General features: G+C 67.7%; 51 protein-coding genes (2 of these 51 cut by a window edge). 31 read left to right on the top strand and 20 right to left on the bottom strand.

Annotated features, from left to right (window positions below; all coding sequences use genetic code 11):
• Both K0O64_RS01640 and K0O64_RS01635 read left to right on the top strand, forming a co-directional pair.
• Positions 1-973, top strand: the end of a protein-coding gene (locus K0O64_RS01640) for a type I polyketide synthase (RefSeq protein WP_220045959.1). Its footprint begins 10,076 nt before the window's first position; the window shows 973 of its 11,049 coding nt (coding positions 10,077-11,049); its start codon lies beyond the left edge, outside the window; the stop codon is at positions 971-973.
• Between the two features lie 306 nt (positions 974-1,279).
• The gene (locus tag K0O64_RS01635) at positions 1,280-3,115 is read left to right on the top strand and encodes an acyl-CoA dehydrogenase (protein ID WP_096309612.1); all 1,836 of its coding nucleotides are present in this window, start codon (positions 1,280-1,282) and stop codon (positions 3,113-3,115) included.
• Between the two features lie 80 nt (positions 3,116-3,195).
• On the opposite strand, the gene K0O64_RS01630 is transcribed toward K0O64_RS01635, so the two are convergent.
• Positions 3,196-3,624: a DUF2510 domain-containing protein gene (locus K0O64_RS01630; RefSeq protein WP_225933598.1), complete on the bottom strand. Its 429-nt coding sequence runs from the start codon at positions 3,622-3,624 to the stop codon at positions 3,196-3,198.
• A gap of 145 nt (positions 3,625-3,769) precedes the next feature.
• On the opposite strand from K0O64_RS01630, the gene K0O64_RS01625 reads away from it, so the two are divergent.
• Positions 3,770-4,996, top strand: a complete 1,227-nt coding sequence (locus K0O64_RS01625; protein ID WP_220046460.1) for an alpha/beta hydrolase family protein — start codon at positions 3,770-3,772, stop codon at positions 4,994-4,996.
• A gap of 220 nt (positions 4,997-5,216) precedes the next feature.
• On the opposite strand, the gene K0O64_RS01620 is transcribed toward K0O64_RS01625, so the two are convergent.
• On the bottom strand, positions 5,217-6,521 hold the full coding sequence (locus K0O64_RS01620) for an acetyl-CoA C-acetyltransferase (RefSeq protein WP_096309611.1): 1,305 nt from the start codon (positions 6,519-6,521) through the stop codon (positions 5,217-5,219).
• A 120-nt stretch (positions 6,522-6,641) separates the two neighbouring features.
• On the opposite strand from K0O64_RS01620, the gene K0O64_RS01615 reads away from it, so the two are divergent.
• Positions 6,642-7,994: a 3-oxoacyl-ACP reductase gene (locus K0O64_RS01615; protein WP_225933597.1), complete on the top strand. Its 1,353-nt coding sequence runs from the start codon at positions 6,642-6,644 to the stop codon at positions 7,992-7,994.
• Between the two features lie 10 nt (positions 7,995-8,004).
• The gene (locus tag K0O64_RS01610; RefSeq protein ID WP_275085013.1) at positions 8,005-8,850 is read left to right on the top strand and encodes a MaoC/PaaZ C-terminal domain-containing protein; all 846 of its coding nucleotides are present in this window, start codon (positions 8,005-8,007) and stop codon (positions 8,848-8,850) included.
• Positions 8,851-8,853: 3 nt separating this feature from the next.
• On the opposite strand, the gene K0O64_RS01605 is transcribed toward K0O64_RS01610, so the two are convergent.
• Positions 8,854-9,444, bottom strand: coding sequence for a class I SAM-dependent methyltransferase (locus K0O64_RS01605; RefSeq protein ID WP_220045956.1), 591 nt, complete (start codon positions 9,442-9,444; stop codon positions 8,854-8,856).
• A gap of 88 nt (positions 9,445-9,532) precedes the next feature.
• On the opposite strand from K0O64_RS01605, the gene K0O64_RS01600 reads away from it, so the two are divergent.
• A complete protein-coding gene (locus K0O64_RS01600) occupies positions 9,533-9,991 on the top strand; it encodes a MarR family winged helix-turn-helix transcriptional regulator (protein ID WP_220045955.1) in 459 nt (152 codons plus the stop codon).
• On the opposite strand, the gene K0O64_RS01595 is transcribed toward K0O64_RS01600, so the two are convergent.
• Positions 9,978-10,601 carry a TetR/AcrR family transcriptional regulator gene (locus K0O64_RS01595; protein ID WP_071948069.1) on the bottom strand — a complete coding sequence of 208 codons (624 nt, stop codon included), beginning with the start codon at positions 10,599-10,601 and terminating at the stop codon, positions 9,978-9,980. The genes K0O64_RS01600 and K0O64_RS01595 overlap by 14 nt on opposite strands.
• A 32-nt stretch (positions 10,602-10,633) precedes the next feature.
• Positions 10,634-11,845, bottom strand: coding sequence for a glycoside hydrolase family 3 N-terminal domain-containing protein (locus tag K0O64_RS01590; RefSeq protein WP_220045954.1), 1,212 nt, complete (start codon positions 11,843-11,845; stop codon positions 10,634-10,636).
• Between the two features lie 142 nt (positions 11,846-11,987).
• Here K0O64_RS01590 and K0O64_RS01585 point away from each other — a divergent pair, with 142 nt between their 5' ends.
• From K0O64_RS01585 to K0O64_RS01570, 4 genes are read left to right on the top strand one after another with little or no spacing between them, the layout of a single operon-like run.
• Positions 11,988-12,161: a DUF2613 domain-containing protein gene (locus K0O64_RS01585; RefSeq protein ID WP_071948071.1), complete on the top strand. Its 174-nt coding sequence runs from the start codon at positions 11,988-11,990 to the stop codon at positions 12,159-12,161.
• Between the two features lie 46 nt (positions 12,162-12,207).
• Entirely contained in the window at positions 12,208-16,434 is a 4,227-nt protein-coding gene (locus K0O64_RS01580; protein WP_220046458.1) for an alpha-(1->3)-arabinofuranosyltransferase, read from the top strand.
• 10 nt (positions 16,435-16,444) lie between these two features.
• Positions 16,445-17,434 (top strand): phosphotriesterase family protein, encoded by a 990-nt coding sequence (locus K0O64_RS01575; protein ID WP_071948073.1) that lies wholly within the window; start codon positions 16,445-16,447, stop codon positions 17,432-17,434.
• Positions 17,427-18,890: an AMP-binding protein gene (locus K0O64_RS01570; protein ID WP_220045953.1), complete on the top strand. Its 1,464-nt coding sequence runs from the start codon at positions 17,427-17,429 to the stop codon at positions 18,888-18,890. The genes K0O64_RS01575 and K0O64_RS01570 overlap by 8 nt, the downstream gene beginning before the upstream one ends.
• Here K0O64_RS01570 and K0O64_RS01565 read toward each other — a convergent pair.
• Genes K0O64_RS01565 through K0O64_RS01555 form a run of 3 tightly spaced genes read right to left on the bottom strand, consistent with a single transcriptional unit; the run spans position 18,887 to position 22,389 of the window.
• Positions 18,887-19,861, bottom strand: coding sequence for an SIS domain-containing protein (locus tag K0O64_RS01565; RefSeq protein ID WP_220045952.1), 975 nt, complete (start codon positions 19,859-19,861; stop codon positions 18,887-18,889). The genes K0O64_RS01570 and K0O64_RS01565 overlap by 4 nt on opposite strands.
• A complete protein-coding gene (locus tag K0O64_RS01560; protein ID WP_071948076.1) occupies positions 19,858-21,069 on the bottom strand; it encodes a glucosamine kinase in 1,212 nt (403 codons plus the stop codon). The genes K0O64_RS01565 and K0O64_RS01560 overlap by 4 nt, the downstream gene beginning before the upstream one ends.
• Positions 21,070-21,075: 6 nt before the next feature.
• A complete protein-coding gene (locus tag K0O64_RS01555) occupies positions 21,076-22,389 on the bottom strand; it encodes a glycosyltransferase (RefSeq protein WP_220045951.1) in 1,314 nt (437 codons plus the stop codon).
• A gap of 244 nt (positions 22,390-22,633) precedes the next feature.
• Here K0O64_RS01555 and K0O64_RS01550 point away from each other — a divergent pair, with 244 nt between their 5' ends.
• From K0O64_RS01550 to K0O64_RS01540, 3 genes are read left to right on the top strand one after another with little or no spacing between them, the layout of a single operon-like run.
• Positions 22,634-24,292, top strand: a complete 1,659-nt coding sequence (locus K0O64_RS01550) for a GAF domain-containing SpoIIE family protein phosphatase (protein WP_220045950.1) — start codon at positions 22,634-22,636, stop codon at positions 24,290-24,292.
• On the top strand, positions 24,289-25,359 hold the full coding sequence (locus tag K0O64_RS01545; RefSeq protein WP_220045949.1) for a cobalamin B12-binding domain-containing protein: 1,071 nt from the start codon (positions 24,289-24,291) through the stop codon (positions 25,357-25,359). Before K0O64_RS01550 ends, K0O64_RS01545 begins: the two co-directional genes overlap by 4 nt.
• Positions 25,356-25,724, top strand: a complete 369-nt coding sequence (locus K0O64_RS01540; RefSeq protein ID WP_071948080.1) for an STAS domain-containing protein — start codon at positions 25,356-25,358, stop codon at positions 25,722-25,724. Before K0O64_RS01545 ends, K0O64_RS01540 begins: the two co-directional genes overlap by 4 nt.
• A gap of 11 nt (positions 25,725-25,735) precedes the next feature.
• Here the strand turns inward: K0O64_RS01540 and K0O64_RS01535 are convergent, their stop codons facing one another.
• On the bottom strand, positions 25,736-26,914 hold the full coding sequence (locus tag K0O64_RS01535; RefSeq protein ID WP_071948081.1) for an acyltransferase family protein: 1,179 nt from the start codon (positions 26,912-26,914) through the stop codon (positions 25,736-25,738).
• A gap of 172 nt (positions 26,915-27,086) precedes the next feature.
• Here K0O64_RS01535 and pgfA point away from each other — a divergent pair, with 172 nt between their 5' ends.
• From pgfA to K0O64_RS01515, 4 genes are read left to right on the top strand one after another with little or no spacing between them, the layout of a single operon-like run.
• Positions 27,087-28,286 carry a cell envelope lipid trafficking protein PgfA gene (pgfA, locus tag K0O64_RS01530; RefSeq protein WP_071948082.1) on the top strand — a complete coding sequence of 400 codons (1,200 nt, stop codon included), beginning with the start codon at positions 27,087-27,089 and terminating at the stop codon, positions 28,284-28,286.
• Positions 28,287-28,293: 7 nt separating this feature from the next.
• Entirely contained in the window at positions 28,294-30,006 is a 1,713-nt protein-coding gene (locus tag K0O64_RS01525) for an MmpA family trehalose lipid delivery protein (protein WP_220045948.1), read from the top strand.
• Positions 30,003-30,446, top strand: a complete 444-nt coding sequence (locus tag K0O64_RS01520) for an SRPBCC family protein (RefSeq protein WP_096309600.1) — start codon at positions 30,003-30,005, stop codon at positions 30,444-30,446. The genes K0O64_RS01525 and K0O64_RS01520 overlap by 4 nt, the downstream gene beginning before the upstream one ends.
• On the top strand, positions 30,430-30,984 hold the full coding sequence (locus K0O64_RS01515; protein WP_220045947.1) for a TetR/AcrR family transcriptional regulator: 555 nt from the start codon (positions 30,430-30,432) through the stop codon (positions 30,982-30,984). The genes K0O64_RS01520 and K0O64_RS01515 overlap by 17 nt, the downstream gene beginning before the upstream one ends.
• On the opposite strand, the gene K0O64_RS01510 is transcribed toward K0O64_RS01515, so the two are convergent.
• Positions 30,981-31,445, bottom strand: a complete 465-nt coding sequence (locus tag K0O64_RS01510) for a DUF1003 domain-containing protein (RefSeq protein ID WP_220045946.1) — start codon at positions 31,443-31,445, stop codon at positions 30,981-30,983. The two genes, K0O64_RS01515 and K0O64_RS01510, sit on opposite strands and share 4 nt — an antisense overlap.
• Positions 31,446-31,498: 53 nt before the next feature.
• Complete coding sequence (locus K0O64_RS01505) at positions 31,499-32,656, bottom strand: glycosyltransferase family 4 protein (protein WP_220045945.1); 1,158 nt, start codon at positions 32,654-32,656, stop codon at positions 31,499-31,501.
• 101 nt (positions 32,657-32,757) lie between these two features.
• On the opposite strand from K0O64_RS01505, the gene K0O64_RS01500 reads away from it, so the two are divergent.
• Positions 32,758-33,537, top strand: a complete 780-nt coding sequence (locus tag K0O64_RS01500) for a class I SAM-dependent methyltransferase (RefSeq protein WP_220045944.1) — start codon at positions 32,758-32,760, stop codon at positions 33,535-33,537.
• Between the two features lie 41 nt (positions 33,538-33,578).
• Positions 33,579-35,051, top strand: coding sequence for an aldehyde dehydrogenase (locus K0O64_RS01495; RefSeq protein WP_220045943.1), 1,473 nt, complete (start codon positions 33,579-33,581; stop codon positions 35,049-35,051).
• Between the two features lie 55 nt (positions 35,052-35,106).
• Here K0O64_RS01495 and K0O64_RS01490 read toward each other — a convergent pair whose 3' ends face one another.
• Positions 35,107-35,565 (bottom strand): MaoC family dehydratase, encoded by a 459-nt coding sequence (locus K0O64_RS01490; RefSeq protein ID WP_071948088.1) that lies wholly within the window; start codon positions 35,563-35,565, stop codon positions 35,107-35,109.
• Positions 35,566-35,584: 19 nt separating this feature from the next.
• Positions 35,585-37,414 (bottom strand): acyl-CoA dehydrogenase, encoded by a 1,830-nt coding sequence (locus K0O64_RS01485; protein ID WP_071948089.1) that lies wholly within the window; start codon positions 37,412-37,414, stop codon positions 35,585-35,587.
• A gap of 263 nt (positions 37,415-37,677) precedes the next feature.
• Between K0O64_RS01485 and K0O64_RS01480 the strand changes: the two genes are divergently transcribed.
• From K0O64_RS01480 to K0O64_RS01460, 5 genes are all read left to right on the top strand, one after another.
• Complete coding sequence (locus K0O64_RS01480) at positions 37,678-37,815, top strand: hypothetical protein (RefSeq protein ID WP_164519994.1); 138 nt, start codon at positions 37,678-37,680, stop codon at positions 37,813-37,815.
• Positions 37,816-38,445, top strand: coding sequence for a TetR/AcrR family transcriptional regulator (locus K0O64_RS01475; protein WP_174714097.1), 630 nt, complete (start codon positions 37,816-37,818; stop codon positions 38,443-38,445).
• Positions 38,446-38,651: 206 nt separating this feature from the next.
• Positions 38,652-39,494 (top strand): PaaI family thioesterase, encoded by an 843-nt coding sequence (locus K0O64_RS01470; RefSeq protein WP_071948091.1) that lies wholly within the window; start codon positions 38,652-38,654, stop codon positions 39,492-39,494.
• 5 nt (positions 39,495-39,499) lie between these two features.
• A complete protein-coding gene (locus K0O64_RS01465) occupies positions 39,500-40,660 on the top strand; it encodes an acyl-CoA dehydrogenase family protein (RefSeq protein ID WP_071950158.1) in 1,161 nt (386 codons plus the stop codon).
• Positions 40,657-41,709, top strand: a complete 1,053-nt coding sequence (locus tag K0O64_RS01460; RefSeq protein ID WP_071948092.1) for an acyl-CoA dehydrogenase family protein — start codon at positions 40,657-40,659, stop codon at positions 41,707-41,709. The genes K0O64_RS01465 and K0O64_RS01460 overlap by 4 nt, the downstream gene beginning before the upstream one ends.
• Before the next feature lie 218 nt (positions 41,710-41,927).
• Here the strand turns inward: K0O64_RS01460 and K0O64_RS01455 are convergent, their stop codons facing one another.
• Positions 41,928-42,710, bottom strand: a complete 783-nt coding sequence (locus K0O64_RS01455) for a crotonase/enoyl-CoA hydratase family protein (RefSeq protein WP_071948093.1) — start codon at positions 42,708-42,710, stop codon at positions 41,928-41,930.
• A gap of 154 nt (positions 42,711-42,864) precedes the next feature.
• Here K0O64_RS01455 and K0O64_RS01450 point away from each other — a divergent pair, with 154 nt between their 5' ends.
• From K0O64_RS01450 to K0O64_RS01435, 4 genes are read left to right on the top strand one after another with little or no spacing between them, the layout of a single operon-like run.
• Positions 42,865-43,605 carry a 1-acyl-sn-glycerol-3-phosphate acyltransferase gene (locus K0O64_RS01450; RefSeq protein WP_083542970.1) on the top strand — a complete coding sequence of 247 codons (741 nt, stop codon included), beginning with the start codon at positions 42,865-42,867 and terminating at the stop codon, positions 43,603-43,605.
• Positions 43,605-45,230, top strand: a complete 1,626-nt coding sequence (gene fadD12 / locus K0O64_RS01445) for an acyl-CoA ligase FadD12 (RefSeq protein WP_096309598.1) — start codon at positions 43,605-43,607, stop codon at positions 45,228-45,230. Before K0O64_RS01450 ends, fadD12 begins: the two co-directional genes overlap by 1 nt.
• Complete coding sequence (locus tag K0O64_RS01440; RefSeq protein WP_096309597.1) at positions 45,199-46,485, top strand: alpha/beta hydrolase; 1,287 nt, start codon at positions 45,199-45,201, stop codon at positions 46,483-46,485. The genes fadD12 and K0O64_RS01440 overlap by 32 nt, the downstream gene beginning before the upstream one ends.
• On the top strand, positions 46,478-47,410 hold the full coding sequence (locus K0O64_RS01435; protein ID WP_225933596.1) for a DUF4436 family protein: 933 nt from the start codon (positions 46,478-46,480) through the stop codon (positions 47,408-47,410). Before K0O64_RS01440 ends, K0O64_RS01435 begins: the two co-directional genes overlap by 8 nt.
• Here the strand turns inward: K0O64_RS01435 and K0O64_RS01430 are convergent.
• The 5 genes from K0O64_RS01430 to K0O64_RS01410 all read right to left on the bottom strand — a co-directional run bounded on the left by K0O64_RS01430 (position 47,407) and on the right by K0O64_RS01410 (position 54,210).
• A complete protein-coding gene (locus K0O64_RS01430; protein WP_071948097.1) occupies positions 47,407-48,825 on the bottom strand; it encodes a WS/DGAT/MGAT family O-acyltransferase in 1,419 nt (472 codons plus the stop codon). The two genes, K0O64_RS01435 and K0O64_RS01430, sit on opposite strands and share 4 nt — an antisense overlap.
• Before the next feature lie 55 nt (positions 48,826-48,880).
• Positions 48,881-50,071, bottom strand: a complete 1,191-nt coding sequence (locus K0O64_RS01425) for an alpha/beta hydrolase (protein WP_096309596.1) — start codon at positions 50,069-50,071, stop codon at positions 48,881-48,883.
• Positions 50,072-50,199: 128 nt separating this feature from the next.
• Complete coding sequence (locus K0O64_RS01420; protein WP_220046457.1) at positions 50,200-51,186, bottom strand: glycoside hydrolase family 6 protein; 987 nt, start codon at positions 51,184-51,186, stop codon at positions 50,200-50,202.
• Positions 51,187-51,233: 47 nt separating this feature from the next.
• Positions 51,234-52,259 carry an alcohol dehydrogenase catalytic domain-containing protein gene (locus K0O64_RS01415; protein ID WP_220045941.1) on the bottom strand — a complete coding sequence of 342 codons (1,026 nt, stop codon included), beginning with the start codon at positions 52,257-52,259 and terminating at the stop codon, positions 51,234-51,236.
• Positions 52,260-52,266: 7 nt separating this feature from the next.
• Positions 52,267-54,210, bottom strand: a complete 1,944-nt coding sequence (locus tag K0O64_RS01410) for a flavin-containing monooxygenase (protein WP_220045940.1) — start codon at positions 54,208-54,210, stop codon at positions 52,267-52,269.
• Between the two features lie 128 nt (positions 54,211-54,338).
• Here K0O64_RS01410 and K0O64_RS01405 point away from each other — a divergent pair, with 128 nt between their 5' ends.
• From K0O64_RS01405 to K0O64_RS01395, 3 genes are read left to right on the top strand one after another with little or no spacing between them, the layout of a single operon-like run.
• Positions 54,339-55,226, top strand: coding sequence for an alpha/beta hydrolase (locus K0O64_RS01405; RefSeq protein ID WP_220045939.1), 888 nt, complete (start codon positions 54,339-54,341; stop codon positions 55,224-55,226).
• A gap of 4 nt (positions 55,227-55,230) precedes the next feature.
• Positions 55,231-56,334 carry an acyl-CoA dehydrogenase family protein gene (locus K0O64_RS01400; protein ID WP_220045938.1) on the top strand — a complete coding sequence of 368 codons (1,104 nt, stop codon included), beginning with the start codon at positions 55,231-55,233 and terminating at the stop codon, positions 56,332-56,334.
• Positions 56,331-57,494: an acyl-CoA dehydrogenase family protein gene (locus tag K0O64_RS01395; RefSeq protein WP_220045937.1), complete on the top strand. Its 1,164-nt coding sequence runs from the start codon at positions 56,331-56,333 to the stop codon at positions 57,492-57,494. The genes K0O64_RS01400 and K0O64_RS01395 overlap by 4 nt, the downstream gene beginning before the upstream one ends.
• A gap of 50 nt (positions 57,495-57,544) precedes the next feature.
• Here the strand turns inward: K0O64_RS01395 and K0O64_RS01390 are convergent, their stop codons facing one another.
• Positions 57,545-57,671, bottom strand: partial view of an amidohydrolase family protein gene (locus K0O64_RS01390; protein ID WP_220045936.1) — the 3' end only. 1,187 nt of this gene lie beyond the right edge of the window; the window shows 127 of its 1,314 coding nt (coding positions 1,188-1,314); its start codon lies off the right edge, out of view; it ends in the stop codon at positions 57,545-57,547.

Below are 57,671 nucleotides of genomic sequence, written 5' to 3'. Positions count from 1 at the left end.
CGTCGGTGTTGAGTCCGAGGTCGTCGAGCTGCTGGACAAGGTCCGGACCGAGTTGCCGCCGCTGGGGGGCGTGGCACACCTGGCCGGTGTGCTCGACGATGCCCTGCTGCCGCAGCAGGATCTCGATCGGTTCCGAACCACGTTGGCGCCCAAGGCCTATGGTGCGCACCATCTGCACCGGCTGACCAAGGATGACGACCTCGAGTTCTTCATCCTGTACTCGTCGGCGTCAGCGGTTCTTGGCTCGCCCGCACAGGGCAACTACGCGACTGCCAACGCGTTGCTCGACGGGCTCGTCGCGCATCGCCGGGCGCAGGGGCTGCCGGCGACCGCTGTCAACTTCGGTCCGTGGGGTCAGGGCGGTATGGCCAGCTCGCAGGCCGCCGTCGCCAACCTCAGCGCCCAGGGCATGATGCCGCTGGAGCCGTCCGCGGCGCTGGCCGCGCTCGGCGAGGCCATCCGGCACGGTGCGGCGCAAGCGACCGTGCTCAAGGCCAACTGGCAGCGGACGGCCAAGGTGCTCGGCGGTATCCGTCCGCCACTGCTGGATCAGGTGCTGCCCAGCGGTGACGGCACGGTGGTCGGTGACAGCGAGCTGCTCCGGCAGCTGCAGGAACTCCCGGTGGCGGCGCGAGCCGGCTTCATCACCGAGTTCCTGCAGAAAGAGGTGCAGGGCTTCCTGCGCCTCGCGCAGCCGCCCGCGGCGTCCAGCCGGTTCCTGGATCTCGGTACCGACTCGCTGATGGCGGTCGAACTGCGCAACCGCTTGTTCGGCCAGTTCGGCGGGAAGTTCGACATCTCCCCGACCGCGGTGTTCGACCATCCGACGATCGGTGAGCTCGCCGAGCATCTGGTCTCCCAGCTGCCGGACGCGGAGTCGGCCTCGGGCGAGGCCGAAGGGCAAGCCGAGCCGGATGCGGCCGCATCTCCGGCCGAAGCGGCAGCCGAGGCCGCACCCCCGTCGGAGGACTGAAAGCGAGCTAGCGCCGTAGCGGTGTGACGAAGATCGCACCGCTACCGGCGTTGCTCGCGTGCTTCGAGTGCTGCTCCATTTGCCCTGTTCAAGGGGCTCTGAGCAGGCCGAAGTTTGAAATTGACGGGAGCGGTAATCCCCCAAACCCACCAGTGGGTTGGTTAGGTGACTGAACTTGCTCACACCGGGTTGATTTCCGGTTACCCGTGGGTATAGTAAGCCGTGTTACTGGTGGGTAACTTAGACCGAAGTACTCAACCACAAAGCCCAAAATTCAGATGACATTCTCGCTGAGGAGGAGCTGTCATGAGCCACTACAAGAGCAACGTCCGCGATCAGGTATTCAACCTGTTCGAGGTCTTTGGTTTCGACAAAGCCCTCGGCGCAGGCGATTACAGCGATCTCGACGCCGACACCGTGCAGGAGATGCTCGGTGAGATGGCCCGGCTGGCCGAGGGCCCGCTGGCGGCGTCCTTCACCGACGGTGACCGCAACCCGCCGGTGTTCGACCCCGAGACGCACACGGTCACCCTTCCCGAGTCGTTCAAGAAGTCGGTGAAGGCTTTCATCGACGGCGGCTGGGACAAGGTCGGCCTCGTCGAGGAGCTCGGCGGCATGCCGATGCCCAAGACTCTGGTGTGGGCCCTGCACGAGCATGTGCTGGGCGCCAACCCCGCGGTCTGGATGTACGCCGGCGGTGCCGGTTTCGCCCAGATCGTCCACAACCTCGGTACCGAGGAGCAGAAGAAGTGGGCCGTCAAGGCTGCCGAGCGCGGCTGGGGCTCCACCATGGTCCTCACCGAGCCGGACGCCGGCTCTGACGTCGGCGCCGGCCGCACCAAGGCCGTCAAGCAGGACGACGGCTCCTGGCACATCGACGGCGTGAAGCGCTTCATCACCTCCGCCGACTCCGACGACCTCTTCGAGAACATCCTGCACCTGGTGCTGGCCCGCCCCGAGGGCGCAGGCCCGGGCACCAAGGGTCTGTCGCTGTTCATCGTGCCGAAGTACCATTTCGACTTCGAGACCGGTGAGCCCGGTGAGCGCAACGGCGTCTTCGTCACCAACGTCGAGCACAAGATGGGCCTGAAGGTCTCGGCCACCTGTGAGCTGACCTTCGGCCAGCACGGCATCCCGGCCAAGGGCTGGCTCGTCGGCGAGGTGCACGAGGGCATCGCGCAGATGTTCGACGTCATCGAGCAGGCCCGAATGATGGTGGGCACCAAGGCTATTGCCACGCTGTCGACCGGCTACCTGAACGCCCTGGAGTACGCCAAGGAGCGCGTGCAGGGTGCCGACCTGACCCAGATGACCGACAAGACCGCGCCGCGCGTGACGATCACCCATCACCCGGATGTTCGTCGCAGCCTGATGACCCAGAAGGCGTACGCCGAGGGCCTGCGGGCGCTGTACCTCTACACCTCCACCTACCAGGACGCCGCGGTCGCCAAGGCCGTGCAGGGTGTCGAGGCCGACCTCGCGGTCAAGGTCAACGACCTGCTGCTCCCGATCGTCAAGGGTGTGGGCTCCGAGCGCGCCTACGAGAAGCTGACCGAGAGCCTGCAGACCTTCGGTGGTTCCGGCTTCCTGCAGGACTACCCGGTCGAGCAGTACATCCGCGACGCCAAGATCGACTCGCTCTACGAGGGCACCACCGCCATCCAGGCGCAGGACTTCTTCTTCCGGAAGATCGTGCGCGACAAGGGTGTTGCGCTGGCGCACGTGGCGGGCCAGATCGACTCCTTCATCACCAACGAGTCGGGCAACGGCCGGCTGAAGTCGGAGCGCGCGCTGCTGGCCAAGGCGCTCGAGGACGTCCAGGCCATGGCTGCCTCGATGACCGCCAACCTGATGGCCGCGCAGGAGGATGCCGCCAGCATCTACAAGGTGGGGCTGGCCTCGGTCCGCTTCCTGATGAGCGTCGGCGACCTCATGATCGGCTGGCTGCTGCAGCGTCAGGCCGCGGTGGCCATCGCGGCGCTCGATGCCGGTGCGACCGGTGCCGACCGCTCGTTCTACGAGGGCAAGATCGCGGTGGCGTCCTTCTTCGCGAAGAACATGCTCCCGCTGCTGACCAGCACTCGTCAGGTGATCGAGACGCTGGACAACGAGATCATGGAGCTCGACGAAGCTGCCTTCTGATCGCCAATTCCCTTTCACGCGAGAGGCCCCCGCAATCCTGCGGGGGCCTACTTGCATTCGGCCTCACGTGTGCCCGGGCGTCACAGCGGGTCGACGCCAATCCGGCCGGCGTCGCTGACATGTTCGGTCCACCGCCCGCCATCCCACCATCGAGACTCGTGGCGGCCCGCCGGATCCGGATGCCACGCACCGGCGGGATGGGTTGCCGCCCTGGCGATGTGGTCGAACAGGGTGTTGATGTTCTTGCCGTTACGACCCCAGTCGACGAGGCCGAATTGCAGCGACGAAATAATGGTCACCTGGACGTCGGTCGGTCCCGGACTCAGGTGAACCGAGACCTTCTCACCCCACGAGTGCAGCGACACATCGGTGGTCATCTCCACGACGCCGGTGGCGGGATCGGCCATTCTGATCATCATCGACGCCGCCATGGCGGCGTCGCACACCGCGCGGAAGACGGCGTCGTAGGCGCCGGGGATGATGCGGGTCTCCAGTTTCGACAGGGCCACGGCCAGGAGTATGCGCCCGGTATCCCCCAAGGGGCTGGCCCTGGCCTTTGGTCACGTTTGGCAGGCGATCTCGCCACAACAGGTAAAGGTCGGGACTTTGGGCCCTGGAAGTCAGCTGGCGATCCGCTACATTACTGGTATGGCGATGCTTGACAGCAACGAGGCAATTCCCGGGCATCCCGCGCCTACCGGCCGAAAGCCGAGCACCGCGGCCCCGCTAGCGAATATTGTCGCGCCTTTCACCAAAACCGCTGGTTACTACGCTCGCTCCTGGGGCGCGTACCTCGACGGTGACAAGGGCGAGTTGCCTGTTGCCCGGCCAACGCTCTCGTTGGCCACCCACGCGCTGCGCGACGAGATCGTGCTGGTCGGACTGCGGTTGCGCCGTCCGCTGAGCGACACGACCGTCTACGACCGGATCAACTCCGAGGTCGTCAAGGCGATCGACTTCTACGGCAAGCGAGGTTGGCTGGCCAGGCCCGAAGGGTTCTTCGCCCAGCCCCCCGCGCCGACCGACGTGAAGATCCGCAGCTTCGGCCGGGGCAACCGCAGGCACGAGCGGCTGTCGTTCGACAGTGGTTACGCGCCGTACGCGAAGGAACCGGGACGTCAGCGCTGGCTGAGCTACACCGGTAACCGGCGCGAGTACGCGTTGATGTTGCGTCACAGCGAGCCGCGTCCCTGGCTGGTGTGCGTGCACGGCACCGAGATGGGCCGTGTGAATCTGGATCTCACGCTGTTCCGGGCGTGGCACCTGCACGAGGCCTTCGGTCTCAACGTCGTGCTACCGGTTCTGCCCATGCACGGCCCGCGTGCCAAAGGACTGCCCAAGGGCGCCGTGTTCCCCGGCGAGGACGTGATGGACGACGTTCACGCCACCGCGCAGGCGGTGTGGGACATCCGCCGCGTGCTGGCCTGGATCCGCCTCCAGCAGCCCGGCGCCAAGATCGGGGTGAACGGCATCTCGCTGGGCGGCTACATCTCGGCGCTCGTCGCCAGCCTCGACGAGGACCTGACGTGTGCCATTCTCGGCGTGCCGCCGGCCAACCTGGTCTCGATCCTGGGTCGGCACGCCGGCCTCAGCATCGACGATCCCCGGCATCGGACACTCGAGTTGGCCGAACCGATCGGGGAGATGATCTCGCCGCTGTCGCTACAACCGAAGGTGGCCCCGCAGGGCCGGTTCATCTACGCCGGCGTCGCCGACCGGATCGTGCACCCGCGTGAGCAGGTGTTGGGATTGTGGGAGCACTGGGGCCGGCCCGACATCGGCTGGTACCGCGGTGGGCACACCGGCTTTTTCCAAGCCCGCCCGGTCCAGCAGTTCGTGGACGCCGCACTCGTGCAATCGGGCCTGGTAGATCAGGGATAGCGGAGAGATTCTCCAGCGGCAATGGGGTCCTCATAGTGACCGCCGCTGGAATCCCCTCTTCTCCAGCGGCGGTCCTTCGTTCACGTCGGCAGGACGTAAACAAAGAGGATGCCCCGTGTTGCCGTCGGGTCGGGGGGTCAGACGGCAACACGGAGCTATCCAGTACATCTGTAGCCCGTACGGGTTCGTTACAAACCCACGGAACTTTTTTTATTTTTTTCTACGCCTCGAGGATCGCGGTCACGCCCTGACCGCCCGCGGCGCAGATGGAGATGAGCCCGCGCACCGGTTGGCCGGTCTCTTTACGCTTCCCTGCCAGCTGTTTTGCCAACTGGGCCACGATCCGCCCGCCGGTCGCGGCGAAGGGGTGGCCGGCGGCCAGCGAGGATCCGTTGACGTTGAGCTTGGAGCGGTCGATCGCACCCAGTGCCGCATCCAGACCGAGGCGCTCCTTGCAGTACTCCTCGGATTCCCAGGCCTGTAGATGAGCCAGCACCACCGACGCGAAGGCCTCGTGAATCTCGTAGAAATCGAAGTCCTGCAAGGTCAGCCCGTTGCGGGCGAGCAGTCGGGGCACCGCGTAGGTGGGCGCCATCAACAGGCCGTCGGGGCCGTTGACGTAGTCGACCGCAGCGGTCTCCGAATCGACGAAGTAGGCCAACGGGGTCAGCGAGTGTGATGTTGCCCACTCTTCGCTGGCGAGCAGTACCACTGAGGCACCGTCGGTGAGCGGGGTGGAGTTGCCGGCCGTCATCGTGGCGTCGCCATTGCGCACGCCGAACACCGGCTTGAGCTTGGCCAGCTTCTCGGCGCTCGAATCGGCGCGCAGATTGTTGTCCCGGTAGAGCCCGAGGAAGGGGCTGACAAGGTCGTCGAAGAAGCCGGCGTCGTAGGCGGCGGCCATATTGCGGTGGCTGGCGGCGGCCAGCTCGTCCTGATCGACACGCTTGATGCCCATCTTCTTGGCGGTGATGGCGGCGTGCTCGCCCATCGACAGCCCGGTGCGCGGCTCGCCGTTGGTCGGGATCTCGATGCCCAGGGAGGCGGGCAGTTTGCCCACCAGCTTGAGCCGGTCGACGTTGGACTTGGACCGCCGCAGCCCCAGCAGCGTGCGACGCAGCTCCTCGCCGAGCCCGATCGGCGCATCGGAGGTGGTGTCGACCCCACCCGCGGCGGCGGCCTCGTAGCGTCCGGCGGCGATCCCGTCGGCGGCGGCAATGGCCGCCTGCAGGCCCGTTCCGCAGGCCTGCTGCAGATCGATCGCCGGGGTGTACGGCGAGAGCTGGCTGCCGAGCACGCTTTCGCGCATCAGGTTGAAGTCGCGGCTGTGCTTGAGCACCGCGCCGCCGATCACCGCACCCAGCCGCTCACCGGCCAGGTCGAACCGATCCACCAGGCCGCCCAGCGCGGCGGTGAACATGTCCTGATTGGACGCCTCCGCGTACGCGCCGTCTGAGCGGGCGAACGGAATGCGGTTGCCGCCGATCACGGCGACCCGGCGACTGTTTCCGGTGTTAGAGGCCACGTCAATCTCCCCTTTGGGTTGGTTTTGGAGGGGGTATACCCAGCCCATACTAAACACGGTCCTTACTCTGGAGTAAGTTCGTTCCCGGTCCACCCGCATCGCAACTCGAAAGGCATGTCCGTGGCTTCCGACCTCTTCTCGCAGATCGTCAACTCAGCGCCCGGCTCTCTGCTGGCCAAGCAGCTCGGCATTCCGCAGCCGGAGACCCTGCGCCGGTACAAGGCCGGTGAGCCGCCACTGGCCGGCTCGCTGCTGATCGGGGGTGAGGGGCGGGTGGTCGAGCCACTGCGCGCCGCACTGGCCGACGACTACGACGTCGTGGCCGACAACCTGGGCGGCCGCTGGGCCGATTCGTTCGGCGGCCTGGTGTTCGACGCCACCGGCATCACCGAACCGGCCGGGCTGCGTGGCCTCTACGAGTTCTTCACCCCGCTGCTGCGCAACCTCGGACCGTCGGGACGCATCGTCGTGGTGGGCACCACGCCGGACCAGGCCGGCAGCCCACACGAGCGCATCGCACAGCGCGCCCTCGAAGGATTCACCCGCTCACTGGGCAAGGAGGTGCGCCACGGCGCCACCGTCTCGCTCGTCTATCTGTCGCCGGCCGCCAAGCCCGCCGCGACAGGCCTGGAGTCGACGCTGCGCTTCCTGCTGTCGGGCAAGTCCGCCTACGTCGACGGGCAGGTCTTCTACGTGGGCGCTGACGACTCCACCCCGCCCGCCGACTGGGACAAGCCGCTCGACGGCAAGGTCGCGATCGTCACGGGCGCGGCCCGTGGCATCGGTGCCACGATCGCCGAGGTGTTCGCCCGCGACGGCGCCAAGGTCGTTGCGATCGATGTCGAATCCGCGCGTGACGCGCTCGGTGAGACGGCGGCGAAAGTGGGTGGCACTGCCCTGCCGCTGGATGTCACCGCCGAGGACGCCGTGCAGAAGATCACCGACCACCTGCGCGAGCACTATGACGGCCACGCCGACATCCTGGTCAACAACGCAGGCATCACCCGCGACAAGCTGCTGGCCAACATGGACGACGCCCGCTGGGATGCGGTGGTCGCGGTGAATCTGCTTGCTCCGCAGCGTCTTACCGAAGGCTTGATCGAGAACGGCAGCATCGGTCAGGGTGGCCGGGTGATCGGCCTTTCGTCGATGGCCGGCATCGCGGGCAACCGCGGCCAGACCAACTACGCGGCCACCAAGGCAGGCATGATCGGTCTCACCGAGGCGCTCGCGCCCTCGCTGGCCGAGAAGGGCATCACGATCAACGCCGTCGCACCCGGATTCATCGAGACCGCGATGACCGCCGCGATCCCGCTGGCCACCCGCGAGGTCGGCCGCCGGCTGAACTCGCTGTATCAGGGCGGCAAGCCGGTCGACGTCGCCGAGACCATCGCCTATTTCGCCAGCCCGGCGTCGAATGCCGTGACCGGCAACACGATCCGAGTCTGCGGCCAGGCCATGCTGGGAGCCTAAGGTGAGCACTGTGACCGAACAGCCGAGCGGACTGCGCAACATGCTGCGCGCCGCGGCGGGCTCGCTGCCGTTCATCCCGCGCGGCGACCATCTGCCCAACCGCACCCTGACCGTCGAGGACTTGTCCATCGACCCGTCGAACGTCGCCGCCTACGCGTCGGTCACGGGCCTGCGCTTCGGCGACACCGTGCCGCTGACCTACCCGTTCGTGCTGACGTTTCCGACCGTGATGGCGCTGATCACCGGGTTCGACTTCCCGTTCGCGGCCATGGGTGCGGTGCACGTGGAGAACGAGATCACCCGGTACCGTCCGATCGCGGTCACCGACACCGTCAACCTGAAGGTGCACGCCGAGAATCTTCGCGAGCACCGCAAGGGTCTGCTGGTCGATGTCGTCGCCGACATCCACGTCGGCAACGAACGCGCCTGGCATCAGGTCACCACGTTCCTGCACCAGCAGCGCACCAGCCTGTCCGGCGGGCCCAAAGCCGAGCCGCCCAAGCGGCCGAAACTACCGCCACCCAATACGATTCTGCGGATCAGCCCCGGCCAGATCCGGCGGTACGCGTCGATCGGCGGCGACCACAATCCGATCCACACCACCCCGATCGGGGCCAAGCTGTTCGGTTTCCCCACCGTGATCGCCCACGGCATGTTCAGTGCGGCAGCGGTTTTGGCCAATATCGAGGCACAGATCCCCGATGCCGTGCGCTACTCGGTGAAGTTCGGCAAGCCCGTCATCCTGCCCGCGACCGCCGGGCTCTACATCGACCGGGTCTCCGACGGCTGGGACATTGCGATGCGCAACCTGTCGAAGGGCTACCCGCACCTCACCGGAACGGTTCGCGGACTCTAGCGTTCAGGCCGTCAACACCTGGCGCGTGCAGCGTCGCGGGCAGAGCACACCGGTGCGAATCCGCGAGGTGCGCACTGGGCTCGAGCCGAAAACTCCTCGGCTGCGGGCCGTTTCGGTGATCACGTCGAAGGGCGCGAAGCCGAAGTCGTAGACGTACAGTCGCCCGCCCGGCCGCAGCACCCGGGCGAGTTCCGGAACCGCCGCCGCGGGGTCGTCCCAATGGTGCGAACTGAAGGACGAGACCACCAGATCGAAAGCGCCTGCGGCGAAAGGTAAGTCGACGACATCGCCCTGCTGAGCCGTCGCGCGGCCGCCGAACTCGCTCAGATTTCGTTGGGCGGCACTGACCATGTCCGCCGACAGATCGACCCCCACGAGGTGCAGATCTGGCCTCCGCCGAGCCAGTTCGGTGAGCAGGACTCCCGGGCCGGTTCCCACGTCCAGAACGTCCGCGCCGTCGGGCAGCACATCGACCAGATCGTCGGCGATCCGGGCGTACAAGCCCCGCAAGAGGGTGCGTGCCGTTCTGTCGTAGATTCGGCTGCCTCGGCCTGCGAAGACACCCGGGAGGTTTCGGTGATGGTGGACTCGCATCGCGTCTCCTAATGGTTGTACGAAGCAACTATTGGCGACGCTACGCCCTATAGTTGTCTGGCACAACCGTTCAACGTGAGGAACCGACATGATGCGCGGCGACGCCGATCATCTCCATGCGCTGTTCATGGATCTGGTGCGGGTGGCTGGGCTGTTGCATCCCGACCAGGACATTCCCGGATATCCGATCTCGATGTCGCAAGCGTTCGCCATCCACGAACTCGATGTCGACGTGCCGCTGTCCCAGCGGGAACTGGCCAACCGGCTGATGCTGGAGAAGAGCACGGTCAGCCGGATGATCGCCGACCTCGAGCGTCAGGGGCTGGTCATGCGCGAACGCGACCCGGCGAACCGGCGCACCAACCGACTGCGGCTCACCGATGCAGGCCGCGGGCTACACGGGCAGGTCGCCGCCAACTTCGGTGCGCAGTTCCACCAGTGGACGGCCGCGCTGAGCGAGGCCGAATCCCAGGCCCTCATGGTGGGATTGCCCGCGCTGATCCGCGTCGTCCGCGACAACAGCGCGGAATGGGTCAACCGGCGGTGACCGAGGTGGTCTCTTTGTCGGACGGCGCACCTTTGAGGCCGCGCCAGAACAGGTTGATCAACATGTCGGCGGCCTCGTCGACGTCGGCGTCGCCGGCGCTGACCCGTGTCGCGACGGCCTCGCCGGCACCCACCAAGGCAACCGCCATCATGTGAAAGTCGGTGCCGGGCTCGGGATTTCGGGTGCCGGCCTCCAAGAGTCGGGCGACCATGTCGATGATCTTCTCGCGGCCCTCGCGGACGGTGTGCGCGAATGCCTGCGAGCTGGTGGCCTGGGTGTAGAGCACGATCCACGAGGCCCGATTGGCGTCGATGTACTGCAGCACCGACAGAATGACGCTGCGCAACAGGTCATGTGGGCTCTGCTTGAGGTCGATGTCCTCACGCACCGCTTCGATGAAGCGGCTCAGTTCACGGGCCAGGCAGGCCCCGAACAGTTCTTCCTTGGACCCGTAGTACAGATACAGCATCGGCTTGGAGATCTGCGCCTCGCCGGCGATGACGTCCATCGACGTCTCGTGATAGCCGTTGACCGAGAACATCTGCACAGCGGCGTCGAGCATCTGCTGCTCCCGCACGGCACGGGGCAACCGCTTGGTGCCACCCGCCATATCACCGCCCTTCGCCAGTTCGTCTATCCAGGCTAACCGCCGCAGCGGGGACTTTGGCCTTTCAAACGCGCCATTCGCAGTACCGAAGTTTCTATCGCCGGCAACGACAACTCACCGGCGTTGACCGCTTTCTCCAGCCGGTCGAGCACCGCGGGCACCTCATCGGTGGTCACCCACAGCGCCACATCGGTACCGGCCTGCAGGCTGCGCAGAACCGCCTCCGCAACGCCGTACCGGTCGGCGATGGCCGCCATGCTGGACAGGTCGTCGCTGAAAACCGGTCCGTCGAAGCCAGGTCCGCCGTAACCGCCGCTGCGCAGCAGGCCCACCGCCGCGGCGCTCAGGCTGGCCGGCGTCGTCCCGGTGAGCCCCGGCACCTCGAGGTGGCCGACCATCACCGCGACGGGCGCCTCGGTCGTCAGCGTGCGATACGGAACCAGGTCGTTGTTCTTCAAATCGTCCAACGATGGGGTGGTGACCGCTCCGGCGGTGTGCGAGTCGCCCGACCCATGCCCGTGTCCGGGGAAGTGCTTGAGGACCGGGAGCAGGCCGGCATCCCGCAGGCCGCGGGCGTACGCGCCGGCGTACTCGGTGACCTTCGCCGGATCGTTGGAGAACGACCGATCGCCGATCACGGTGTCGTCGGCGGCGTCGGTGACGTCGACGACGGGCGCGAAGTCGATGGTGATGCCGAGATCGTGCATCTTGCGGCCGCGGTCGAGGGCCTGCTGGTACACCTGCTCGGGGGTCTGGGTCTGGGCCAGCACCCGCGCCGACGGGGCGTCGCCGATCAGCTTGGCCAGCCGCTCGACCCGGCCGCCCTCTTCGTCGACGCTGACGGCCAGCGGCAGCGGTCCGGCGTTGGCGTAGTCGGCCAGCGAGCCGTCGGTCAGCATCGTCAGGTCGGTCCAGCTGCCGACGAAGACGCCACCGACGTGATAGGTCTCCACCACGGCGCGCGCGTCGGCGGCGCTCTTGACCCCGACCATCAGCACCTGCGCGAGCTTGTCGCGGGTCGACATCGAGCCCACCAACTCCGGGCCGGATCCGCAGGCGGGTGGCGCCGGGGTGCCGGGCGCCGGCACCGGGCCGGCCAACGGCACCGTGCTTGCCGACGACGGCGCACTGACCGGCGCCGATGACGAGGCGGCCGGGCGTTGCGTAGTACTTGAGCAGCCGAGCAGCACCAGTGGGAGTGCCGACAGGGCCGCGATTCCACGAACCGAGAACAGGTGGGTGGGCATTCGCACATGCTGTCATGGCCCTCGCCGGGGGCCAACCAAGGTTGGCCGCATGCTAGGTTGGCCAGCGGGTATTCACCCGGTGACACGGCGGGTCCTCACTCGATGATCCGCACCGCCCCAGCACCTGCGAGGAGAAGCGACCATGACCCGGTTCGTGGTTCCTGCCGCCGCCAGCATCGTGGTCGGATTGCTGCTCGGGGCCGCCGCGATCTTCGGCGTGACGTTGATGATCCAGCAGGACACCAAGCCGCCGCTCTCGCCCGGCGACCCGGCATCGTCGGTGCTGAACCGCGTCGAGTACGGCAACCGCGGCTAGCCTGAGCACGCTCGCCGCCGCCTCCCCCGCGGTCACGGAGGCGCCCATCACGACCCCGCCGCTCTCGCGGCGCTGGCTCCCGTTCGTCTTCCTCATCGCGCTGATACTGACCTTCGCGCAGTCGCCGGGGATGATCTCGCCGGACACCAAGCTCGACCTGACCGCCAACCCACTGCGCTTCCTGGCCCGCGCGGCGAACCTGTGGAACAGCGACCTGCCGTTCGGGCAGGCGCAGAACCAGGCGTACGGCTACCTCTTCCCGCACGGGGCGTTCTTCCTGCTCGGTGACACGCTCGGACTGCCCGGCTGGGTCACTCAGCGGCTCTGGTGGGCACTGCTGCTGGCCGCCGGTTTCTGGGGCCTGCTGCGGGTTGCCGAGGCTCTGGGCATCGGAACCCGCCCATCGCGGATCATCGCCGCCGTCGCGTTCGCCCTGTCACCGCGGGTGCTGACGACGCTGGGTTCGATCTCGTCGGAGACGCTGCCGATGATGCTCGCGCCATGGGTGCTGCTGCCGGTGATCCTCGCTCTGCGCGGTGGTGAGGGCAGGTCGCTGCGGATGCTGGCCGGCCGGGCCGGGCTGGCGTTGGCGTTGATGGGCGCGGTGAATGCGGTCGCAACGCTCACCGGCTGCCTACCGGCCATCATCTGGTGGCTGTGCCACCGGCCCAACCGGGTGTGGCTGAGGTTCAGCGCGCGGTGGCTGCTGGCCTCGGCGCTGGCGGTCACCTGGTGGGTGGTCGCCCTGCTACTGCTCGGCCGGATCAGCCCGCCGTTCCTGGATTTCATCGAGTCCTCCGGAGTCACCACGCAGTGGGCGTCGCTGACCGAGATGCTGCGCGGCACCGACAGCTGGACACCGTTCGTCTCACCGAACGCCACCGCGGCCGCCGAGCTGGTGACCCAGCCGGCGATGGTGCTGGCCACCACGCTGGTCGCCGCAGGCGGAATGGCAGGGCTGGCGCTGCGGACGATGCCGGCCCGCGGGCGACTCATCACCATGCTGCTGATCGGTGTCGTGCTCCTCGGCCTGGGCTACTCCGGCGGACTGGGCTCCCCGGTGGCACATCAGGTGCAGGCCTTCCTCGACGCGGCGGGCGCACCACTGCGCAACGTGCACAAGCTCGAGCCGGTCATCCGCCTCCCGTTGGTGCTGGGGCTCGCGCATCTGCTGAGCCGAATCCCATTGCCCGGCAGCGCACCCCGGCCGGTGTGGGTCCGGGCGTTCGCACATCCCGAGAACGACAAACGCGTGGCGGTCGGCATCGTCGTCATGGCCGCGCTGATGGTGGCCACGTCGATGGCCTGGACCGGTCGGCTCACCCCGCCGGGTGCGTTCCGTGCGATCCCCGACTACTGGCATCAGGCGGCGGACTGGCTGACCGAGCACAACACCGGCCAGCCCGCGCCGGGCCGGGTGCTGGTGGTCCCCGGTGCACCGTTCGCCACTCAGGTGTGGGGCAACAGCCATGACGAACCGCTGCAGGTGCTCGGCGAAAGCCCCTGGGGCGTCCGAGATTCCATCCCGCTGACCCCGCCGCAGACAATTCGGGCGCTGGATTCGGTGCAGCGACTGTTCGCCGCAGGCCGACCGTCGGCGGGGTTGGCCGACACCCTCGCCCGCCAAGGCATCTCCTACGTCGTGGTGCGTAACGACCTCGATCCGGACAAGTCGCGATCAGCGCGCCCGCTGCTGGTGCATCGCGCCATCGACGGGTCACCCGGCCTGCAGAAGGTGGCGCAGTTCGGCGATCCGGTGGGACCGGGCACCCTGGACGGGTTCATCAGCGACAGCGGGCTACGCCCGCGCTACCCCGCCGTCGAGATCTATCACGTTGGTGCACAGGGGAATCCGGGCGCACCATACCTGACCGACGCCAGCCGCATGGCCCGGATCGACGGCGGCCCCGAGTCACTGCTGCGCATCGACGAGCGCAGACGCCTGCTCGGCCAACCGCCGCTCGGCCCGATGCTGCTGACCTCCGACGCCCAGCGCGCCGGACTTCCCGCACCGGTCGTGACCGTCACCGACACCCCTGTCGACCGGGAGACCGACTACGGCCGGGTCGATGACCACTCGTCGGCGGCCAGGGCAGTGGGCGATCACCGCAACACGTTCAACCGGGTGCCCGACTATCCGGTGCCCGGCGCGCGGCCGGTGCACGGCGCGTGGACCGGCGGACGGCTGTCCGCGTCGAGTTCCTCGTCGGATGCCACCGCGCTGCCGAACGTCGCACCGGCCAGCGGACCGGCCGCCGCCATCGACGGCGACTCGGCCACCGCGTGGGTGTCGAACTCGCTGCAGGCCGCGGTCGGCCAGTGGCTGCAGGTCGACTTCGATCGCCCGGTCACCAACGCGACGCTGACGATCACCCCGAGCGCCACCGCGGTCGGGGCCCAGGTCCGCCGGTTGCAGGTGTCCACCGAAAACGGCACCACCACAGTGCGTTTCGACGAGCCGGGCAAACCGCTGACGGTGGCCCTGCCGTACGGGGAGTCGCCGTGGGTGCGAATCACCGCGGTCGGCACCGACGACGGTTCGTCCGGGGTGCAGTTCGGCATCACCGACCTGTCGGTCACCCAGTTCGACGCCTCCGGCTTCGCCCATCCCGTCGACATCCGGCACAGCGTCGTCGTTCCGGCGCCGCCCGCCGGATCTTCGGTCGCCGCGTGGGATCTGGGGTCCGAACTACTCGGCAGGCAGGGCTGCGCCGATTCCCCCGACGGTGTGCACTGCGCGGCGTCGATGTCGCTGGCCCCCGAGGAGCCGGTCACCTTGAGCCGCACGCTGACCGTGCCCAAGGCGATCGACGTCAAACCCGTCGTCTGGGTGCGCGCCCGGCAGGGTCCGCACCTCGCGGATCTCATCGCCCAGCCGGGCACGGTCCGATCGCGCACCGACGCCGATCTGATCGACGTCGACGGATCGGCCTACGCGGCCACCGATGGTGACCCGCGCACCTCGTGGACCGCACCGCAGAGTGTGGTGCAGCACCGCAGTGCCCCCACTCTGACGGTGACGCTGCCGAAGCCGACCGAGGTCACCGGGCTGGTGCTGACCCCGAGTTCCTCGCAGCTGCCCACCCATCCGACGATGGTCGCGATCGATTTGGGCGACGGGCCGCAGGTTCGCCGGCTCGACGGCGGTACCCAGTCCGTGGCTCTACATCCACGACTCACCGATACCGTCCGGATCAGCTTGCTGAACTGGAATGACGTGATCGACCGCACCGCACTGGGTTTCGACCAGCTCAAGCCGCCCGGCCTGGCCGAGGTCGGGGTACTGGGTCCGGACGGTAAGCCCGTCGCGGCCGCCGACGCTGCCGCCAACCGCACCCGCACCATCGAGATACCCTGCGGTCAGGGTCCGATCGTGGCGGTCTCGGGTCGGTTCGTGCAGACCTCGGTGACGACCACCGTCGGTGCGCTGCTGGACGGTGAACCGGTGCCGGCCCGCGCATGCGACCCGACGCCGATCGCCCTGCCGGCCGGTACCCAGGAGCTGCTGATCAGCCCGGGCTCAGCGTTCGTCGTCGACGGGGCCCAGCTATCCGGCCCGTTGGCGAATCAAATCACCACCGCGGCAACGACTCCCGCCGATGTCACCCGGTGGGGTGCCGACCGCAGGGAAATCAACGTGAGCCGGGCGCCCACCCCGCGGGTGCTGGTGGTCCCGGAAAGCGTGAACCCGGGCTGGGTGGCCCACCTACCCGACGGGGTGACGCTGACACCGGTGATCGTCAACGGCTGGCAGCAGGGCTGGGTGGTGCCCGCCGGTGAACAGGGCGCCATCACGATCAGCTTCCCGTCGAACCGGGCCTACCGGCTCGGTCTTGCCGTCGGCCTGTCCCTGCTGCCGTTGCTCCTGCTGCTGGCGCTGGTACCGCCGCGCCGCACGCCGGCCACCTGGGAACCGGCCCGGCCGTGGGCGCTGACGGTGCTGGCGGGCGCGGGAGTGTTAACCGCCGGCGCACTGATTGCCGGCGTCGGCGGCCTTGCCGTGTTCGGGATCGCCATGGCGCTCGGCTACCTGCTCCGCCGCCGGGACCGAGTGCGCGACCGGGTGACCCTGGCGGCTAGTGCCTGCGGGTTGATCGCCGCGGGGGCGTTGCTGTCGCGCTACCCGTGGCGGTCGGTCGACGGCTACATCGGCCACTCCCCGTGGGTGCAGCTGCTGGCACTGGTCGCGGTAGGCGCGCTGGCCGCCTCGGCCGTCCGTCGCCGACAGCCTCGAACTGACGAAAACCCCGACGCCACAAGCATTTCCCATTAGGGTTGCACCCATGACAGAGCCGTCACAGGTCGAGACCGTGCGGGGGCCGGTCTCGACGAGCGACCTGGGTGTGGTGCTCATGCACGAACACGTCTTCATCCTGTCGCAGGAGATCATCAACAACTATCCCGAAGGCTGGGGCGACGGGGATGCCCGGGAGGCCGACGCCGTCGCCAAGCTCAACGAACTGAAGGCCCTCGGGGTGGACACCATCGTCGACCCGACCGTCATCGGACTCGGCCGCTACATTCCGCGCATCCAACGGGTGGCCGCGCAGACCGACCTGCAGATCGTGGTGGCCACCGGGATCTACACCTACAACGACGTCCCGATGTATTTCCACTTCGCCGGACCGGGAACGCTGTTGGACGGCCCGGAGATCATGACCGAGATGTTTGTCCGCGACATCACCGAGGGCATCGCCGACACCGGCGTGAAAGCCGCAATCCTCAAGTGCGCCACCGACGAACCCGGGGTGACCCCCGGCGTCGAGCGGGTGCTGCGGGCGGTGGCCCAGGCCCACAAGCAGACCGGTGCGCCGATCACCACCCACACGCACGCGCACAGTCGGCGCGGCCTGGACCAGCAACGCATCTTCGCCGAGGAGGGCGTCGACCTCAGCCGGGTCATCATCGGGCACAGCGGGGACACCACCGACCTCGGTTACCTCGAGGAGCTGATCGCCGCCGGGTCCTACCTCGGCATGGACCGGTTCGGCTTGGATAGCTTCCTGCCCTTCGACGACCGCGTCGACACCGTCGTGCGGATGTGCGAACGCGGGCATGCCGACAAGATGGTGCTGTCCCACGACGCGTCCTGCTACATGGACTGGCTGCCCGAAGAACTCGTGCCGGTGGCCATGCCCAACTGGCACTACCGGCACATCCACAACGACGTGCTGCCCGCGCTGCGCGAACGCGGCGTGACCGACGAGCAGATCACCACCATGCTGGTGGACAACCCCCGCAACATCTTCGCAAAGCAAGGTGCCTATGAGTGACCAGACTCCCGCGCTCGGGTACCGGCTGAGCCAACTCGCCGCCGAGGCGCCCGAGCACCCCGCCGTGTCCTGTGACGGCCGCACCATCACCCGTGGTGAGTTGGAGTCGGCGTCGAACCGGCTGGCCCGCGCCTACGCCGAATTAGGGGTCAAACAAGGCGATTACGTGACGATCGCGGTCGCGAACTCGATCGAGTGGGTGCAGGCGACGGTCGCGGTGTGGAAGCTCGGCGCGATACCGCAACCGCTGTCGCCGCGCCTGCCCGACGCCGAGTTCGAGGGGCTGCTCGACCTGAAGCCGCGCGCCCTGCTGGTCGGCCGCCCGGACCCGCGCGGCCTGGTGCCGTCGGTGCCCGCCGACTTCACCGGGAGTACCGACCTCTCCGATGATCCACTGCCCGAAGCGGTTTCACCGGTGTGGAAGTCGATCGCCTCCGGTGGCAGCACCGGACGCCCGAAACTGATCGAGGCCGGCGGCGACAGCCGCTATCCGGCCGACCTGGTCGCCATGGGGATGGGCAATCAACCGACCGACACCCAGTTGGTGCCGGTTCCGCTGAGTCACAACACCGGATTCACCTCGGCCACAATTGCGTTGGCAACCGGACAGCATCTGGTGCTGCTACCGCGGTTCGATCCGGAGCGCTTCCTGCGGGTGATCACCGACTACCGGGTCAACTACCTGACCACCGTGCCGACGATCATGCAGCGGCTCCTGCCGGTCTATCACGCCAACCCCGATGCCTACGACCTGTCGTCACTGCGCCGGCTGTGGCACGTGGCCGCTGTGTGCCCGCCGGCCGTCAAGCAGGCATGGATCGACCTGCTCGGTCCGGACGCGGTGTGGGAACTGTACGGCGGCACCGAACTTCAGGCACTGACGTTCATCAGCGGAGCCGAGTGGCTGACCCATCGCGGATCGGTCGGTCGCGTGGTGGCCGGAGAGATGAAGGTGCTCGACGACGACGGCAACGAATGCCCACCGGGAGTGCTCGGCGAGATCTACATGCGCCCCAACCCGGGCTCCGCGCCCACCTACCGCTACATCGGCAGCACCGCCAAATCTCGCGACGGCTGGGACTCACTCGGCGATCTCGGCTGGTTCGACGGCGAAGGCTACCTGTACCTCGCCGACCGCCGGGTCGACATGTTCACCGTCGGTGGCCGCAACACCTATCCCGCAGAGATCGAGAGCGCGCTGTCCGAACACCCCGCGGTGCTGTCCTGTCTGGTCGTCGGGGTGCCGCACGAAGACCTCGGTCAGGTGCCCTACGCGCTGGTGCACACCAACGATGCGCTCACCGAGGAAGACGTCAAGGCGTTCGTGGCGCAGCGGCTGGCCGACTACAAGGTGCCGCGCACGGTGGAGTTCGTCGACACCCCGCTGCGCGACGATGCCGGCAAGGCCCGTCGGTCGGCGGTCCGCGACGAGATCGTCGCCCGCCTTCGGGGTTAGCTGCCCGCCACCTGCTCCTGCCAGGAGCGGGCGGCGAGCAGTTCGGGAACCAGGACTTCGGTGAGCAGCCGCACGTCGTCGTCATCATCGCCTGGGTAGCGCAGTTCGAACTGCGCGCCCGGCAGACTGCCCCCCACCGCCACCACCGTGCTGTCGCGCGCCGCCGTCCACTCCGAGAGTTGCGCCTCCCACTCCGAGCCGGCGAACACCAGCAGCCGGTAGTCGGTCGACTTGGTGAGGTAGACGTCGACGTGGCTCCAGTCGCCGGTCTCGCACCCGACGGCGGCGCGGCGCGGACCTTCCCGAAGCATCAGCGCACCCTGCTGGGCCGAGCAGAACCGATGCGCGGGTGCGGCCAGGTGGGTGCCCGCGGGGCCGAGCAGGAGCTCGGCCAGCCGGGGACGCCACGCAGACTCGGTGTCCAGCAGGTGTTCAGTTGCGTTGGCGGCCTTGAGGATCGAGCGCACCAGGCAATCGGCACTCTCCCCGGCCAGGTGTAGTTCCAGCGCCATCATCAAGGCCAGCGTGTGCTGATAGCTGCGGCAGGCCACGCCGCTGTCCTCGCGATCGGCCATCAAATCGACAACGGAATCGCAGTACTCGACGATGGGCGAGCCGGCAGTGTTGGTGAGTGCCACCGCGTGCACCCCATCAGGTATGCGGCGCAGCGCGTCCAGTGTTTCCGCCGACCCTCCACTCGCAGACGTCGCCACGACCAGGGTGCCCGGTCCCCACGCGGGTAGCAATCGGGATGACGCCAGGTCGGCCACGGCAATGAGACCTCGCGCCCGCATCCGCGCTGCGGCGACGCCACCGGCATAGGCCGAGGACCCCATTCCCACCAGCAGCACCCGCTCGATCCCCTGGGGAACGACACCAGCCCACGGACTGGACTCGGAAAGTCGATCGGCGAGCCGGCGTAACACCTCGGGTTTGCGCGCGAGATCTGCAGCGAATCCATCGGGGTTCACCCGGATATCCTCTCGTCGAGCAACATCGGCAGCGCCGCATCGGGAACATACATCCAGCGCCGAAGGTGTCGTGATGCATACACCACCTCACGCAACACCTGCTGTAACCGGAACGCAGCCAACGGTGCGGGATCGAACAGCTCGGCGCACCCCAACTCGGCGAGGTCACGAGTGTAGTTGAGCAGGAATGTTTCTCGGGCGCAGCGCTCCACTTCGACCAGCGCTTGGGGATCGACTCGGTGGTGGCGCTGCGCGACGATCGCCGCGTGCGTCAGCGACTGCATGAATCCGGCCACGTCGAGTGCCGCCGGGATGGGCAGGGCGCGCTCAGCCGCGGGCAGCACCGGATTGCCGTCGAAATCGGTGACCCGGTATCCACCGGCATACTGCAATATCTGGCCGACGTGCAGATCACCGTGTCCTTCGATCACCGGCGTGCCCGGCAGCCCGCCCAGCGTGCTGAGGGTGTCCTCGATAGTCGTACGCCGTTGAGTGAGAGTCTGTTTGACGGCTGCATCGTCCACCGATGCCGCTTCGCGCAGCGTGTCCAAGGCGGAACTGCACCAGCGCTCGGCGTCGACCCGCGATGCCGTCGAGACCGTGCCGGCCAGCGCAGCGTGCAGCTCGGCAACGACGGTACCGACCTCGGCCACCGCCGAGACGACGGCGTCACACTGTGGGTCCCGGCCGCGCGCGCCCGCCGCGATCAGCTCCACCGCCCACGTCCAGCCGTCGACCGCGTCGGGCAGGTACTCGTCGACACTGACCACGAGGGTCGACGCGCAGCCGTCGGGCTGCCAGGTCACGATCCCCCATGGTGCCGGCATGGAGCGAAAACCGTTGGCCCGTAACACCTCGATGCGATGCGGCGCCGGGTGCGGACCCGCTTGCAGATGCGTAGCCCACTTGACCACCGCTTCGTCGCCGACAATCACCGATTCGTTGGTCTGGTCCACCGTGATCGGCCGCTCTCCTCGTGCGCTGCGCGCCGACCAGGCGCGCACGGTGAACGCTCCGCTGCGAGTGGACGCGGGCGCCACAGCCAACATCGCGAGCAGCGCTTCGGCGACACCGTCACCCGCGCGCGCGCGTCGCCATGACCCATCTGATCGGCGGATCTGCGGAACGGCAGCCAGACCATCCGGTGTACTGATGATCGAAAGCCGTTTGCCCTCGGCCAGATTCAGCGAGTCGCGTTCACCATCCATCGGAAATCACTCCGCCGCGGCGCAATGCTCCCGACCCACCCGTTCGATGACGTCGGCCCCCACCCTCAGGCCGTCGCGGGCTCGGATCGCCTCGCCCATCGATGCCATCCGCTCACGAAGCGCGGTATCAGCCAGAACGGTATCTACCGCGCCGACGAGCTCGTCATCGGTGAAGGTGTAGGTGTCCAGACGGACGCCGAAACCCAATTCATCAATACGCTGGGCATTTTCGTATTGATCCCAGAACAGCGGGAGCACGACGAGCGGCTTACCGAAGTGCAGAGATTCGGTCACGGTGTTGTTGCCGCCGTGGGATATCACCAGATCGACCTGCGGAATGATCTTCGTCTGCGGCAACATCTGCTCACCGACCATGTTGTCCGGCAGTGCGATTCGATCGGCTTGCGGTCCCTTGCTCACGATGAACCGGTGCTCGGTGGAGCCCAGCACGTCGATCAGCCGCCGCATCAACTCGACGTCAGCACCACCCAGGGAGCCCAGCGACAGATAGATCAGTGCACTGTACGGCGGACGGTCGGCGACCTGTGCAGGCACCTGATAGTCCGCGTCGGTCTCACGCACGCTGGAATCCATGCGTACCCACGTGGAATCCAGTGGACGGGCCGCTACGTAGTCGGCCTCCATCGGATACACGTACAGGTTGGCGGCGTTGTCACGCGGCATGAATTCCAAATCGGGCAGCGCAGCGGCGCCCTGCTGCTGGACCCAGTCGTTGAAATCCGACCACATCGCGCGATGGGTGCGGTCGAACTCGGCGCGGTAGGCGGCCCACTGCGACCGGTCGGCACTGGGAAGTCCGGAGAATGGCGGCGGCACGTCAGGACCCGGCACTTCGAGAGGACTACAGGAGACGATCCGCACAAACGGGGCACCCGCGCACACCAGAGCGGGAAAGAGCACCACGTTGTCTTCGACGATGACGTCGGGCCGATGCCGCGCCACGATCTCGCGCAGCCGCGGCTCACAATATTTCGCGCCGTCGATCAGCGCCTGGTACGTCGGCTGGATGAACGTTTGGAGTTGGCTGATCGTCGGCTTACGAAACTCCGGGGCCGTCTCGGCGATGAAGTCGGTCCAGAATTTGCCCGGATCCTCGTCCGCCGGCCCGTCAGCCGGCTCGGCCAAATCCACCAGCTCTTCGATGAAGCCCAGCTGGGCAAGTTTGCCTGCCCACGAACTCTCGGCGGCGAAGACGATCCGGTGGCCGCGCTGCTGCAAGATGGCGGCCAGACCGATGCACTGGTTCGTCGGGCCGTACGCCGATTCGGGCCAAAACATGATGGTCAACGGCTCAGTCATGGCGATCCCTTCGGCAGCAACATCTTCAGCACAGATCTTCGCTCACGAACTCGGCTGGCGCTTTCGGGCTACAGCACCAACCCGGGAGAAGATTGTCAATTTTCTTACGTCCTGACCCGATCCGCACATCCGCCGGAGCGGCCAGCTAACGTCTGCGGTAGCCCCTGACATGGCGCCGTCGAAAAAAGTTGCGGCGTGCCTCCACTTCTGCGCGGGAGCAACCCCAATCCTGGCCGGAGGCTGCATGGACAACATGACCCCGCCCGGCATCGGCACGTCGATCGACAGTCCATGGGATGCCGTGCCGCATCCCGTGCTGGTCGTCGACACATCGGGTGCGGTCAGCGCGATGAGCTCGGCGGCTCGCACACTGTTCCCCGGACTGTCCCCGGGCGTCGCGGTGGAGGGCAACGTCCCCGCCTGGTTCGCATCCGCCTGCCGACAGCAGAGTGCACTGGCGTCGGATCAAGAGCCGGCCAGGGGAAGCGCCCCCGGTGCCGCTGACGGCCGCGAGTTGTCGGCGCACCCGACCCTACTGCCGGGCGGCGACGTCGCGTGGTGGTTCCTGAGCGACGCGGACCGATCGCTCCAGCTGGCCGAGCACGCGTTGCAGCGCGAACGCAAGCACGCTGCGTTCCTCGACGAGGCGTCGGCGGTGCTGACCGTGTCGTTGAACGTCGACCGCTGCATGGAAGCCACCGCTCGGATGGCGGCCCGTCACCTCGCCGACGCCGCCGTCGTCGTCGGCCCGCACACCGGCCTGATGCTGCCGGTGTTCTGCGCCGCGACCGACGGAGCGGTCCAGCAACGTGACATCGCCACGGATCCGGCAGACGTCGCCGGGCTCAGCGAGGCCCTGCGCGGATTCCCGCCGGTCCCCTCCCGCTGGATCGACCCGACGACGGTGCCGGACTGGCTGATTCCGGACGGATTCTCCGGCTCGGTGGGGTCGGTGGTCATCACGCCACTGCCCGGCCACGGCATCCCCGCGGGCGCGCTCATCCTCCTGCGGCGCAGCACCCACTGCGCGTTCACCGAGGGCGAGGAACTGCTGGCCCGACTGTTCGCGGCCCGCGCCGGAGCGGCGCTGTCCTCGGCCCGGCTCTACGCCGAACAGTCCGCGATCACGACCACGCTGCTGCGCGAACTGCTCCCGCCGCAGCTGCACCGCATGCACGGCTTCGAGCTCGCCGGACGGTACCGGGCATCCGAAGATCACCAGCTCATCGGCGGCGACTTCTACGATGTCCACCCCGCCGCGACACCGGACGAAGAAACGCTGGTGGTGCTGGGCGACGTCTGCGGGAAGGGCCTGGAGGCGGCCGTGCTGACCGGCAAGATCCGCAACACGCTCCAGGCGCTGGCGCCGCTGGCCGAGCAGCACGAGGACGTGCTCAAACTGCTCAACAACGCGCTGCTCTCGCCGGACAACAGCCGGTTCGCCACGCTGGTGCTGGCGTCGATCACGCACCGTGACGGCCAGCTGCGGCTGCGCCTGACCTGTGCCGGCCACCCCGCCCCGCTCATCGCCCGCGCCGACGGGACCATCGAAACGGCCGATACCCGCGGCATGCTGGTCGGCGCGCTGCCGACATTCCGGGCCCGGACCTTCGACACCTGGCTGGCGCCCGGTGAGACCTGCCTGCTCTACACCGACGGCATCACCGAAGCGCGCGGCGGCCCACTGGGCACCGACCTGTTCGGCGAAGAGCGGCTGGCATCGGCGTTCCGCCAGTGCTCCGGCCTGCCCGCCGAAGCTGTGGTCGAGCGCATCATGATGCTCACCTCACAGTGGGTGGACCGTCGTCCGCACGACGACATCGCCGCCGTGGCCATCACCGCTCCGCGGCGCAACCACCTCTCGGCCGTCGACGGCCACACCGCGGGCCGGTACACCGCATGACGGGAATCGACACCGAGGTCGACGTCCGCGACCAGCTCTGGGAAGCGGCGCTTGCCGGCGACGAATATGCCACTGCCGCCGTGGTTTTCGCCGCGCTCGACGCCGGCATGCCGGCCGAGGACGTGCTGCTCGACGTCGTCGCGCCGGTCCAGTTTCGGGTGGGTACCGAGTGGGCGGCCAACCGGATCACGGTCACCGAGGAACACTGCGCGACGGCGATCAACGACCGCGTGATCGGCGCGCTGGCTCATCACCCGTCGTCACGCAGTGCGGCGACGACCGGGCGGGTCACGGTCGCCTGCGTCGACGGCGAATGGCATGCCCTGCCCGCCCGGCTGCTCGCCGAGGTTCTGCGGATCCGGGGCTGGCAAGTGGATTTTCTCGGCGCGCAGGTCCCCACCCCGCACCTGGTCGCACACCTGCACCGGCGCGGGCCCGATGCGGTCGCACTGTCCTGCTCGATTCCCAGCCGGCTGCCGGTGGCCCACGTCGCGATCACCGCATGCCAGGCCGCGGGTGTCCCGGTGATCGTCGGCGGCGCCGCCTTCGGGCCGGATGGCCGCTACGGCCGTCAGCTAGGTGCCGACGCCTGGGCGCCCGACGCCCGCGCTGCGGCAGAAACGTTGGCGCACGGTCTATCTCGGGTGCCCGTGGCAGGCGGTGCGCATCTGCTGACCGACCTCCCGCATCTGGCGGATCAGGAATACACGATGATCTCCGGTATGGCTCCGCAGCTGGTGTACGCCACCGTCGGTGAACTGGAACGCCGGCTGCCCGATATGCAGACCTACACCGACGCCCAGCGCCAGCACACCACCGAGGACATCGGATACATCGTCGACTTCCTCGCCGCCGCTCTCTACACCGACGACGACGAGCTGTTCGCCGGGTTCATCAGCTGGACCGCCGACGTGCTGTGCGCACGCGGCGTGCCAGCCGCCGCGTTGCCGCCCGCGCTCGACGTGCTGCTGGCCCAACTTCCGGATTTCCCTCGCGCGCAACGTATTCTGCGCACTGCCCGAATCACCTTGGCCGCCAAGGCCACCGACCCCACTCAGATGCCATGAAACTGACATTGACCCTCGACACCCCGCATACGGCACGGCTGCACATCAGCGGAAACCTGGATTTCGTCACGGCGCCGGAGCTTCTCGACAACGCCTCCGAGGTGATCGCCCAGCACGACCAGTTGCGGCACCTTCACCTGGATCTGGGCGACCTCGACTTCTGCGATTCAGCGGGCCTGTCGGTGCTGATCCTCATCGACCGGCAGACCGCCGAGCGCCGAGTGCGTCTGCACCTCGACAATCGGCCCGAACAGCTCGACCGCATCTTGCAGGTGACGGGTTTGTCCGAGCATTTCGCGTCGGTCCCCGCCGCCGAGTCGTCACCGCAGTCCGGGGAGGGAACCCAAGACGAGACGGTGGGCTGAGGCGGGCCGAGTCAGCGCGCGATCACCGGCTCGGGTGCGTCGCTGACCGAGCTGTCCAGCGGCGGCACCGGCGCCTTCTTGCGATACTCCCAGCGCCGCAAAGCATTCCGGCATGGCGACTCGATCAGGGCGTAGCTGACCGCCGCCATCGCGAAGCCCAGTATCAGCGTCAGCACCAGCGTCACGATCAGGTTGCCGTTGAACATGAACCGGCCGACCATCGGGAACACCATCACCAGCGCGGCCAGGTGCCAGACGAACAGCCCGTAGGACCACCGGCCCAGGGTGACCATGAACCGGCTGCCGAGAATCGGGTGCGGGGTGTCCGGCCGGTCGAGCACCAGCGGCGCCAGCAGGGCGCCGGCCACGATGGCTCCCATCGACGTGCGAATCACGAACTGTCCCAGCGTCGCCGGGACCAGATCCTTCGGGCCGGCCAGCGGTGAGGCCGAGATCAGATAGGCCACCAGCGCGATGCCGAAGATGGCCAGGCGGTTTCGGGCCAGTTTGTGCGCCCACCCCAGCGGGCTGACCGTCCACTCGGCCAGCAGCATGCCCGCCGCGAACCAGGAGGCGTAGGCCGGCGGCCAGTTCAGGAAGTTGACGCCTTGGGCGGTGTGGATCGGCAGCAGGCCCCAGCCGAGGCTGGCCAGCGCCACGGCCGCGATCACCGGGACCCGCGCCCGCACCGGCAACTGGCGGGCCAGGAACGCCAGGATCGGCAGCGCGAGGTAGAAGCTCACCTCGACCGACAGACTCCACATCTGGGTCAGCCCTGCGGTCAGCGTGAGCGGAACGTAGACCTGGGTCAGCGTCAGGTTGGCCCACCACACCGTCCAGCTGGCGTGGTTGGCCTCCGGCAGCAGCGTCAGGATGACGACGACCGCCACCACGTACCCGGGCATGATGCGCACCAGCCGCGAGCGCAGGTAGTGCCCGGTGGGTGGCCGCTTGCGCAGGTCCCGGGCCGCGGCGGCGTGCCCACGCCACAGCAGGAAGCCCGACAGCGCGAAGAACACCGCGACCGCCAGGTCGAAGCGGTGCAGCAGGCGTCCGATCACCGCACCCGTGGTGCCGGTCTGGAAGGCCACGTGGGTGAGCACCACGCCCATGGCCGCGCAGGCGCGCATCCCCTCGACGGCGGGCAGAAAGCCACGGGTGCCCCCGACCTGCTCCGCCTCACGTGCCATGGCTGCCAGTGTGCGCCGAAGTCAGCTGGCCCGCGAAAGTGGGTACACCTGGCCTGCGGTGGTGACCTCCTAATCAGCCGACGCCTCGGGCTGGACTGTTAGGGTCAGACTTCGGTTTGCTTCGCCGTCAGGCGGGACACGGCATGATCGCGAATGAGGAGGCCACGGCAGCGTGAATCGCGCAGGCATGGTGCGTATCGCGGCATTCGGCATCATCGGGCTCGGAGCCGCCCTCCTGATCGCCGCGTTGCTGTTGACGACTTACACCTCCGGCAAGATCAAGAAGATCCCGCTCGACATCGACGAGACGCTCGTCAGTGACGGCACCGGCAGCGCGCTGGATCCGTCGTCGCTAGTGGGTACGAAGTTCATCGTCGACAAGAACGTGCCCCTGGTGTCGCAGCAGCAGATCACCGTCGAGTCGCCGGCCAACGCCGATGTGGTGACGATGCAGGTCGGCACCAGCGTGCGGCGCAGCGACAAGCAGCAGGACAACGGGCTGCTGCTCGCCATGGTCGACACGGTGACCGTCAACCGCAGCACCGCACTGGCGGTGTCCGACGACACCCACCCGGGTGGCTCGGTGCAGAAGCCGCGGACCATCGAGGACAACAAGCCGCCGACGAACATCGCGCTGCCGCACGAGGGCCTGGCCTACCGCTTCCCGTTCGACACCGAGAAGAAGACGTATCCCTACTTCGACCCGATCGCGCAGAAGGCGTTCGACGCCAACTACGACGGGCAAGAGGACGTCAACGGGCTGACGACCTACCGGTTCACCCAGAACGTCGGCTATGACGCCGACGGCAAGCTGGTCGATCCGATCAAGTACGCCTCGCTCTACGACAAGAACGAGGACGGCGAGGTGACCGCGCGGGCCGAGCTGTGGGGTCTGCCCGGTCCGCCGGAAGAGCCGGTCACGATGACCCGCTACTACGCCGCGCAGCGCACGTTCTGGGTGGACCCGGTGACCGGCGTCATCGTCAAGTCCACCGAGCACGCCAACCACTACTACGCCCGCGATCCGCTGAAGCCGGAGATGGAACTGGCCGACTACAAGGTCACCTCCAACGAACAGACCATCGAATCCCGGGTGGCCTCCGCCCGCGACGAGCGCGACCGCGTGGGCCTCTGGTCACGGGTGCTGCCGATCAGCTTCACCGCGGCCGGCCTGGTGGCCCTGGTCGGTGGCGCGCTGCTGGGGACGTTCAGCCTGCGGGCTGAGTCTGCGTTGATCGATCCGGGCCTGGACACCGCCGACCACGGATTCTTCGGCAAGGACGAGACGGGCCCGATGCCCGCCGCCGAAGCCCAGACCGAGAAGCTGCCCGCGGCCAGACCCGATCTGGAGCCTCCGCCGCCGCAACGGTGAGTAAGGCATGACCCGGGCACGCCGGACGCTCCGGTGGGTGGTGCCGGGATATGCCCTGCTGTTGGCTCTCGCGGTCACCGCTCCGCTGCTGGCGCCCGGGTACCTGCTGCTGCGTGACGCGGTGTCCACACCGCGCTCCTACTTCTCCGATGCCGCGCTGGGACTTTCCGAGTCGGCGCCGCGAGCGCTGCCACAGGATTTCCTGATCGCCGCGCTGACGCCGGTGCTCGACGGCGGCGTGCTGGTGAAGGCGCTGCTGATCGCCGGTATCTTTCTGGCCGGCTGGGGTGCCGGACGGCTGGCCGATCTGCTGGTGCCCGATGCCGGGGTGCCCGGACAGCTGGTGGCGGCGACTGTCGCGGTGTGGAATCCCTACGTCGCCGAGCGGCTGCTGCAGGGGCACTGGAGCTTGCTGGTGGGCTACGGCTGTTTGCCGTGGGTGGCTGCCGCGGTGGTCCGGCTGCGGAGTTCGGGATCCGGCCCGGGGTGGGCGGCGCTGGTGTTCTGGATCGCGCTGGCCGGTTTGACGCCGACCGGACTGTTGCTCGCCCTGGTGGTGGCACTGGTCTGTGTCGCGGTGCCCGGTGCCGGGGTGTCCCGGCTGTGGTGTGCGGGCGGGGTGGTGGTGACCGCGATGCTCGCGGCGTCGCCGTGGCTGGTGGCGTCGGCGTTGGGCGACGGGCTCGGCTCATCGCCGTCGCCGGGTGTGGTGGCGTTCGCGGCTCGCGCTGAACCGGGCCTCGGTACCCTCGGCAGCCTGGCCGGGCTGGGCGGTATCTGGAATGCCGAGGCCGTTCCGTCTTCTCGCGCAACCCCATTGGCGGTGCTGGCCACCGTGGTGCTGCTCGCCGTCGTCGCTCTCGGCCTGCCCACGGTGCTGCGCCGACGGTCGGTGCTGCCACTGCTGGCACTGGCCGCGGTCGGCGTGCTGTTGCCCGCCGCGGCGGCCACCGGACCGGGCCTGGCGGTGCTGCGGGACATGGTCGAGGCCGCGCCCGCGGTGGGGATTCTGCGCGACGGACAGAAGTGGGTCGCACTGGCGATGCCCGGCTACGCCGTGGCGGGGGCCGCGGCCGTGGTGACGGTGCGGGGCCGGCTTCGTCCCGGCGCGGCAGCAGTGGTGGCCATCGTGGCTCTGATCGCCGTGCTGCCCGATCTGGCGTTCGGCGTGTGGGGCAAGGTCACCTCGGTGCGGTATCCGCAGGGTTGGGCCGCGGTGGCCACACTGATCGATTCCGCGCCGGCCGACGTGGCGGTACTACCCGCCGACAGCATGCGCCAGTTCGCGTGGGCCGGGCCGGCGCCGGTGCTCGACCCGTTGCCACGCTGGGTCCGTGCCAACGTGCTGGCCACCGGGGACCTGACGATCTCGGGCAGGAGCGTGCCGGGGGAGGGCGGCCATGCCCGCGACGTGCAGCGGATGTTGCTGGCCGGTGCTCCCGCCACGACACTGGCCGCTGCCGGGGTGGGCTGGGTGGTCGTCGAATCGGGCAGCGCGGGATCGATCGGCAATGCGCAACGGACACTGACGCAGCTGCCGGCCGTCTACCGCGACCCCGAGATCACGCTGTATCGGATCGGAGGGATGAGTCAGGCTGCGCCACACGCAGAGCGGATGGCGGTGACGGCCGCCCATGTGGTGTGGCTGGCTATGGTGACCGGCGCCGGATTTTTGACCCTGGCCGGGCGCCGACATAAAGATGTACCATCTGGTACATGATCAGTTCGAGCAGTATTTCCATCGACGCACCCGCGGATCTGGTGTGGGAGGTTTTCACCGACGTCGAGCACTGGCCGGACTGGACCGCTTCCGTAACCACGCTGCGCGGCCTGGACGGTGCACAGCTCGCAGTCGGGCGGCGCTTCGAGATCAAACAACCGCGGATGCCGAAGTTGGTCTGGACAGTTACCGAGCTCGAACCCGGTAAATCGTGGACGTGGGTGCAGCGATCGCCGGGCGGGCTGACGTCGGCGCGTCACGACGTCGCGCCGGCGGCCGGTGGCACGGTGGTCCGCCAGGAACTCACCCAGGGCGGCGTCATCGGATCGCTCGTGGGTGTGCTGATGCGACAGATGACGCAACGCTATCTGACCATGGAGGCGCACGGGCTCAAGGCGCACAGCGAAAGCTTGCGGAAGCTTCGTGGCTCGAACGCCTGATCTTCTGCGGCGCCGGGAGCTGCTCGATGCACTGGTGGCCGAGTGCGCCGAGAACGGTGTGGGTGGGCGATCCCTGCGCGAGCTGGCCGAGGCAGTGGGGACCAGCCATCGAATGCTGTTGCACCACTTCGGTTCCCGTGACGAACTGCTGTTGGCTATCGTCGACGATGTCGAACGCAGGCAGATGGAGCTGCTGCGCGAGCTGATCACCGACGGCACGGGATTCGCCGCGATGTGGGATCACCTGCGCAGGCCCGAACTGCGGGCACTCGAGCGGTTGTTCTTCGAGTGCTACACCCGCGGAGCCCAGGGCGAATCACCTTTCACGACAATGCTTCCCGGCGCGGTCGATCGCTGGCTTGACGAAGTTCAATCGGCCACCGATGCCGCCGCCGACCCGGCACTCGCGCGGCTCGGGCTGGCGGTCATGCGCGGCCTGCTGCTCGACCTCGTCGGCACCAACGACGACGCCGGTGTCGACGCGGCAGCCCAGCATTTCGTCGAGTTGATCGGCTCGCTCGAAAATAGCTCGCGTTAAGTCGCTTTGGGGGCGAGCGGACCGATCTGGCCCAGGATGCGGGAGATCAGCTCGTCCTGCTTGCAGAGGTGGTCCTGGATCATCGCCGCCTCTTTCAGCACCGCCTCGGCATCCTTGTACGTCTCGTCGGCGCGGGTGTCGGAGGCCTTGGCCTGGATGTTCTGCCCGACGATGATGATCGGCAGCAAGACCAGCTGAAGGAAGCTGCTGGACAGCCAGACGACCACGAAGTACGTGCCCTGCTTGATCGCGTCCGGCAGCGCGAACAAGGCCAGCAGCGTGAAAAGGTAAGCGGTCCACATGGTGCCGACGACGACGGTGATCTTCAATCCGAACTTCGCGTTGAAACGAACCAACCAGTTGTCGTGGTCGACGCCGCGAAGATGGGCCACCCTGACCGGCTTCTTGGCCGCCAATTCCGCGGCGCGGGGGTGGCGGACGTACTCATAGATGTTTGACATCCGGGGATCGTCACACGGCGAACCCGGGAATCAGCTGTGAGTTTTTGCCCGCGCTAGATGACGCCGCTGACCCGGACGCCGGCGTGCACCGACTCCAGGACCGTCCGCATGGCGTCGGCACTCTGCTGCCAGGAGAAGTCCCGGCTGCGGGCTTTGGCCTTGGCACCCAGTTCGTCGCGCAGAACATGGTCTGCCAGTAGGTGTTCGAGCCGATCCACCAGGTCGTGGTGGTCGTCGACCAGGACACCGGTGACTCCGTCGATCACCGAATCGGTGAGTCCGCCCGAGGAGCGGTAGCCGATCGTCGGCACGCCGTGCTGAGCGGCCTCGATGACCGCCAGGCCCCAGCCTTCCTTGCGCGAGGGCAGCACGTGCACCCAGGACTGTTGCACGACAGCGTGTTTCGTTCGGTCATCGACGTGGCCGTGGAAGGTGACGGCATCGGAGATACCGAGGCGCGCGGCCCGGTCGACGAGGCGGTCGTGCCACCAGCCACCGCCGACGATGTCCAGGTGCAGCCCGTCGACCCGCGGCCGCAGCTCGGCCACGGCATCGAGTGCGTCCTCGATCTGCTTGTGCGGCACCAGCCGTGACAACACGACCACCCGGGGCGTCGACGACCGTTGCGCGGTGAGGGTGTCCGGTGGAGCGTCGTCGAGGCCGTTGCGCACCACCGCGATACGCGCGGTGTCGACACCGAGGTCGGACAGATCGCGGGCCGAGGGCAGCGAGACGGTGACGTACTGGTTGTGCCGGTGCATCCGCGGGGACAGCCACGATTCGACCAGCCAGCCCAGCCGGCCGAAGAACCGGCCGGCCACCGGCCACTGTTCGCGGTGGCAGTGGTGCACCAGGACCGCGACCCGACGGCCGAAGGCCAGCCGGGCCAGGAACGGCACACCGTTCTGGGTGTCGATCACGACGTCGGGACGCACGCGGCGCAGCGGCCCGAGGCCGACCCGCGCGGCGACCATCGCCAGCCCCGCCCAGATGTACACGCTGTAGGGGCCGCCACCGCGGCTGATCCGCACGCCGTCGACGAGCTCGCGGCGCGGCGCGCCCCGGTATCGGGCAGTCCGCAGAGTGACATCCATACCGGATTCGGCCAGCAGCGAACCGATGCGCTGGACGTAGGTTTCGCTACCGCCACCCTGCGGGTGGCCGGTGTCCCGCCAGCACAGCAGCAGGACGGAGCGAACGGGTGTGGACATCATCGCCAGCCTAGTCCGCCGGTCGAATTTCACTTTTTGCAGCTCTGCACTCGCACTTTCCCTGCGAAACGTGAGTTTCGGCGCGTGGCTAGGGTGAGTCCGTGGCCGTCACCGACCTGTTCGCCCGGCGGGCGACGCTGGGCCGGTCGACGCGGCTGCTGAGCGAGTTCCGCTACGAACAGTCCGACCCCGCCCGCTTCTACGGCGCGCTGGCCGCCGACACCGCGGACATGGTCACCGACCTCTGGCACGGAAGCCACGGCGATACCCCGGGTGAGCGCATGCTCGTCGACGTCGGCGGCGGCCCGGGCTATTTCGCCACCGCGTTCACCGAGGCGGGCTGGAACTACGTCGGCGTCGAACCCGATCCCAGCGAGATGCACGCCGCCGAGCACGTCCGGCAGGCCGGCCCGGGCTCGTTCGTCCGGGCATCCGGCATGGCGCTGCCGTTCGCCAACGGCAGCGTCGACGTCTGCCTGTCGTCCAACGTCGCCGAGCACGTGCCGCGCCCGTGGCAGCTTGGCGCCGAGATGCTGCGGATCACCCGGCCTGGCGGGCTGGCGATCCTGTCCTACACCGTCTGGCTCGGGCCGTTCGGCGGCCACGAGATGGGCCTCACGCACTATCTGGGTGGTGCCCGGGCAGCCGCCCGGTACACCCGCAAACACGGCCACCCGCCGAAGAACAACTACGGGTCGTCGCTGTTCGCGGTCTCCGCGGCGGCAGGTCTGCGCTGGGCGGCCGGCACCGGGGCGCTGGTCGCGGCATTCCCGCGTTACCACCCACGATGGGCATGGAAGCTGACCGATGTACCCGGCATACGGGAGTTCCTGGTGAGCAATCTGGTGCTGGTGCTGCGGCCGCCGATGCCACCGAAATGAACAGGTTCTAGTTTCTGTCTTCAGTAGGTAGTGTGACGGTCATGACACAGAGCACCGCGTTCAAGACCGAGTGGGACAAGCTGTTCATCGGCGGCAAGTGGGTCGAGCCCGCCACCTCCGAGGTCATCGAAGTGCACTCCCCCGCCACCGGCGAGCTGGTCGGCAAGGTGCCGCTGGCCGCCAAGGCCGACGTCGACGCCGCCTGCGCCGCCGCCCGCAAGGCGTTCGACGAGGGCCCCTGGCCCACGATGTCGCCCACCGAGCGCGCCGAGATCCTGGGCCGCGCCGTCAAGATCCTCGAAGAGCGGGCCGAGGAGTTCAAGTTCCTGCTGGCCGCCGAGACCGGACAGCCGCCGACGATCGTCGACATGATGCAGTACGGCGCGGCGATGTCGTCGTTCCAGTACTTCGCCGGCGCCGCCGACAAGTTCACCTGGCGCGACTTCCGCGACGGGGTCTACGGCACCACGATGGTGCTGCGCGAGCCGATCGGCGTCGTCGCGGCGGTGACGGCGTGGAACGTGCCGTTCTTCCTGGCCGCCAACAAGCTCGGCCCGGCCCTGCTGGCCGGCTGTACGGTCGTCGTGAAGCCCGCCGCGGAGACGCCGCTGTCGCTGTTCGCGATGGCCGATGTGTTCGCCGAGGCCGGACTTCCGGAAGGCGTGCTGTCGGTGGTGCCCGGCGGGCCCGAGACCGGCCGTGCTCTGACCGCCAACCCCGAGATCGACAAGTTCACATTCACGGGCTCCAGCGCGGTCGGCAAGGAGATCGCCAAGATCGCCGCCGAGAAGCTCAAGCCGTGCACCCTGGAGCTGGGCGGCAAGTCGGCCGCCATCATCCTCGAGGACGCCGACCTGGATTCGACGCTGCCGATGCTGGTCTTCTCCGGCCTGATGAACTGCGGTCAGGCCTGCGTCGGCCAGACCCGCATCCTCGCGCCGCGCTCGCGCTATGACGAGGTCGTCGAGAAGTTGTCCGGTGCCGTCGCGGCCATGCCGATCGGCCTGCCCGACGACCCGGCCGCGATGATCGGGCCGCTGATCAGTGAGAAGCAGCGCGAGCGGGTCGAGGGCTACATCAAGAAGGGCGTCGAGGAAGGTGCGCGGGTGGTCACCGGCGGTGCCCGCCCCGAGGGGCTCGACAGCGGCTGGTTCGTGCAACCGACGGTGTTCGCCGACGTCGACAACTCGATGACCATCGCTCAGGAGGAGATCTTCGGACCGGTGCTGGCGGTGATCCCCTACGACACCGAAGAGGATGCCGTCCGGATCGCCAATGACTCCGTCTACGGCCTGGCCGGCTCGGTGTACACCACCGACAACGACAAGGCGATGAAGATCGCCGCCCAAATCCGCACCGGCACTTACGCAGTCAACATGTACGCGTTCGATCCGGGTGCGCCGTTCGGCGGATACAAGAACTCCGGCATCGGCCGCGAGAACGGGCCCGAAGGTATCGAGCAGTACACCCAGGCCAAGAGCGTGCTGCTGCCGTTCGGCTACCAGCCCGAGTAGTCGGCACACGGAAAAGCCCCGGCACTTCGGTGCGCGGGGCTTTTTCGTGTCGGCGTCAGAAGAGTGCGCGGACGATCATCTCGGCCACCGCGGCCGGCTTGTCGACACCGTCGATCTCGATGGTGTGCTTCACGGTGAGGTTGACGGTGTTGTCGTCGACCTTGTCGGCGCCGACGAGTTCGGACCGCACCCGCACGCTGCTGTCCACCGGGACCGCCGCGACGAATCGGACCTTGTTCAGGCCGTAGTTGATCGCCATCTTGGCGTTTTCCAGGCGGAAGTTGTCCTTGGACAGCGCCGGGATCAGCGACAGGGTCAGGAAGCCGTGCGCAATCGGTGCGCCATAAGGGCTTTCGGCCTTGGCCTTCTCGACGTCGACGTGGATCCACTGATGATCCCCGGTGGCGTCGGCGAAGTCGTTGATGCGCTTCTGGTCGATCTGCAGCCACTCGCTGACGCCGAGTTCCTCGCCGATCGCGGACGTCGCGTCGTCGATAGATGTGATCACCTTCATGGGCACACCATAGCCAGCGTCAGAACGCCTCTTCGGGCAGGGCCATGATCTCCAAGTCGATCGACTCCGCGATCCGGCGCTCGGCGGCCAACCGCGGCAGGATGTTCGCGGCGAAGAAGTTGGCCACCGCCACCTTGCCTTGATAGAACGACTGCTCGCGCGGGTCGGGGTCGCCGTCGAGCGCCTGCAGGGCAATTTCGGCCTGGCGCAACAGGAACCAGCCGATCAGCAGATCGCCGACGGCGAGCAGGAAGCCCACCGATTCCAGTCCGACCCGGTAAAGCTCGCGCGCATCCTCCTGCGCCCCCAGCAGATAACCGGTCATCACGGTCGCGATGGCGCGCACGTTGTCCAGCGCGCCGGCCAGCGAGGCACGGGCGGTGGACAGCTCGGGCCGGGCGTCGGGGCTGTCGATGAAGTTCTCGATCTGGGTGACAACGTGTGCCAGCGCCCCGCCCTGGTCCCGGGCGATCTTGCGGAAGAAGAAGTCCTGGGCCTGGATCGCGGTGGTGCCCTCGTACAGCGAGTCGATCTTGGCGTCACGGATGTACTGCTCGATCGGGTAGTCCTGCAGGAAGCCCGACCCGCCGAACGTCTGCAGCGACTCGGTCAAGCACTGGTAGGCGCGTTCGGAGCCGACCCCCTTGACGATCGGCAGCAGCAGGTCGTTCACCCGTTCGGCCATCGACGGATCTGCACCCGAAACCACCTGCGCCACTGTGGGATCCTGATGCGCAGCGGTGTAGAGGTACAGCGCGCGCAGACCTTCGGCGTATGCCTTCTGCGTCATCAGGGCACGGCGGACATCGGGGTGGTGGATGATCGTCACCCGGGGCGCGGTCTTGTCGGTCATCTGGGTCAGGTCCGCACCCTGCACCCTGGTCTTGGCGTACTCCAGCGCGTTGAGATAGCCCGTCGACAGCGTGGCAATCGCCTTGGTGCCCACAAACATTCGGGCATACTCGATGACCTTGAACATCTGGGCGATGCCGTTGTGAACGTCGCCCACCAGCCATCCGATCGCCGGCTTTCCATGCAACCCCAAGCTGAGTTCGGTTGTGGCCGAAGCCTTCAGACCCATCTTGTGTTCGAGGTTGGTGACGAACGCGCCATTGCGTTCGCCCGGCGCACCGGTTTCGGGGTCGGGCAGGAACTTGGGCACGACGAACAGGCTCAGTCCCTTGGTGCCCGGCCCGGCGCCCTCGGGGCGGGCCAGCACGAGGTGCAGGATGTTCTCGAAGTAGTCGCCGGTGTCGCCGTTGGTGATGAAGCGCTTGACGCCCTCGATGTGCCAGGTGCCGTCGCCGGCGTCGACCGCCTTGGTGCGGCCGGCACCCACGTCGGAGCCGGCGTCCGGCTCAGTCAGCACCATGGTGGCGCACCAATTGCGCTCTGCGGCCAGTGTGGCCCAGTGCTTCTGCTGCTCATTGCCGATGTGGAACAGGATGTTGGCCATGATCGGCCCAGCCATGTACATGAACACCGCCGGGTTGGCGCCCAGCACGAGTTCGTCGATCGCCCAGGTGACCATCGCCGGCGCCGGCACCCCGCCCACTTCCTCGGACAGGCCGATGCGGAACCACTCACCCTGCTGCCAGGCCCGCATGGATTTGCAGAACGGTTCGGGCAACGACACCGCATGGGTGCCGGGATCGAAGGTGGGCGGATGGCGATCGGTTTCGGCGAATGATTCAGCGACCGGCCCCTCGGCGAGGCGGCACGCCTCGGCCAGCATCTCGCGGATCGAGTCCGCATCGAGATCGGGATAGGCGTCGAGGGCCTTCTCCACGTCGAGGAACTCGAACAGGTTGAACTCGAGGTCGCGGACATTGCTCTTGTAATGGCTCATTGCGTGCGTCCTCCTCATCGCCGGCTCAGCCCGAGCCTAGCTCGGTTCACCGGCGCTGATCAGGCTGTTCAGGCAGCGCCCAGGAATATGATCGGCATCATAGAAGGCCTTGAGAGCCGGGGCGGTGCCCTGTTCAACGACGCTGTTTGCCTGCTGTTAACGTGGGCGCCAATTCACTAGTTGCGCTAAGAGTGATCGCGATCTATGGTCATAAGCATAGTTATGGAGTTGGTCTCCAGACCTGCCCCGCAAGGAGAGAAACAATGTGGCTGATCGAGCTGAACATCGCCGGCCACCGGTTCACGCGCGAAGTACCCGACAAGCGACGGCAATTGTTCGGCCGCGGAGCTCGGGCGCTGGCGTGGCGGGGTAGCCACTTCCGTCAAACCCCCGCCGCCTGAATGACCCGGACACCGACAACCGATCGTCGAAGTAAGGGCTCCACCCGCACCAAAATGCTGGTGGCCGCCGCCGAAGTGCTGCGCGAACGCGGCGCCGCAGGCGTGACGATCGACGAGGTGCTGGCCCGCAGCGGGGCGCCGCGCGGTTCGGTCTACCACCACTTTCCCGAGGGGCGCGGGCAGATTCTGCGTGAGGCGCTCGAGTATGCCGGCTACGTCATCACCGAGAGCATCGACGAGGCTGCCTGCGAGAACGCCAGTGTGCTGCTGCGCCGTTTCGTCGAACTGTGGGAGAACGCCCTCATCACGAGCGATTACACGGCCGGCTGCCCTGTGCTCGCGGCCGCCGTCGGATCCGGCGAGGACGAGCATCAGCTCACCGCCGCAGCCGGCGAGATCTTCAGCCGCTGGCGCGACGCGTCCAAGCAGGCCTACCTACGTGAAGGTTTCGACGACGCCGACGCCAGTGCACTGGCCGACACCACTTTGGCCGCGATGGAGGGCGCTGTCGTCCTCTGCCGTTCGGTGCGCAGCCTGCAGCCCCTTCATTCAGTCGCCGCCCAGATCGAATTCCTGATCAAAGCAAAGGAATTCGTGACGAAGTTCGGCGTCCCCACGCTTAACCCTTGAATGACCAACGGGCACAGCCGAAATGGCTGTGCCCGTTGGTTTCCAATCGATCAGGGGTGGCCGGCCCCCGGGCTGCCGGGATCTGCCGGCGTGCCGTCAGCCCGGCCGGCGCCGTGGCACCGGCCGGAGTGCCCGACCATACCTTCGTATCCCGACCCCGGACCTGCCTGCGCACTGCATCGGACAGGGATGTTGGAATACGAGGCGTGACGTTTCTCGACCAACCGGCTGGACGGCAGGACCCGGAGACCCCGGAAAGTGTCATCACGCGGTTCGGCATCACGACGCTCGACGAGAACTTCACCGAGTTCACCGTCGTCGCGTCAATGCCGGTGGGCCACCTGACCAACCCGTTCACCGGTATGCCCACGATCGGACCGCTGGCGATCTTGGTCGACGATGTCGGCGGCCGGGCCAACTTCTACCGTCGCGGAGCCGGGCAGTGGACGGTGTCCAGCGAGCTCTCTATCGAACTGAGCCCCGACGGAATCGACAGTCTGCAGGCCGCACCGGACGAACCCGTCGTCGCGAGCAGCCGTCCGCTCGGCCCGCACGGCGCGACATTGCTGGCCATCTGCACCCTTAGCCACCGCGGCAGCACGATCGGCGGTGGCACCGTGCGCACGGTCGCGATCACCGGCGGTCCCGACGCGCCCGTCCAACGGGGTCCCGACACGTTGGTGCGCACGCGTGAGACGACGATGGCCGAGTTGATGTCCGCCGACCCGCAGGCCGACGAGGCCGGCACCTACCGGCTGGCCCAGCGACCCGATTCGATCATCAACAACCTGATCGGGATCGTGCACGGTGGAGTCAGCAGTGCCGGACTGGAACTCGTGGCCTCCGCGGCCATCAACCACGGGCAGACCGAGCCCCTGCGCACCGCGTCACTGCGGGTGAACTTTCTGCGGCCCTTCTTCGCCGGTGACCAATCCCGTTACGAGGGAAAGGCGTTGCGAGTCGGACGCAACTCCGCAATCGGCGATGCCCAGGCTGTCGGTGACGACGGCAAGGTGGCGATCCTGGCGCGCGTCACGGGATACCGGTGAGCGCCGTGACCGACGATTTCGCGGCGCTGTGCGCCAACGAGCCCGAGCTGGCCGCCCTACGGGCCTCGGTGCGGAAGTTTCTGGTTGACGATCGCAACGAATTCGGTTGGCAGCCAAGCGTGGACGCATGGTTATCGAGCTGGGACGAGGGCTTCAGCGCGCGGTTGGGTGACGCCGGATTCCTCGGGCTGACCATTCCGCGCGAATATGGCGGCCAGGGCCTCAGCCATCTGCATCGCTACGTGGTCACCGAAGAGCTGCTCGCCGCGGGAGCACCGGTGGCCGCACACTGGATTGCCGATCGCCAGGTCGCACCCGGGCTGCTGGCGTACGGATCCGAGGAGCAGCGCCAGCGCCTGCTGCCCAAAATTGCTGCCGGGCGGTACTTTTCGGCGATCGGCATGAGCGAGCCCCAGGCCGGATCCGACCTGGCCGCGTCGGCAGCCAAAGCGACCAAGACCGAGGGCGGCTGGCTGCTGTCGGGCACCAAGGTGTGGACCAGTGGCGCACATCTGGCTCATCAGATCGTGGTGCTGGCCCGCACCAGTCCGGTGGATCCCGATCGTCGTCACGCGGGCTTCAGTCAGTTCATCGTGCCCACCGAGTCGAAAGGCATCACGATCAGCCCCATCGTGATCATGTCGGGCGAACACCATTTCAACGAGGTAACTTTCGACGAGGTCCTCGTCGGCGACGAGAACCTGCTCGGCGAAGTCGGTGCGGGCTGGCATCAGGTCACCGCCGAGTTGTCGTTCGAACGCAGTGGGCCCGAACGCATTCTGAGCACCGCTCCCCTGCTGACCGCGCTGGTGCAGCTGCTGGCAAGCCAAGACGATCTCGACGACCATGCCGCCGCGGCCGTCGGCGATCTTCTGGCCCGGGTCATCTCGCTGCGACAGCTGTCGGTCTCGGTGGCCACGGCGCTGGCCGCCGGCCAGTCACCGGTGAATGAAGCCGCACTGGTCAAGGATCTGGGCACCCGCTTCGAGCAGGAGTCGGTGGAATTGGCGGCCGATCTGTTCTCCTATGCCGCAGCCGCACCGGGCCGTGACAAGGTAAGCGCGCTGTTGGATGTCGCACGCCTGCACTCGCCGTTGTTCACCCTGCGCGGCGGGACCAACGAGGTGCTGCGCGGTGTGGTGGCTCGAGGGATGGGGCTGCGATGACGCGGGCATTGACCGGTGGAGTGTTCGCAACCAGCAGCGGCACCGACGATCTCGCCGACCTGCGGCAGCTGGCCGAAGACATCGGCATTAGATCGTTCGACGAACGGATCGGGCACCGCGGGCTGCCCGACGAGTTCGACGCGGCCGCGTGGCGGAATCTGCAGGACGCGGGACTGACCCGGCTGACCAGTGACCCCGAATCCGGCGGTGGCCCAACAGAATCCGCACTAGTCCTACGGGCGCTGGCCCGCCACGCCGTCACCGTTCCGCTGACCGAGACCGACGTGCTGGCCGCCTGGCTGGCCACCAGGGCCGAACTCGAGGTCCCCGGCGAGGGTCCGCTGACCATCGCGATCGGCGACGCCGGTGCGACGACGACCATCACCGGTGTTCCGTACGCCGGCACCGCGGCCGCGGTCGTGGTGGCGTTGCGGGACGGTGCCGCACTTCAGGTCGCGGTCACCGAACCCACAGCCACGGGCGACGGCCACAACCTCGGCGGCGAACCGCGCGACACCATCGAGGTGCCCGCCGGAGCGTTCGTCACCGTCGACGGTGCCGCCGACGAGCTGCTGCGACGCGGCGCCTGGGCACGGTGCATTCAGGCGATCGGCGCCCTGGACGCCGCCGTCGAGTTCTCGGTGGCGCACACCAGGGAACGCGAGCAGTTCGGCCGTCCGCTGAGCGCGTTTCAGGCGGTGCAACACACATTGGCCTCGATGGCCGGCGAGGTGGAGCGCGCCCGGGCAGCCACCGAACTCGCCGTCGCTGCCGTCGCCGACCACGGATTCGCCAGTGCGCAAGCCGATTACGCCGTCACGGTGGCCAAGGTGGTGCTCGGCCGCGTCGTACCGTCCGTCGTCACCGCCGCCCACCAACTCCACGGTGCGATCGGCGTGACGATCGAGCACCGGTTGTGGCTGGCGACGATGCGGGCCCGCAGCTGGATCGACGAGTTCGGTGACACCGCTTGGCATGCACGACGATTGGGTCGTCTGGCGCTGGCCGCCGAGGGCGACCCCTGGGACCTGATCGTCGGCGCGGTTTGAGTCAGACCGGGATTGCAGCGGTGCCGATTCCCACCGTCAGTGCGCCGGCACCCAACCAGATCGCGGTTTCGAAACGCCGTTCCGACGTGGGTGCCTTTCCGATGCGGTCAGTCATAGCTCCCCCGAACTCCCTACCGATCCCAACTACTGGACTGCAGCCAGGCCGGTAGGGAGATCGTGGGAGCTATGACTGACGCTCACGTCAAGACTGGTAAGGCTCAGCTACCGGTCCAGTTCGGGGCGCGCTTCTCGGCGAATGCGATCGCACCCTCCTGGGCGTCCTTCGAGGCGAAGACGGGCATCAGGATCTTGGCCTGCTTCTTCCACTGCTCCTCAGGCGACCAGCCGCGCGACTCGGTGATGATCCGCTTGGTGGCCGCCACGGCCAGCGGACCGTTGACGGTGATCCGCTCAGCCAGCTCGATCGCCGCCTCCAGCGCATGCCCCGGCTCGGCCAGCGCGTTCACCAGACCCAGCTCATGGGCGCGGACCGCCGACAGGTTTTCACCGGTCAGCGCCAGCTCCATCGCGATCTGATAGGGGATGCGCTGCGGCAGCCGCAGCAGTCCGCCGCCACCGGCCACCAGTCCACGCTTCACTTCGGGGATGCCGAAGGCCGAATCCTTGGCCGCGACGATCAGGTCGGTGGCCAGCGCCAGCTCCGTTCCGCCGGCCAGCGCGTACCCCTCGACCGCGGCGATCAACGGCTTGAGCGGCGGACGCTCGGTGAAGCCCAGGCCGCGGCCCTCGGCCACGACATTCTCCCCGCGCGCGAACGCCTTGAGGTCCATGCCCGCGCAGAACGACCCGCCGGCCCCGGTCACGATGCCGACCGACAGTCCGGCGTCGTCGTCGAGCTCGTCCATGGCGGCGGCCAGACCATTGCTGACCGCGGCGTTCACCGCGTTCTTGGCCTTGGGCCGGTTGATGGTGATGATCAGAATCCGGCCGCGGCGCTCGGTGAGGACGGCGGGCTCTTCGGTAACGGCGTTTTCAGTCACGTTCGGAATGGTAACTATCGAGGTACGGCGGTCTCAGCCAGCCCGGTACCATCAAAACTAGAACACGTTTCAATTCCTAGGAGGATGTGTGAGCACCAAGGACGTGACACGCACCGAGACGGCTAAATGGGATCCGGGCCTGGTCGAGAAGACGATGGCTGTGCTGCGCCCGTTCCTCAAGCTCTATCACCGCAGCGAGGTCCGCGGTCTGGAGTCGTTCCCGGCGGGCGGCGCCCTGGTGGTGTCCAACCATTCCGGCGGCCTGTTCCCGATGGACGTTCCGGTGTTCGCGCTCGGCTTCTACGAGCACTTCGGCTATGACCGTCCGGTCTACACGCTCAGCCACGACCTCGTGCTGACCGGCCCGACGGCCGACTTCTTCATCAAGAACGGCTTCATCCGCGCCAACCACGAGAACGCCGACGAGGCGCTGCGGTCCGGCGGGGTGGTCGTGGTGTTCCCCGGCGGTGACTACGACGTCTACCGACCCACCTTCGCCGAGAACAAGATCGACTTCGATGGCCGCACCGGCTACGTGAGAGCCGCCATCAACGCCGGCGTGCCGATCGTGCCGACGGTGGCGATCGGCGGTCAGGAAAGCCAGATCTACCTGTCCCGCGGCACGGGCCTGGCCAAGCTACTGCGACTGGACAAGCTGCTGCGGGCCAAGATCCTGCCCATCTCGTTCGGCTTCCCGTTCGGCCTGAGCGCCGTCGTCCCGCTGAACGTTCCGCTGCCCACCAAGATCGTCATGCAGGTGCTCGAGCCGATCGACATCACCAAGCAGTTCGGCGAGGACCCTGACATCCACGCCGTCGACGCCTATGTCCGTGGCGTCATGCAGCGGGCGCTGGATGAGCTGGCCTCCGAACGCCGGCTGCCGGTGATCGGCTGATGGACCTGCTTGGCCGGCTGACATCGATCGGCGATGCGGTCGTCACGCTGGGCAAGGCCGGTTTCCTGACCCCGATGCGGCCGGATCGCACGGTTGCGATGGTGGCCGCCGCCCGCGCCGAGGGGCTGTCGATCGCGACCGGGTTCGCGACGGCCGCCGCCCGCCGCCCCGACAGCCCCGGCCTGATCGACGAGCTCGGCACGCTGACCTGGCGCGAGCTCGACGAGCGGGCGCATGCGCTGGCCGCGGCGCTGCAGCAGTTGCCGTCCGGCACACCCGAAGTGGTGGGCATCATGGCCCGCAACCACCGGGGGTTCGTCGAGTCGCTGATCGCGGCCACCCGCATCGGCGCCGACGTGCTGCTGCTCAACACGTCGTTCGCCGGCCCGGCGCTGGCCGAGGTGGTCAACCGGGAACGCGCCGACGCCGTCATCTACGACGAGGAGTTCACCGGATCGGTGGACCGGGCGGTTCAAGACCGGCCCGAGGCCGTCCGCATCCTGGCCTGGACAGACGAAGCCACCGAAGCGCCCACCGTCGAGAAGCTGATCAAAGAGCACACCGGACAACGCGCCACCAAGAGCGAGCGCAAGAGCCGGCTCATCCTGCTGACATCGGGTACCACCGGAACACCCAAGGGCGCCAAGCATTCCGGCGGCGGTGCGAGCAACCTCGTCGCAATCCTGAGTCGCACACCGTGGCGGGTGGGTGAGACGACGGTGGTCGTCGCCCCGATGTTCCACGCCTGGGGTTTCTCGCAGTTGGTGTTCTCCTCGGCGATGGCGTGCACGGTGGTGACGCGCCGCAAGTTCGACCCGGAGGCGACGCTGGCGCTGGTCGACAAATACCAGGCCACCGGATTGTGTGTGGTCCCGGTGATGTTCGACCGGATCATGGATCTGCCCGACGAGGTCCGCAGGAAGTACAGCGGCCGCACCCTGCGGTTCGCGGCCTGCTCGGGATCGCGGATGCGGCCCGACGTCGTCACCAGATTCATGGATGAGTTCGGCGACGTCATCTACAACAACTACAACGCGACCGAGGCGGGCATGATCGCCACCGCGACTCCGGCCGATCTGCGGGCCGCGCCCGACACGGCGGGCAAGCCGGCGATGGGCACCGAGATCCGCATCTTCGACGACGACTTCCACGACATCCCCACCGGCGAGGTCGGGCGGATCTTCGTGAAGAACTCCACCCAGTTCGACGGCTACACCTCGGGCAACACCAAGGACTTTCACGACGGCTACATGTCCTCCGGCGACATCGGCCGCCTCGACGAGGCGGGAAGGTTGTTCGTCGTGGGCCGCGACGACGAGATGATCGTCTCCGGTGGCGAGAACGTGTACCCGATCGAGGTGGAGAAGACGCTGGCCAAGCACGCTGACGTGGCCGAGGCCACGGTGCTCGGCGTCGACGACGAACAGTTCGGTCAGCGGCTGGTCGCGTTCGTCGTCCTCACCGACGGCGCGACGGTGAACCCCGACGACCTTAAGGCCCACGTCCGGGAGAACCTGGCCAACTACAAGGTGCCCCGGGAAATCACGATCCTGGACGAACTGCCCCGCGGAAGCACTGGCAAAATCCTGCGTAATGAACTCATCGCGCGCACGTCTGACAGCTGAGTTACGGCGCCCGCGCCCCCTGGTGCGCGCGATCGTCGAATTGGCCAATGCCGCCAACGGGTTTCGGCCCCTGGGCCGACAGGGCTACAAGACGCTGGCGGTTTTCTCGTTCGGTTGGCCCACCTCGGAGCTCCCGCTGCTGTACCTGGGCGGCTCCGCTCTCGACGCCGTCCGGCGCGGGCGGCGCGGTGACTTCCGCGGCCGGCGCGGCATCGCGGCCCTGGCGCTGACCGGGCTGTCCTGGCTTTTCCTGGTGGCGATCCAGCGCCGCAATGTGACGACCCCCGGGCCGGTGCTGCACGACGCGCTGGTCGAGGGTCTCGGCGAGGACTACACCGACGTGCTGCAGACGCTGCCGAGCACACCGTCGCCGTCCGGCCGTCCCACGGCGTGGCGCACCACGTGGTCGCGGCGCCGCTTCGTCGACAAGACGAGCACGATCAGTTACGGCCCGCACGGCCGCGCGAATCTGGCCGACGTATGGCGCCGCGGCGACCTGCCCCGCGACGGCAAGGCCCCGGTGCTGCTCGAGGTGCCCGGCGGGGCGTGGGCGATCGGCTGGCGCCGGCCACAGGCCTACCCGTTGATGAGCCACCTCGCCGACCGCGGCTGGATCTGCGTGGCGATGAACTACCGGGTCAGTCCCGCGCACAGCTGGCCCGATCACATCGTCGACGTCAAGCGTGCGCTGGCATGGATCAAGGAGAACATCGCCGACTACGGCGGCGACCCGAATTTCGTTGCCATCACGGGCGGTTCGGCCGGCGGCCACCTGGCGGCGCTGGCCGCGCTCACCCCGGGTGACCCGGAGTATCAGCCCGGGTTCCCGGACGCTGACACCTCGGTGGCGGCGGCGGTCCCGGTGTACGGCCGCTACGACTGGTACACCACGCACGGCAACGGCCGGCGCGAGTTCGTCGGCTACCTCGAACGCCTGGTGGTCAAGCGCCAGTTCAGCCGGTTTCGCGAGATCTATACCGCCGCATCGCCGATCCGCCGGTTGCGTGCCGACGCCCCGCCATTCTTCATCCTGCACGGCGAACACGACTCGGTGATTCCGGTCGACGAGGCGCGCGACTTCGTCGGGGAGTTCCGCAAGGTGGCGCAGGCTCCGGTGTTGTACGCCGAATTGCCTGGCGCACAGCATGCTTTCGATATCTTTTCCTCACCGCGGGCGCACCATTCGGCCGAGGCGGTCGGGCAGTTCCTGTCCTGGGTATACGCACGCTGGATGAACAAGGGGGAGCATGCGTAAACACCTGCGGCGGGTCCGCGATGTCGGACTGCGTCGGCTGGTCATCGCTGTCGCATTGCTGATCGCGGTGATGGCGGCCAGCGTTGCGGGGTATCTCGCCAGCCGGAACACGACCGACCAGGAAAGCTTTTTCGGCGACGACTCCAATCCCGACCGGGTCAACGTCACCGTCTGGATCACCAAGGTTGACCCGACGACACAACAACTTTCGGTGACCATCGTCGATGTGGCGCCGAACGGCGCACTGGCCGACCCTGATGGGAACTTCACCCAGGACGTGACGCTGACTACGGCCGCGATCGGCAATTGGAAGGCCGATATCAAGGCCGGTGACTCGGCCCCGGACATCGAGCAGAAGGTGAGCGTGGACGGCGCGGTCACCGACTACCCGTTCGACCGCTACACCGGGCGGCTCGAGGTGCACGTCTTCAACGCGCAGGGGAACAACCTCCCGCTCGCACTCACCGTGGTGAACACCGATCCGTTCTTCGGGCTCACCACCACGGCCGCGACTTCCCAAAATGGTGGTCTGGCAGTCAAGCTCGGCCTGCACCGCAGCGCACCCACCATCGTCTTCGCGGTGTTCATCATGCTGCTGATGCTGGGCCTGGCCACCGGCGCGGTGGTGGCGGCCTTCTACATCCTGCACTGGCGGCGCGGCCTGATCTTCCCGGGTTGTTCGATGATGGCGGCCATCCTGTTCGCGCTGATTCCGTTGCGCAACGCGGTGCCCGGCAACCCGCCGATCGGATCGATCATCGACTTCGGGTCGTTCTTCATCGCCGAGGCGGTGATCTCGATTTCCCTGATCTCCAGCATCGTCCTGGGCTTCCGGCACCAGCGAAGCATCGAACGTGCCGAGAGCGCGGTGGCCGAAGCGGCCGCACCCGAAGACGCAGAGACAGTCGCGGCCGAGCGCCCCTAGGCCTGTGCCATGGCGGTCTCCACGACCGCCAGCTCACCGGAAAGCCCTGCCGCCACCCGTATTTCGGAGAACGCCGCCAGCATGGCCTCGGTCACCTCGTGCGGGTCCTTCACCGTGATGCTGTCGGTGAGCACCGAGATGTTGAGCTGGTCGACGTAGCTCCACACGGTGATGTTCATGCCGCTGCCGGTGGTCAGCGGGCCGACGGAGTAGATCTCGGTGACCAGCGCGCCGCCGACGCGCCCGTGCTCGCGCGGGCCGGGCACATTGGAGATCGGCAGGTTCAGCACCTTGTTCTGGCCGTCCTTGGTGGACAACCACTTGAACAATGCCTGGGCCGGCGCGGGCGGCAGATAGGTGGACCACCGGCTGACCAGTTCGGGCCCGACGAGCTGATGGCTCTCCTTGGCCAACACCGCGGCGTCGTGGGTCTGTCGCACCCGCTCCAGCGGATCGGCGACGTCCACCGGAACGGCGACCATCATGCCGGTGAAGTAGTTGCCCGACACGCGATTCGGGTCGAAGTTGAAGCTGACCGGCACCGAGGCCAGCAGCGGGTGGTCGGCGACTCCGTCGTAGCGCAGCAGCAGCGTGCGCAGCGCACCGGCGGCGGTGGCCAGTACGAGGTCGTTGATGGTCACCCCAAGGGCCTTGCTGGTCTCCTTGACCTCGGCGAGCGCCAAAGTCGCTGTGGCGAAACGCCTTTCGGGCGTAAGCATGTGGTTGAGGAACGACGGCGGCGGGGTGAACGGCATGGTCAGCTCGGGTGACAGCTTGCGGTTGCTGCGCCGCACCCTGGCCATCCCGTCCGCGGTGTACTTGATGACGCTCGGCAGCTTGGCGATCTGCCGGAGGTGGTCGGCGAACGCCGAGCGCACCAGCTCGCCGCGCCGCGGCGCGGGATCGCATGGAAACTCCTGGTCCGGGTCAGGACCGCTCTGCAGATCCATGCCCCGCGCCATCAGATTGCCGGAGGCCACCCCGTCGGCCAGTGCGTGATGGATCTTGCCGACGACGGCGATGCGACCGTTGGCCAAGCCCTCGATGAAGTACATCTCCCACAGTGGGCGGTCACGGTCCAGCGGCGTGCTGGCAATCTCGCCGATCGCCTCGTCGAGCTCGCGGCGGCCGCCCGGTTCCTTCAGCCGCCACGGGCGAATGTGGTAGTCCAGGTCGACGTCGCAGTTCTCCCGCCACATCGGGTGATGGAACTTGAACGGGATCGTGACGAGTTGATAGCGGAACGGATCAAGCTTGTAGAGTCGGCCCCGAATGACGTTGCGGAACTCCTCGACACCGAAGGTGCGGCCACCGAGGTCCTGCAGCTCGATGATCGCCACCTTGAGGGTGTGCATATGGACGTTCGGCGCCTCGCTGTACAGCAGGACGGCATCCCAGCCACGCAGTCTCTTCATCGCTTCGCCCTCTCCCTCCGCCCGTCCCAGTCGGGACGATACAGCGGGGCAAGGCTCAGATGACCTCTTTAGTGGACATCATTGCGCGATCCCGATGGATCCGGTTGAGGAACAGTCCGATCGCGGTGGCCACCGACCCGGTGCGGGCGCCGTCGGTCATGTCGAATCCGTGTCCGGCACCGGGCAATTCGACGTATCCGACCGGGGAGTGCGACACCCCGCGCAGCCGCTCGACGAAGCTCTGGGCCTGCGCGACGGGAATCACACTGTCACCCGAGCCGTGCACCACCAGGAACGGCGGCGCCTTGGGATGAATCCGTGCGATCGGTGAGGCCTTGCGGAACAGGTCCCCGTGCTTGCTCTGCTTCTTGTTGACCACCACTCGTTCGAGGAAGTCGACGAAGCGGATGCGCTCCGGGGTCGAGCGGTCTTCCCAGTCGTAGCGCCCGTAGATGCCGACGACGGCGTCGACGGCGGTGTCCGACCCTTCCGGCAGGTGTTCTTGGAACTCGGGGTCGTCGATGGTGAGACCCGCCAGTGCGGCGAGGTGACCACCGGCCGAACATCCGGCAACCGCAACGAAATTGCGGTCTCCACCGAACCGGTCGACGTTGGCGCGGGCCCAGGCGATCGCGGCCTTGATGTCGTGGATGTGCTGCGGCCACCGGTGGTGCGGTGCCACGCGGTACTCGACGGACAGACACACCCAGCCCTGTGCGGCCAGATGCGACATCAGGGCGTAGCCCTGCAGGATCCGGCTGCCGTGCACCCAGGCGCCGCCGGGAACGAAGACCAACACCGGTGCGGGTCCGGCGGGCAGGTCCTTGCGGCGCCAGACGTCGAGCACCTGGGTGGGGTGATCGCCGTAGCGGACCGACGAGCGATAGAGGTGCTTACGGTGCTCCAAGGCCCGGGCCACCGGCGGCTTGGTATCGGGCGCCGGCCACTCGATCTGCAGGTCCTCGGGAAGGACGACACCGCGCAGCCCGGCTTCGGACACCTCGCGGGTGCTCTCCCGCTGGACCCGGCGCACGCGGCCGGCGTCGGGTGCCAGCCACGACTTGGCGGCCGCGTTGAGGAGCTCGGGCATCTGCCTGACGCCCCAGACACTCATCGCGCTCAACGCGCCCAGCGGCTCGAGGTGCTTGCCGACCACGGGCAGCTGGGCGGAGGCCACGCTCATCGCAAGCAGATAGTCGGCCGGTCCGGCCTGCATCATCCAGCGAGCCGTTGTCCACGGATTCATGGCGCGAGCGTACCCCGCTGGCATTTTCTGAAACGACAAATTCCTCGGAATGTTCACTGCTTTGCTGGCCGAATCGAGATTCAGTCGTGCTCAGTGAATCCCGCGTGTCGCGAGGGTTTGCCCGGGCGTCAGTGACCGGCGTTGCGGGCCAGCTCGATCGCGAATGAGTTCACGAAGTTGCCAGGGCCGGGATTGCCCTGCCCGCACGACCCATCGGAGTCACCCGGTCGCTTGACCCAGAGGAACGCGTCGATGTGTCCGTTTCCGGTGGCAGTGGTGGGCTGGACGCCGAGCGCCCGGCCGCTCGGATTGCACCAATACAGCTCGCCACCGGCCGGGCCGTTGCCGTTGCGGGACGTGTCGATGACGTACGGCTTGCCGCCCGTCATGCCGGAAATCGCTTCGCCGTAACCGATTTCCTCGTCGGTGGTGAGGAAGTTCGAGACGTTGAGGCTGAAGCCGCGGGCGTTGGCGATGCCGACCTGGTTGAGCCGGTTGGCGATCTCATCGGCGGGCAGCCAGCGGGAGTGGCCGGCGTCGACGTAGACGGCCGCGGCGGGGTTGCGGGTCAGCGTGTCCACGCCGTAGCGGATCAGGTCGAAACGTTCCTGGCGGGCGCTGCCGGACAGGCAGTCGGCCATATCGAGCGCATCGGGTTCGAGGATGATCGTCACCGGACCGCCGCCGATCTGGGCCGCCGTCCTATCGATCCATCCGCGATAGGCCTCGGCCGATCCGAAGCCGCCCGAGGCGAAGCTTCCGCAGTCGCGGTTCGGCAGGGAGTACATGGCCAGCATCGGCATGGCGCCGGCGGCCCAGGCCCCGTTGAGGTACGTGCTGACCGCGGCGGCCGGAACGAGGTTGTCGATCCAGTACGCCTGCGGGGTGTTGGCGATGTATGCCAGCTCAGGGCTGTCCGGGTTGGCGCGCGAGGCCCGCATGGCCGCCGAGTTCGGGTCGACGTAGAACGGCGATCCCCCGGCCGGGGCGGCGTCATCCGCGAGGCGGATGGGGCCGGTGTGAACCGGGGCGGCGGACACGACCAGGCCGGCGAGGACGGCGAAGGCGAACAACGGGGCGATCCACCGTGCGACGGCACCGGCAGCAAATGACATCACCGAAGAAAAGCTAGTGGGCGGCGCCGCTGAACGCCAACCGCGGGTCACGGGGTGAGCAGGACCTTGACCACGTCGCCCGAGCGCGCAGCGACGGCGGCATAGCCCTCCGCCGCCTTGTCCAGCGGCAGGTTCGTGGTGAAGATGCCGTCGACGTCCAGGCGGCCGCTCTGCAGCAGCGGGATCAGTTCCGGCCAGGTCTGCTGCACCGGCGCGGTGGTGGAGCGGAAGGTGAGGCTGCGTAGCAGCGCGGTGATCTCCGGGAACGGATACGGGTTGAGGTTGTGCACGCCCACCACCGAGACCGTGCCGCCGGCGCGCACGGTCGCCAGTGCGTCGTCGAGCGTGGTGTCGTTGCCGACGGCGTCGATCACCGAGTGGGCGCCGAGGCCGTCGGTGGCGTCCATGACCGTCTGCGCCGCGGCCGGTTCGATCGCGATCGCGCCGAGGCGCGCCGCCCGCTCGCGCCGCTCGGCGACCGGGTCGACCGCGTAAACCTCTGCCGCGCCTTGGAACAGCGCGCTGCGCACCGCGCACAGCCCGACCGCGCCGAGACCGATGACCACTGCGGTGCCGCCGAACGGGATGTCGGCGCGTTTCGCGGCGATCCAGCCGGTGGAGAGGTTGTCGGTGAGCAGCAGCGCCTGCTCGGTGTTGATGTTCTCCGGCATCTTCAGCAGCTGGAAGTCGGCGGCCGGCACGGCCATCAGCTCGGCCTGCGCGCCACCGAGCAGCCCGGAGCCGAACACCTGCGGGCCTGAGGCACACAGGATCGGGTCCTTGGTGGCACACCCGGCGCAGTGCCCGCAGCCGGCCACCGAGGACACAATGACCTGGTCGCCGACGCTGACGGTATGCACATCGGACCCGACCTCGACGACCGTGCCGATAGCCTCGTGGCCCAGTGAGACCGGTTGGAAGAGCGGATAATCGCCTTCGTAGAAGTGCAGATCGGAGCCACAGATCGCGGCTGCCGTCACCTGGACGATGGCACCGGTCGATCCGGGCAGCACCGGATCCGGCCAGTCGTCGACCCGGACCGAGCCCGGCGTGTCGATGAGCACCGCGCGCATGGTGTCCTCACTCTCCCTGTGTCACAACGAAGTTCGACCAGTCCGGGGTCCGCACCGCATTCCAGTAGACCGGCAGCCGCCACGGGCTCACGGTATGGATCTCACCGTCGGGGTTCTTGAAGTACGAATGCTCGATCGACGGGTGCGCCCACACCATCGTGTTGATCTCGGCCTGATGCTTGCGGTGCCATTCCTCAGTGGCCGCCTGCGTCGGTTCGATTGCGGTCCAACCATTCTCGATCATGTCGGCCAGGCACGTGTTGATATAGCGCATCTGCAGCTCGGAGTTGAAGATCAGGCTGCCACCGTGCGCCAGATGGTTACCCGGGCCGTACAGCATGAAGAAGTTGGGGAAGCCGGGAACCGTGATGCCCAGGTACGCCGACGGCCGCTCACCCCAGGAGGCGCGCAGGTCGACACCGTCGCGGCCGGTGATGGTCATCGGGTAGAGCACCTCGGTGGCGCGGAAGCCGGTGGCGTAGACGATCACGTCCACCTCATGGGACACCCCGTCGGCGGTCACCACCGCGTGCGGCGTGATGCGTTCGATCGGGGTGCGCACCAGCTCGACGTCGTCGCGGCGCAGCGTGGTCAGCCAGGTTCCGTTGTCCTGCAATGTGCGTTTGCCGGTCGCGGGATAGTCGGGCACCACCTTGCTCAGCAATTCCTGGTCGTCACCGACCTGCGTGGTGATCCAGTCGGTGAACATCAGGCGGGCCATCGCGTTCATCTCGCTGACCGCGTAGTTCGGGTCGTCGGGATGGGTGTAGTTCGGGTCCGAGCGAGCCGCCTCCAGACCCTTGTCCGCTCCGGGCCACAGGATCAGGAAGCGGTACCAACGGTTGTAGTAGGGAAGGTGATTCATCGCCCAGCGCACCCCGTCCGGGACGCTGTCGTGGTACATCGGGTTGGGGAACATCCACTGCGCGGTGCGCTGGAACACCGTCAGATGCTCGACCCGGTCGGCGATCGCCGGCGCGATCTGGAAGCCGCTGGCCCCTGCGCCGATCAACGCGACACGCTTACCGGTCAGGTCGACGGAGTGGTCCCAGGCCGCCGAGTGGAAGGCCGGGCCCGCGAAGCTGTCGGCACCCTCGATGTCGGGTAGGGCGGGCCGGTTCAGTTGGCCGACGGCGGTGATGACGGCCCGGGCGCGGATCTCGGACTCGGTTCCAGCCTTGTCCCGCACGATGACTCGCCAGGATTCGTCGTCGGCGTGCCAGGTCGCCGAGACCACCTCGGTCTGCCAGCGGACGTTCTCGTCGAGCTGGTGGCGGGCCAGCACGGTCTCGAAGTACGCACGCAGTTCGGGTTGTTCGGCGAAGTAGTGTGACCAGTCGTTGCTGGGCTCGAAGCTGTAGCAGTAGAAGTGGTTGGCGACGTCCACCCGAGCGCCGGGATAGCTGTTCTCCCACCAGGTTCCGCCGGGGCCGGCGTTCTTCTCGATGATTGTGAACGGAATGTTGGCCTGTTTGAGCCGAATTCCGGCGAGCAGGCCCGATTCACCGCAGCCGATCACGACGACCGGGAAATCCGCGGTCTTGGCGGGATCCAGCGCGGCGGGGCGGCGTGGGTCGATGTCTTCGAGGTCCATCTCCTCGAGGACCATCGGCCGATATTCGTCGTCGACGTGCTCGCAGGCCGTCCAGTCCAGCATCTCCCCGATCAGTTCGGGGCTCAGCGGGACCGGCCCGGGGCAGCCGCGGTCGCGGTAGTCGGCGATGACGGGCAGGGCCACGGCGCGTGCCCGGGCCTTGTCCTCCTCGGACATGAAACCCTGGACCTCGTTGAGGAAGACGCCGGCCTGTTTGAACTCGCGGATGTAGCGCGGATCGCCGGTGATGTGCACCAGCGACAGCAGCAGGGTGGGGATGCTGACCTGCTCCAGCGCCGCCGCGATCTCCTCGTCAGAGGACGTGAAGGGTTGCCCCGCATACGGATTGGTCGTCATCGACGGTGTCCTCTCACCCAACGGCAATTACGCTACTAGCAGTTCCGTAATTGCCGCCACCACGATACTGTCGACGCCATCGAGGATCAAGGTCCTGTCCTAGATCCGGGGTTGCCATACTGGGCGGCGTGGTGACTACCGACATCCATCCCGAACTGCGCAGCGCGGCGCGCTTCATCCCACGGTCGCTGATCTCCCGGCGGACGCTTCCGGTCATCCGCAGGCTGACCGGCTTGCAGCGACCCCGGACCGACGACGTCACGGCGCTGACGTTGGAGTCCGGCATCGGGGTGCGCCTGTACCGGCCCGCAGGCACCGCCACCGCGACCCCGGCGCTGCTGTGGATCCACGGCGGCGGATACGTCATCGGCTCCGCCGCCCAGGACGACCTGCTGTGCCGTCGGTTCGTCAAAGAACTGGGGATCACAGTGGCCGCGGTCGACTACCGGTTGGCACCGGAACATCCCTACCCGGCACCGCTCGAGGACTGCTACACCGCCCTGGAATGGCTGGCCCGCCTGCCCGGCGTCGACCCTGCCCGGATCGCGATCGGCGGCGCGAGCGCCGGTGGCGGGCTGTGCGCGGCGCTGGCACTGCTGGCCCGCGACCGCGACGGCGTGAAGCCGGTCTTTCAGGTTCTCGTCTATCCGATGATCGACGACCGCAGCGTGGGTCAGCATCTCTACCACCCGGGCCATCGGCTCTGGAACGCCACCAGCAACAAGTTCGGCTGGCAGGCCTACCTGGGTGGCGCCGACCCCGAGGTCGCGGTGCCCGCTCGCCGCACCGATCTCGCGGGCCTGCCGCCCGCGTGGCTGGGCGTCGGCACGCTGGACCTGTTCCACGACGAAGACCTCGACTACGCGGAGCGGCTCAAGGCTGCGGGCGTGCCGTGCGAGGGCCATGTCGTTCCGGGAGCGTTCCACGGCTTCGACGGGATCGCGGCCAAGGCCGACGTGTCGCAGGAGTTCTTCCGCAGCCAATGCGAGAGCCTGCGCCAGAATTTCGGGGGTTAGGTCGATGGCGACGCTGACCACCGAGCAGCGAGATCTGGCCGAAGCGGTGACGGACCTGATGGCCAAACGGTCCCCGGAGGCCGAGGTGCGACGGCTGATGGCCACGGACACCGGGTATGACCCTGGCGTCTGGGCCGAGCTCGCCGCGATGGGCCTGTTGGGGTTGGCGATACCTGAGCAGTTCGGCGGCGCCGGCGCAGGCGCCGTCGAGGTGGGCCTGGTCATGGAGGCCATGGGACGCGCTCTGCTGTGCGCCCCATACCTGTCCACCGCGGTGCTGACCACGGGATTACTTGCCGCACTTGGCGATTCGGCCGAGCAGGCCGATGTCCTGCCGCGCATCGCCGCGGGTGAGCTGATCACCACGGTGGCGTTCGCCGAGGCAGGGTCGGCGCGACCTCCCCTGAGCCCGGCCACGACGGCCCGCGCCGACGGCAGCGAATGGCGGCTGTCGGGCACCAAGACCTACGTGCTGGATTCTGCTGTCGCCGAACGCATGTACGTGCTCGCCGGGGAGGGGGTGTTCGCGGTCGACGCCGGCGCGCCGGGCCTCGACGTCAGCCTGTTGTCGACGGTGGACCAGACTCGCAAGCTGGGCCGCGTGGTGTTCGACGACACCCCGGCCCGCTTGGTGGGTGCCGAGGGTGCTGGTGCAGCAGCGATGGACCAGGCGCTGGATCGTGCATCGGTGGCGCTCCTGGGCGAACAGGCCGGCGGCACGATGTGCGCGACGCGGATGGCCGCCGACTACGCCAAGACCCGGTTCCAGTTCGGGCGGGCGATCGGCAGCTTCCAGGCGATCAAGCACATGTGCGCGGACATGCTGCTCGAGGCCGAGTCGGCGGTGTCGGCCGCCCGCCATGTTGCCGCCGCGTTCGACGCCGACGATGCCGCGCGGTTCACGGATTTGGCTGTGGCACAGGCATATTGCTCGGAGGCGTTCGTCACGGTGGCGGCGAACAACATTCAGGTGCACGGCGGCATCGGATTCACCTGGGAGCACCCCGCCCACCTGTATCTGCGCCGGGCACGGACCGACGCCCAGCTGTTCGGCGAACCGGCCTGGCACCGGGAACGCTACCTGCGACTGCGGGAGGCGCAGCGATGACCGACGACGAGGTACGCGACGAGGTCCGGCGGTGGCTTGCCGATAATTGGGATGCTTCGCTGGACCGCGGACAGTGGGCGCAGCTGGTGTTCGACGCCGGCTGGGCTGTGCCCAGTTGGGAGCCGCAGTGGTGGGGCCGCGGCCTTTCCGATCCGCAATCGCGCATCGTGGCAGCGGAATTCGCTGCCGTGGGCGCACCCGGTACCGGGCACGACCGTGCGAACCTGTTCGCCTGCACACTGCACGACCTCGGCACCGACGAGCAGAAACACCGGCTGATCCCGCCGTCGATCCGCGGCGAGACCAAGTGGTGTCTGCTGTATTCCGAGCCGGGTGCGGGCTCGGACCTGGCGGGGTTGCGCACTCGCGCCGAGCGGGACGGCGACGACTGGATCATCGACGGCCAGAAGGTGTGGACGTCGTTCGCGAAGGCCGCCGACTACGGTCTCCTGGTGGCGCGCACCGACTGGGATGTGCCCAAGCACAACGGGATCAGCTTCTTCATGTTCCCGATGCGCCAGCCCGGCGTCGAAGTCCGTCCGATCCACCAGATCACCGGTGAGTCGGAGTTCAACGAGGTCTTCATCTCCGGCGCCCGCGTGCCCGACGCAAACCTGGTCGGCGAACCAGGCGGCGGCTGGTCAGTGTTGCAGGTGGCGCTCGCCTACGAGCGGCGACTGATGGGTGACCTCGCGCGCACGTCGCGTTCGGCCCGCAAGCCGCAGGCCGACGCCGACAGCCTGGTCGAGATGGCGCGCCGCGCCGGCAAGCTCGACGACTCGTTCATCCGTCAGGAGATCGCGCGGGTCGAGGCGTATGCGGCGGTGAACCGCTGGAACACTCAGCGCGCCAAAGCCACATCTGATCGCGCCGAGGCCGCGACGCTGCTGGCGCTGGGCAAGATCGCGATGTCGCGGATCCTGCACGAGACGGCGAAGGTGCAGACCGAGATCGCCGGACCGGAGTCGATGTTGAGCGGGCCGGAAAATCCGGTCGGGGACGCGGTCACGTTCCGCACGTTGAATGCCTATTTCACGTCGATCGGCGGCGGCACCGATCAGATTCAGCGCAATATCGTCGGCGAGCGTGTGTTGGGCCTGCCGAAAGAGCCGGAGCCCTTCCGCAATACCGCATTCCGGGAGCTGCCGACCAGTTCGTGATCGTCGTTCAGTGAGCGCTGGTGTCGCACATTGCGCTGCCGAGTGCTACGTCAACGCTCACTCAACGCGTTCACGGGGTGCAGGTGGCCCGCGACAACGGTCGCGGTCACCAGTTCGCCGTCGAGGGCGTCGAGCACCTCCGCCGGCGCGGCGCTCAGGACGCACAGGTCGCCGGGC

It is taken from the genome of Mycolicibacterium pallens (assembly GCF_019456675.1).
GTDB classification, from domain to species: domain Bacteria; phylum Actinomycetota; class Actinomycetes; order Mycobacteriales; family Mycobacteriaceae; genus Mycobacterium; species Mycobacterium crocinum.
This window is presented reverse-complemented; position numbering and strand designations above follow the sequence as displayed.

Bases quoted from the DNA above. Each gene is read 5' to 3' on its own strand.
- K0O64_RS01635 (WP_096309612.1), top strand. From the start codon at position 1,280: ATGAGCCACTACAAGAGCAACGTCCGCGATCAGGTATTCAACCTGTTC.
- K0O64_RS01545 (WP_220045949.1), top strand. From the start codon at position 24,289: ATGACGGGAATCGACACCGAGGTCGACGTCCGCGACCAGCTCTGGGAA.
- K0O64_RS01555 (WP_220045951.1), bottom strand. From the start codon at position 22,389: ATGACTGAGCCGTTGACCATCATGTTTTGGCCCGAATCGGCGTACGGC.
- K0O64_RS01395 (WP_220045937.1), top strand. From the start codon at position 56,331: ATGACCGACGACGAGGTACGCGACGAGGTCCGGCGGTGGCTTGCCGAT.
- K0O64_RS01495 (WP_220045943.1), top strand. From the start codon at position 33,579: ATGACACAGAGCACCGCGTTCAAGACCGAGTGGGACAAGCTGTTCATC.
- K0O64_RS01550 (WP_220045950.1), top strand. From the start codon at position 22,634: ATGGACAACATGACCCCGCCCGGCATCGGCACGTCGATCGACAGTCCA.
- K0O64_RS01585 (WP_071948071.1), top strand. From the start codon at position 11,988: ATGACCCGGTTCGTGGTTCCTGCCGCCGCCAGCATCGTGGTCGGATTG.
- K0O64_RS01525 (WP_220045948.1), top strand. From the start codon at position 28,294: ATGACCCGGGCACGCCGGACGCTCCGGTGGGTGGTGCCGGGATATGCC.
- fadD12 (WP_096309598.1), top strand. From the start codon at position 43,605: ATGGACCTGCTTGGCCGGCTGACATCGATCGGCGATGCGGTCGTCACG.
- K0O64_RS01415 (WP_220045941.1), bottom strand. From the start codon at position 52,259: ATGCGCGCGGTGCTCATCGACACGCCGGGCTCGGTCCGGGTCGACGAC.
- K0O64_RS01460 (WP_071948092.1), top strand. From the start codon at position 40,657: ATGACGCGGGCATTGACCGGTGGAGTGTTCGCAACCAGCAGCGGCACC.
- K0O64_RS01535 (WP_071948081.1), bottom strand. From the start codon at position 26,914: ATGGCACGTGAGGCGGAGCAGGTCGGGGGCACCCGTGGCTTTCTGCCC.
- K0O64_RS01570 (WP_220045953.1), top strand. From the start codon at position 17,427: ATGAGTGACCAGACTCCCGCGCTCGGGTACCGGCTGAGCCAACTCGCC.
- K0O64_RS01450 (WP_083542970.1), top strand. From the start codon at position 42,865: ATGGCTGTGCTGCGCCCGTTCCTCAAGCTCTATCACCGCAGCGAGGTC.
- K0O64_RS01510 (WP_220045946.1), bottom strand. From the start codon at position 31,445: ATGTCAAACATCTATGAGTACGTCCGCCACCCCCGCGCCGCGGAATTG.
- K0O64_RS01425 (WP_096309596.1), bottom strand. From the start codon at position 50,071: ATGAATCCGTGGACAACGGCTCGCTGGATGATGCAGGCCGGACCGGCC.
- K0O64_RS01430 (WP_071948097.1), bottom strand. From the start codon at position 48,825: ATGAAGAGACTGCGTGGCTGGGATGCCGTCCTGCTGTACAGCGAGGCG.
- K0O64_RS01485 (WP_071948089.1), bottom strand. From the start codon at position 37,414: ATGAGCCATTACAAGAGCAATGTCCGCGACCTCGAGTTCAACCTGTTC.
- K0O64_RS01560 (WP_071948076.1), bottom strand. From the start codon at position 21,069: ATGGATGGTGAACGCGACTCGCTGAATCTGGCCGAGGGCAAACGGCTT.
- K0O64_RS01595 (WP_071948069.1), bottom strand. From the start codon at position 10,601: ATGGCGGGTGGCACCAAGCGGTTGCCCCGTGCCGTGCGGGAGCAGCAG.
- K0O64_RS01625 (WP_220046460.1), top strand. From the start codon at position 3,770: ATGCTTGACAGCAACGAGGCAATTCCCGGGCATCCCGCGCCTACCGGC.
- K0O64_RS01540 (WP_071948080.1), top strand. From the start codon at position 25,356: ATGAAACTGACATTGACCCTCGACACCCCGCATACGGCACGGCTGCAC.
- K0O64_RS01505 (WP_220045945.1), bottom strand. From the start codon at position 32,656: ATGTCCACACCCGTTCGCTCCGTCCTGCTGCTGTGCTGGCGGGACACC.
- K0O64_RS01410 (WP_220045940.1), bottom strand. From the start codon at position 54,210: ATGACGACCAATCCGTATGCGGGGCAACCCTTCACGTCCTCTGACGAG.
- K0O64_RS01400 (WP_220045938.1), top strand. From the start codon at position 55,231: ATGGCGACGCTGACCACCGAGCAGCGAGATCTGGCCGAAGCGGTGACG.
- K0O64_RS01440 (WP_096309597.1), top strand. From the start codon at position 45,199: ATGAACTCATCGCGCGCACGTCTGACAGCTGAGTTACGGCGCCCGCGC.
- K0O64_RS01475 (WP_174714097.1), top strand. From the start codon at position 37,816: ATGACCCGGACACCGACAACCGATCGTCGAAGTAAGGGCTCCACCCGC.
- K0O64_RS01575 (WP_071948073.1), top strand. From the start codon at position 16,445: ATGACAGAGCCGTCACAGGTCGAGACCGTGCGGGGGCCGGTCTCGACG.
- K0O64_RS01420 (WP_220046457.1), bottom strand. From the start codon at position 51,186: ATGTCATTTGCTGCCGGTGCCGTCGCACGGTGGATCGCCCCGTTGTTC.
- K0O64_RS01520 (WP_096309600.1), top strand. From the start codon at position 30,003: ATGATCAGTTCGAGCAGTATTTCCATCGACGCACCCGCGGATCTGGTG.
- K0O64_RS01480 (WP_164519994.1), top strand. From the start codon at position 37,678: ATGTGGCTGATCGAGCTGAACATCGCCGGCCACCGGTTCACGCGCGAA.
- K0O64_RS01605 (WP_220045956.1), bottom strand. From the start codon at position 9,444: ATGCGAGTCCACCATCACCGAAACCTCCCGGGTGTCTTCGCAGGCCGA.
- K0O64_RS01590 (WP_220045954.1), bottom strand. From the start codon at position 11,845: ATGCCCACCCACCTGTTCTCGGTTCGTGGAATCGCGGCCCTGTCGGCA.
- K0O64_RS01600 (WP_220045955.1), top strand. From the start codon at position 9,533: ATGATGCGCGGCGACGCCGATCATCTCCATGCGCTGTTCATGGATCTG.
- K0O64_RS01490 (WP_071948088.1), bottom strand. From the start codon at position 35,565: ATGAAGGTGATCACATCTATCGACGACGCGACGTCCGCGATCGGCGAG.
- K0O64_RS01435 (WP_225933596.1), top strand. From the start codon at position 46,478: ATGCGTAAACACCTGCGGCGGGTCCGCGATGTCGGACTGCGTCGGCTG.